The organism is Paenibacillus lacisediminis (assembly GCF_046567315.2).
Genome location: NZ_JBKIAX020000003.1, coordinates 344,619 through 402,289, shown reverse-complemented (window position 1 = coordinate 402,289; position 57,671 = coordinate 344,619). Strand labels below are relative to the sequence as shown.

General features: G+C 48.8%; 42 protein-coding genes, 2 pseudogenes and 1 other annotated feature (1 of these 45 only partly in view). Of the genes and pseudogenes, 9 read left to right on the top strand and 35 right to left on the bottom strand.

Features of this window, described 5'->3' with window-relative positions; all coding sequences use genetic code 11:
• The 7 genes from ACLD72_RS07975 to ACLD72_RS07945 form a co-directional block, all read right to left on the bottom strand.
• Window positions 1-596, bottom strand: the 5' portion of a protein-coding gene (locus ACLD72_RS07975; RefSeq protein WP_410998922.1) for a D-isomer specific 2-hydroxyacid dehydrogenase family protein. Its footprint begins 367 nt before the window's first position; only the first 596 of its 963 coding nucleotides appear in the window; the start codon lies at window positions 594-596; its stop codon lies off the left edge, out of view.
• A gap of 134 nt (window positions 597-730) precedes the next feature.
• On the bottom strand, window positions 731-1,825 hold the full coding sequence (locus ACLD72_RS07970) for a sensor histidine kinase (protein WP_410999197.1): 1,095 nt from the start codon (window positions 1,823-1,825) through the stop codon (window positions 731-733).
• A gap of 16 nt (window positions 1,826-1,841) precedes the next feature.
• Window positions 1,842-2,546 (bottom strand): VanR-ABDEGLN family response regulator transcription factor, encoded by a 705-nt coding sequence (gene vanR / locus ACLD72_RS07965; protein WP_410998920.1) that lies wholly within the window; start codon window positions 2,544-2,546, stop codon window positions 1,842-1,844.
• 126 nt (window positions 2,547-2,672) lie between these two features.
• Entirely contained in the window at window positions 2,673-3,902 is a 1,230-nt protein-coding gene (locus ACLD72_RS07960) for an MFS transporter (RefSeq protein WP_410998918.1), read from the bottom strand.
• Window positions 3,903-4,058: 156 nt separating this feature from the next.
• Window positions 4,059-4,532: a MarR family transcriptional regulator gene (locus ACLD72_RS07955; RefSeq protein WP_410998916.1), complete on the bottom strand. Its 474-nt coding sequence runs from the start codon at window positions 4,530-4,532 to the stop codon at window positions 4,059-4,061.
• A 145-nt stretch (window positions 4,533-4,677) separates the two neighbouring features.
• Window positions 4,678-5,154: a class I tRNA ligase family protein gene (locus ACLD72_RS07950; RefSeq protein ID WP_410998914.1), complete on the bottom strand. Its 477-nt coding sequence runs from the start codon at window positions 5,152-5,154 to the stop codon at window positions 4,678-4,680.
• A 15-nt stretch (window positions 5,155-5,169) separates the two neighbouring features.
• Window positions 5,170-6,657, bottom strand: coding sequence for an NAD-dependent epimerase/dehydratase family protein (locus ACLD72_RS07945; RefSeq protein WP_410998912.1), 1,488 nt, complete (start codon window positions 6,655-6,657; stop codon window positions 5,170-5,172).
• 213 nt (window positions 6,658-6,870) lie between these two features.
• On the opposite strand from ACLD72_RS07945, the gene ACLD72_RS07940 reads away from it, so the two are divergent.
• Both ACLD72_RS07940 and ACLD72_RS07935 read left to right on the top strand, forming a co-directional pair.
• Entirely contained in the window at window positions 6,871-7,527 is a 657-nt protein-coding gene (locus ACLD72_RS07940; RefSeq protein WP_410998910.1) for a TetR/AcrR family transcriptional regulator, read from the top strand.
• A gap of 92 nt (window positions 7,528-7,619) precedes the next feature.
• On the top strand, window positions 7,620-8,414 hold the full coding sequence (locus tag ACLD72_RS07935) for a nucleotidyltransferase domain-containing protein (RefSeq protein WP_155620073.1): 795 nt from the start codon (window positions 7,620-7,622) through the stop codon (window positions 8,412-8,414).
• A 72-nt stretch (window positions 8,415-8,486) separates the two neighbouring features.
• On the opposite strand, the gene baiCD is transcribed toward ACLD72_RS07935, so the two are convergent.
• From baiCD to ACLD72_RS07870, 13 genes are all read right to left on the bottom strand, one after another.
• Complete coding sequence (baiCD, locus tag ACLD72_RS07930; RefSeq protein WP_410998908.1) at window positions 8,487-10,424, bottom strand: bile acid Fe-S flavoenzyme BaiCD; 1,938 nt, start codon at window positions 10,422-10,424, stop codon at window positions 8,487-8,489.
• Between the two features lie 129 nt (window positions 10,425-10,553).
• Window positions 10,554-11,303 (bottom strand): SDR family NAD(P)-dependent oxidoreductase, encoded by a 750-nt coding sequence (locus ACLD72_RS07925; RefSeq protein WP_155620072.1) that lies wholly within the window; start codon window positions 11,301-11,303, stop codon window positions 10,554-10,556.
• A gap of 144 nt (window positions 11,304-11,447) precedes the next feature.
• Entirely contained in the window at window positions 11,448-13,853 is a 2,406-nt protein-coding gene (locus ACLD72_RS07920) for an alpha-L-rhamnosidase-related protein (RefSeq protein ID WP_410998906.1), read from the bottom strand.
• Complete coding sequence (locus ACLD72_RS07915; protein ID WP_410998904.1) at window positions 13,840-16,257, bottom strand: alpha-L-rhamnosidase-related protein; 2,418 nt, start codon at window positions 16,255-16,257, stop codon at window positions 13,840-13,842. Before ACLD72_RS07915 ends, ACLD72_RS07920 begins: the two co-directional genes overlap by 14 nt.
• A 24-nt stretch (window positions 16,258-16,281) precedes the next feature.
• Window positions 16,282-17,103: a carbohydrate ABC transporter permease gene (locus tag ACLD72_RS07910; RefSeq protein WP_410998902.1), complete on the bottom strand. Its 822-nt coding sequence runs from the start codon at window positions 17,101-17,103 to the stop codon at window positions 16,282-16,284.
• On the bottom strand, window positions 17,104-18,024 hold the full coding sequence (locus tag ACLD72_RS07905; RefSeq protein ID WP_458475683.1) for a carbohydrate ABC transporter permease: 921 nt from the start codon (window positions 18,022-18,024) through the stop codon (window positions 17,104-17,106).
• A gap of 67 nt (window positions 18,025-18,091) precedes the next feature.
• Window positions 18,092-19,381 (bottom strand): ABC transporter substrate-binding protein, encoded by a 1,290-nt coding sequence (locus ACLD72_RS07900; protein WP_155620067.1) that lies wholly within the window; start codon window positions 19,379-19,381, stop codon window positions 18,092-18,094.
• A gap of 205 nt (window positions 19,382-19,586) precedes the next feature.
• Window positions 19,587-21,173, bottom strand: a complete 1,587-nt coding sequence (locus ACLD72_RS07895) for a response regulator (RefSeq protein ID WP_410998898.1) — start codon at window positions 21,171-21,173, stop codon at window positions 19,587-19,589.
• Window positions 21,145-22,950, bottom strand: coding sequence for a sensor histidine kinase (locus tag ACLD72_RS07890; protein ID WP_410998896.1), 1,806 nt, complete (start codon window positions 22,948-22,950; stop codon window positions 21,145-21,147). Before ACLD72_RS07890 ends, ACLD72_RS07895 begins: the two co-directional genes overlap by 29 nt.
• A 227-nt stretch (window positions 22,951-23,177) precedes the next feature.
• Window positions 23,178-25,451: a beta-glucosidase family protein gene (locus tag ACLD72_RS07885; protein ID WP_410998894.1), complete on the bottom strand. Its 2,274-nt coding sequence runs from the start codon at window positions 25,449-25,451 to the stop codon at window positions 23,178-23,180.
• A 35-nt stretch (window positions 25,452-25,486) separates the two neighbouring features.
• A complete protein-coding gene (locus ACLD72_RS07880; protein ID WP_410998892.1) occupies window positions 25,487-28,321 on the bottom strand; it encodes a family 78 glycoside hydrolase catalytic domain in 2,835 nt (944 codons plus the stop codon).
• A gap of 100 nt (window positions 28,322-28,421) precedes the next feature.
• Entirely contained in the window at window positions 28,422-29,168 is a 747-nt protein-coding gene (locus ACLD72_RS07875; protein WP_410998890.1) for a helix-turn-helix transcriptional regulator, read from the bottom strand.
• Window positions 29,169-29,206: 38 nt separating this feature from the next.
• The gene (locus tag ACLD72_RS07870) at window positions 29,207-30,565 is read right to left on the bottom strand and encodes an MFS transporter (protein ID WP_410998888.1); all 1,359 of its coding nucleotides are present in this window, start codon (window positions 30,563-30,565) and stop codon (window positions 29,207-29,209) included.
• A 180-nt stretch (window positions 30,566-30,745) separates the two neighbouring features.
• Here ACLD72_RS07870 and ACLD72_RS07865 point away from each other — a divergent pair, with 180 nt between their 5' ends.
• Complete coding sequence (locus ACLD72_RS07865; protein ID WP_410998886.1) at window positions 30,746-31,990, top strand: helix-turn-helix domain-containing protein; 1,245 nt, start codon at window positions 30,746-30,748, stop codon at window positions 31,988-31,990.
• A gap of 74 nt (window positions 31,991-32,064) precedes the next feature.
• On the opposite strand, the gene ACLD72_RS07860 is transcribed toward ACLD72_RS07865, so the two are convergent.
• Window positions 32,065-34,818, bottom strand: coding sequence for a family 78 glycoside hydrolase catalytic domain (locus tag ACLD72_RS07860; protein ID WP_410998885.1), 2,754 nt, complete (start codon window positions 34,816-34,818; stop codon window positions 32,065-32,067).
• A 514-nt stretch (window positions 34,819-35,332) separates the two neighbouring features.
• Here ACLD72_RS07860 and ACLD72_RS07855 point away from each other — a divergent pair.
• Window positions 35,333-35,521, top strand: coding sequence for a hypothetical protein (locus ACLD72_RS07855; RefSeq protein ID WP_240751770.1), 189 nt, complete (start codon window positions 35,333-35,335; stop codon window positions 35,519-35,521).
• Between the two features lie 37 nt (window positions 35,522-35,558).
• Here the strand turns inward: ACLD72_RS07855 and ACLD72_RS07850 are convergent.
• Together ACLD72_RS07850 and ACLD72_RS07845 are read right to left on the bottom strand one after the other, a co-directional pair.
• Window positions 35,559-35,977, bottom strand: a pseudogene (locus ACLD72_RS07850) (MFS transporter); the annotation flags it as partial.
• A 310-nt stretch (window positions 35,978-36,287) separates the two neighbouring features.
• Window positions 36,288-36,552, bottom strand: a binding site (T-box leader).
• A 53-nt stretch (window positions 36,553-36,605) separates the two neighbouring features.
• A complete protein-coding gene (locus ACLD72_RS07845) occupies window positions 36,606-36,944 on the bottom strand; it encodes a hypothetical protein (RefSeq protein ID WP_410998881.1) in 339 nt (112 codons plus the stop codon).
• Between the two features lie 231 nt (window positions 36,945-37,175).
• Between ACLD72_RS07845 and ACLD72_RS07840 the strand changes: the two genes are divergently transcribed.
• Together ACLD72_RS07840 and ACLD72_RS07835 are read left to right on the top strand one after the other, a co-directional pair.
• Window positions 37,176-37,454, top strand: a complete 279-nt coding sequence (locus tag ACLD72_RS07840; RefSeq protein ID WP_155620058.1) for a DUF1648 domain-containing protein — start codon at window positions 37,176-37,178, stop codon at window positions 37,452-37,454.
• A gap of 69 nt (window positions 37,455-37,523) precedes the next feature.
• Entirely contained in the window at window positions 37,524-38,399 is an 876-nt protein-coding gene (locus tag ACLD72_RS07835; RefSeq protein WP_410998879.1) for a TetR/AcrR family transcriptional regulator, read from the top strand.
• Window positions 38,400-38,535: 136 nt separating this feature from the next.
• Here the strand turns inward: ACLD72_RS07835 and ACLD72_RS07830 are convergent, their stop codons facing one another.
• Together ACLD72_RS07830 and ACLD72_RS07825 are read right to left on the bottom strand one after the other, a co-directional pair.
• A complete protein-coding gene (locus ACLD72_RS07830) occupies window positions 38,536-39,000 on the bottom strand; it encodes a phage tail protein (protein WP_251587418.1) in 465 nt (154 codons plus the stop codon).
• 22 nt (window positions 39,001-39,022) lie between these two features.
• Window positions 39,023-39,502, bottom strand: coding sequence for a GyrI-like domain-containing protein (locus ACLD72_RS07825; protein WP_410998877.1), 480 nt, complete (start codon window positions 39,500-39,502; stop codon window positions 39,023-39,025).
• A 110-nt stretch (window positions 39,503-39,612) separates the two neighbouring features.
• Here ACLD72_RS07825 and ACLD72_RS07820 point away from each other — a divergent pair, with 110 nt between their 5' ends.
• Window positions 39,613-40,575, top strand: coding sequence for a helix-turn-helix transcriptional regulator (locus tag ACLD72_RS07820; protein WP_410998875.1), 963 nt, complete (start codon window positions 39,613-39,615; stop codon window positions 40,573-40,575).
• A 318-nt stretch (window positions 40,576-40,893) separates the two neighbouring features.
• Here the strand turns inward: ACLD72_RS07820 and ppsA are convergent, their stop codons facing one another.
• The 4 genes from ppsA to ACLD72_RS07800 all read right to left on the bottom strand — a co-directional run bounded on the left by ppsA (window position 40,894) and on the right by ACLD72_RS07800 (window position 48,217).
• A complete protein-coding gene (gene ppsA / locus ACLD72_RS07815) occupies window positions 40,894-43,515 on the bottom strand; it encodes a phosphoenolpyruvate synthase (protein WP_410998873.1) in 2,622 nt (873 codons plus the stop codon).
• 254 nt (window positions 43,516-43,769) lie between these two features.
• Window positions 43,770-44,495, bottom strand: coding sequence for a CAP domain-containing protein (locus ACLD72_RS07810; RefSeq protein ID WP_410998871.1), 726 nt, complete (start codon window positions 44,493-44,495; stop codon window positions 43,770-43,772).
• Window positions 44,496-44,671: 176 nt separating this feature from the next.
• Window positions 44,672-47,086 carry an RNA polymerase recycling motor HelD gene (gene helD / locus ACLD72_RS07805; RefSeq protein WP_410998869.1) on the bottom strand — a complete coding sequence of 805 codons (2,415 nt, stop codon included), beginning with the start codon at window positions 47,084-47,086 and terminating at the stop codon, window positions 44,672-44,674.
• Window positions 47,087-47,386: 300 nt separating this feature from the next.
• Entirely contained in the window at window positions 47,387-48,217 is an 831-nt protein-coding gene (locus ACLD72_RS07800; protein WP_410998867.1) for a helix-turn-helix domain-containing protein, read from the bottom strand.
• 156 nt (window positions 48,218-48,373) lie between these two features.
• On the opposite strand from ACLD72_RS07800, the gene ACLD72_RS07795 reads away from it, so the two are divergent.
• Window positions 48,374-49,450, top strand: coding sequence for a glycoside hydrolase family 88/105 protein (locus tag ACLD72_RS07795; RefSeq protein ID WP_458475682.1), 1,077 nt, complete (start codon window positions 48,374-48,376; stop codon window positions 49,448-49,450).
• Between the two features lies 1 nt (window position 49,451).
• On the opposite strand, the gene ACLD72_RS07790 is transcribed toward ACLD72_RS07795, so the two are convergent.
• The 6 genes and pseudogenes from ACLD72_RS07790 to ACLD72_RS07765 all read right to left on the bottom strand — a co-directional run.
• Window positions 49,452-50,243, bottom strand: coding sequence for an SDR family NAD(P)-dependent oxidoreductase (locus ACLD72_RS07790; protein WP_410998864.1), 792 nt, complete (start codon window positions 50,241-50,243; stop codon window positions 49,452-49,454).
• A gap of 120 nt (window positions 50,244-50,363) precedes the next feature.
• Entirely contained in the window at window positions 50,364-51,368 is a 1,005-nt protein-coding gene (locus tag ACLD72_RS07785; protein ID WP_410998862.1) for an AraC family transcriptional regulator ligand-binding domain-containing protein, read from the bottom strand.
• A gap of 144 nt (window positions 51,369-51,512) precedes the next feature.
• Window positions 51,513-53,786 carry an ATP-binding cassette domain-containing protein gene (locus ACLD72_RS07780; RefSeq protein WP_410998860.1) on the bottom strand — a complete coding sequence of 758 codons (2,274 nt, stop codon included), beginning with the start codon at window positions 53,784-53,786 and terminating at the stop codon, window positions 51,513-51,515.
• Window positions 53,787-54,092: 306 nt separating this feature from the next.
• On the bottom strand, window positions 54,093-54,542 hold the full coding sequence (locus ACLD72_RS07775; protein ID WP_410998858.1) for a hypothetical protein: 450 nt from the start codon (window positions 54,540-54,542) through the stop codon (window positions 54,093-54,095).
• 30 nt (window positions 54,543-54,572) lie between these two features.
• Window positions 54,573-55,334 carry an MFS transporter gene (locus ACLD72_RS07770; RefSeq protein ID WP_410998856.1) on the bottom strand — a complete coding sequence of 254 codons (762 nt, stop codon included), beginning with the start codon at window positions 55,332-55,334 and terminating at the stop codon, window positions 54,573-54,575.
• 470 nt (window positions 55,335-55,804) lie between these two features.
• A pseudogene (locus ACLD72_RS07765) lies at window positions 55,805-55,989 on the bottom strand (IS4 family transposase); the annotation flags it as partial.
• 279 nt (window positions 55,990-56,268) lie between these two features.
• Between ACLD72_RS07765 and ACLD72_RS07760 the strand changes: the two are divergent.
• Complete coding sequence (locus ACLD72_RS07760; protein ID WP_458475681.1) at window positions 56,269-57,171, top strand: transposase; 903 nt, start codon at window positions 56,269-56,271, stop codon at window positions 57,169-57,171.
• Window positions 57,172-57,671: the final 500 nt, after the last annotated feature.

Below are 57,671 nucleotides of genomic sequence, written 5' to 3'. Positions count from 1 at the left end.
GTCAGGATATCACTTTGCCGCAGCAGTTCGTCCAGAGTAACATATTCGGCCTTAGCTTGCGGATACAAGTTGTAAGCCAGTATGCGGCACCCGAAGCCGTTTAGCCGATCAATCACCGCCTGCCCGATGCGGCCTGTCCCCAATACCCCCACCGTCATGTCGCGCAGTTCCCGTCCCGGTACAGCGCAAAGGTTGTAATCATGGACGTCTGCTCTGCATAAAACCGACTTTGCATTTCGTAAAGACATGAGTATTAACATCAAAGTATAATCTGCTACGCTGGCCGGCGAATAAGCTACATTACCAATAGTAATGCCAAGCTTTTCAGCCGCTTCCATGTCAATGTGGTTGCAGCCTATGCTTCTTGTGGATATATAAGCGACGCCGTTTTCTTTGAGGGCGCGAAGAGTGGAAGGCCCTACTTTCGTTTTATGGTTAACGCTTATACAGCAATTGCCTGATGCCAACGCGGCGTTTTCGGCGGATACCGCTGACTCAATGATCGTCGGTGCAACACCATAATGCGGTGAATACCTCCTGAACAGATCCGCTTCGCTCTTTTCACATCCGTAAATCGTGATCCCTGTTTTCTCCATGGTGTCAACCTTTCTTTTGCAAAATAAAAACCTGTCTGCTGTGATAAAACCATGTTATCAAAAGCGGACAGGCCGTATTTTAATATTGAGTTGTTTAATTCCTAAGAAAATCCTAACATCAGATTGAGGTTTTCCTAATCTGTAACAGGTAAAGAGACCGTAAAGGTAACTGTGTTATCTTTGCTTTGGGCCACAATGGTTCCACCGTGCAGGGTGACGATTTCTTTGGCGATGGACAACCCTAACCCGGAACCGCCAGTGCCCGCCGTGCGCGCTTCATCCAAGCGATAAAACTTCTCGAAAATAGCGTCCAGCTTGTCCGGTGGAATGGTATTGCCTTGATTTTGAAAAACGATCTTTATATCCCCCTCTATTTCCTCTGCCGAAATAATGATTTCCGTGTTTGGGTAGCTGTATGCGGCCGCGTTTTTCAAAATATTATTGAATACCCGCGCCAGCTTCACCGGGTCGCCGTACACGGTCAAATTTTCGTCGGCACGAAGTATGGTGGTAATTCCTTTTTCGGAGAGGATCGGATAAAACTCGTCTGTCATTTGCACAAGCATGTAGTAAAGGTCGATCGTTTCCTTTTCCAGCTTGATTTGCTGCAAGTTGTACCGGGTGATTTCAAAAAACTCGTTGATTTGTTCCTCCAAGCGATAGGCTTTGTCGAGTGTAATGTGAGTATATTTAGTCCTCTGCTCCACGGGCATATCGGGCGCCTCGCCCAATAAACTCAAGTAACCAATTACAGATGTAAGCGGAGTCCTGATGTCGTGGGCCAAATAAACAACCAAATCATTTTTGCGTTGCTCCGCTTCCTGAGCAGCCTTCTTCTGCCTTTTCAACTTGTCCTTTATGGTATTCAGACGATTTTCCATGAATTCCATCTCCGGGGAGAGGGATATTCTATCCTCTGAATCTTCCACAAGCCGATCCATGCCGGAGCTGATTTCATCAAAATGTTTTGTGAACCAGGAGATCGTGAACCAAGAAAGAATGACCAGAAAAACCAGGGTCAAAAGAAGCAGAATGAGATCTAAGTTATTGCGAAATACATAATGATAGATGAGCAGTGCATCGGAGTTGTTCAGATTAAAAGTATAAATCAGGAATTGAACGATGCGATCTCCAATCTGTCCCCGCAAAATATCCCGCATCAAAAGGACGGTAAAAACAGCAATGACCGTAATCAGCAGCATTTGTAAAAAAGCTTTTCGCTTCAGCATTGCATAATTGCCCTTCTTATTGCTTTTCAATTTTATAGCCGACCCCCCATACGGTTTTGATATACTTTGGTTTTTCTACAGTGTCGCCCATTTTTTCACGCAAGTGACGGATATGGACGGTGATCGTATTGTTGCTTTTGCTGTAATACTCGTCCTTCCAAATCTCGGAAAAAAGTTCCTCGGCACTCACCACTCTGCCCTTTCGCTCCAGTAAAATGCGGAGAATGGAAAACTCGGTGGGCGTCAGTTCAAGAGGTTGTTCATTCAGTAGGCACTCATGCGTGGTTACATCCATAACCAAACCTGAATGGACGATTACAGGCTCAGGGACAGGTGCAGACTGCATCGTGTTGTATTTTTTATAGCGCCGCAACTGTGCTTTTACACGCGCTACCATCTCAAGCGGACGGAACGGTTTTGTGATGTAGTCGTCGGCACCCAAGGTTAGCCCCGTAATTTTATCCGTCTCTTCATCTTTGGCCGTCAGCATAATGATGGGATAGGTATGCTGTTCCCGTATTTTCCGGCAAAGCGTAAAGCCATTGATGTCCGGCAGCATAATGTCCAGAATGGCCAGGTCAAGCTCCGTCGTTTCAATGCAGGCAAGAGCCTCCTTTGCAGAGTAAAACTTGAACACTTCATAATTTTCATTGCGCAGATACACTTCTATTAAATCCGCTATTTCATGTTCATCGTCAACAACGAGAACTTTAGCGCACATGATTTTCAGCTCCTTTCAGACAGAACACAACATCCTACTATTTTACTAAATTCGCTAACTAAATTTATGACTTCCAGCTTGAGAAATTCTTAAGATTTTCATAAGGCCCATTCATTTAAATTTTACCTACACATGCGTACCCTTATACAAAACTGGTATAGCCGCTGCTATAAGGATCATCCCCATAAAAGCGGGTGCGGCATGTCCAAGCGATACATAGATTTGACCTCCAATGATAGGCCCAATTATTCTTGCTAAAGCCTGAATAGATTGGCTGCCTCCTTGAATCCTTCCTTGCTCACTGGGATCGGCAGACTTGGAGAGCATCCCATTAAATGAAGGCCCGAAGATCGAATCGCCAAAACCAAATATAAACATTCCAGCAATAATAAGCGGATAGAACGAGAACAAAGCGGATAGCGCAATAAGACCGTAGCCCATAATCTCCGAAACCATCCCAAGAATTGCTATTTGTGCATCACTGCGTTTTTTCAGGAGCTGTGGCATGATGAAACCTTGGGAAATGATGTCCTGGACGCCAATAATAGAGAACATAAGTCCGATTAGTGCAGGCTTCCAGCTAAAAGTATCCATTGTAAATTGTGAAAAAACGGCCTGTAAAGATCCATTGGGTATCCAAAGTAAGAACGCTGAGACAAGCAGCCTTTTTAAGTTTTTCATGGAAAGTACGTTTACAAGCTGGGTGAATGGATTCAGTCTTACAAAGGTGATCTTTTTCAGTCTATTATTTTTGTCCAGGCTTTCAGGCATAAAAAAGAATCCATAAACAACATTTAATAAAGCGATGATTGCTCCGAAATACATGGGTGCAGAATAATCAAATCTGGCAAGTAATCCGCCTAGAGTCGGGCCAATGACGGTGCCTACACCTACAACCGCACTCATCCATCCAAAGTATTTGGTTCTCTGTTCTGGAGGAATGATGTCGGCAAAATATGCGAAGATCGTGCTTATGCTCCCGCCTGTTATACCTTCTATTATGCGTCCGGCAAATAGTACCCATAGGGCCCCTCCTATGCCAAAAACGAAATACCCGATTGCGGAACCCAATAGGCATATTAAGAGTAATGGACGACGGCCATATCTGTCGCTCAAAGCTCCAAGTCCGGGGGCGGCAAAAAACACACAGACTGCATAAACAGAGGTCAGCAGCGTAACAACTATAGCTTGATCTCCCGGATGGCTTATATATGGCTGCACTAAGAAGGGGACGACAGGTGTTATGATACTGAAGCCTATTCCGCAAAGAAACACAGACATAAGACCGAATATTAAAGCCTTTTTATCAACGGCTTGTACCGTGTTCTGTTCATGGCGTGATCTAAATTTAAACACTTAAATTCTCCTCTCAAAAGATGCAATTTTGCTTCCTTGGAAACAAAATCATCGTATCATCATTTTGCTTCCTTGGCAACAAAATAAAAGCAATAAAAAAGCAGCCCGCTCTCTATAGAGCCCGGCTGCCTGTGGTTTGATTTTCATGATTCAAATTTATTCCGACTTCATATCTAGACCCTGTTTCTTTATTTCTGCATCCAAATGCCTGCTATACTTTTCCATGAAGCGAAGCATACCGTCAAATTGTTCCTCGGTTACCTGCGCAAATACGGCTTTATCCCGCTCTTGAAACTCTTTGTGCAGTTCCTCATGGATTTTATAAATGACTTTCCCTTGCTCAGTAAGCCTAAAATAGATTTCTTTCTTGTTTTCCGGCTTCTGATAGCTTTCGATAAGGCCTTTTTTTATGAGCTTCTTAGTTAATTTACTTATAGCGCCGCTAGTCATATAAAAGGCTTCCGCAAGTTTTGTCACGTTGGAATCAGCATTTTTTTCAATGTATTCGATGCAATGGACTTCAGAAGGCTTATAACCCTTAAGACTGTCTTCCATCTTAATCTTATTAAGCCAAGCCATCTTGTTAAATAAGTCCCTGAAATTCATTATGACCTGTTCTTCTTTGTTCATGGCCTGTCCTCCCAGCCGTTGGTGCATTAACAACATAAAATAATAATTTTTTAATGGATTTGACCTTTAGAGTGTTCGTCTCCATGCCTCTACCTTACCAAAAACAAGAACAGAGTGGTAGTCCTGCTACCACTCCGAAAGATTTTCATCGATTTAACTGGACGAGAAGCCGTTGTTCCTCTTCCTCAATCCTTTCGGGAGAGATCCGTTCAAATAAGTGGCTTACGTTGCGAATCATTTTCCCTGCCGGAACCACAACGGGTTCCCAATTCGCTTCGTCCAGTTCGAGAAACTGGCGAATCTTTTTACAAGCCGCAGGAATGAACGGATTCAACAGATTCCCGAGGTTGGCGATAATTTGTGTGCAGGTAAACAGTGTTTGGGCGCATTGATCCGGGTTTTCCCGATAAGTAACCCAAGGCTTTTCCTCGTCAAAGAATTTGTTAGCCTTGCGAATATTTTCGAAAATCAGATCCAGCGCATTCTTGAAACGTGCTGCTTCGATCAACTCTCCACAACGCGCGTAGAGGTCATTTAAAGTTGTGGACCACTTCGCATCCGGGGCTCCTACCGGTACCTGAGAATTGAAGGATTTTACAATAAAAGCTAAGGTCCGGTTCACGAAGTTCCCGAACGCCTATTTCTCCAGTCCGTCAAAAATGCTCTCATCGTAATAGTTCGCTTCGTTCTTATCATGCAGCGGATACCACACCTGGGCAAAAAACGGATTGCGCTTCGCTTCCTCGTTGTAGTTCCAAGGAGCCGGCAGGCAGTGCGGACACCAGTGTCCGCCAAGCAATACAAGGGTTGGACTGGCCTCGAATTCATGTCCAAAGGCGCACTTCCAGCTCAGCTTTGTGGTCAAATCTCCTTTTTTCATGGATGAGGTTTGGCATTCCCCTCCTCTGAACTTTGCCGCATCCATCATATCCGAAAGCTCCAGTTCTTCCTTGGGCTTGTTCTCGTCATACCCGTGGTTCAGGCGCTGCGGAGTTTGGGACGGCTGCGGATAAGAATAATTGTCCCAAGAAGGGAGTTGCTCCCATGCCTCCTTGGAGCCGAAGAAAGCGGTTATGCGATCTTGCACATTGTGATTGATCCAGTGCAAGGTGCCGAACTCTTTCTTGGCCACAGGCTCCATCACGAACTTCTTCATCACAAACGCCGGAACAAACTTGGCCATTTTCAGCTTCAACGGCGCATTATGTTTCAGCTCCTCCAGAAACTCTTCCACAGATCCGCTTCTGAAATGCAGGTATTCCTCCAGCACATCCGAGTCCTCGTACCATTGTCCATGGAAATTTCGGGTTGCAAACCAATTGAGATCCACTACCTTCCTGAAGTCTTTAACCCCCAAAACCCCAAAGCTTTTCTGCATAAAATCATAATTGACCGTTCTATACTTCTCCCCGCCGCCAATATTGTAAATTCTTCTCCAGAACTCTTCAGGAACATCCTCTTCGCAAGCGTTCGCCAACAGCCGGCCCGAATCCATGGCCGTGACCCACTCGAACACGCCGTTCACCGGCTCGTGAAACATGATCGGGTCCATCCCGTTCAGAATGCCGCTGTACAGCACCCCGGTCTGCCGCAAAGAAACCCAATATTTCAGCCCTGACTCGATCACCATGCGTTCGGCGATCGTTTTGCTGATCGCGTAATTGTCATAAACGCTGATTTTGATCGGATCGCCGGTTCTCCCCCAATGAATGGGCGGATTGCGGTCTCCCGTCTCGGCGACGGTTCCGATATAAACCAGCCTGACGCGATCCGGATCCGGCCCCGCCTTGATCGCCTTCAAAATATTTTCAACCGCGCCCACATTGACTCTGGTTGTCAGCTTGGGACGGTAATCCGCCAAGGGAGAAACCATCCCGCCGACATGCAGCACATAATCAGCGCCGGATACTCCTTGAAGCACGTCCTCGTAACGGGTTAAATCCCCCCAAATGATTTTGAGTCCTGGCTCATTTTCGTATTTGGCCATCACTTCCCTGTCTTTGGCGGTCGGTAGCACCAGCGCTACAATGTCGAACCGGTCCCGTCTTTGCAGCAGCTGTTTCAGACCTTCCTGCCCCATATTACCGGACGCCCCCGTCAAAAAAACCGTCTTCTTTTTCTTCATCAAAGATGCCTCTCTTTTCCCGTAAAGTTTGAGTTAATATGGCGATCCATTTATTTGATATTTTTTATATCATTATGATAGTTATAATATCATTTTTGTGTATTCCTCGCAATTTCTCTGGTCTTCGCAAATTGACAGTCTGCATGAATTTTGGTAGCATTACCTAATTCCATATTCGGACTTAGAAATCTAAATCAAGAGAAAGGAGTACTCATGCAACCAAAACTCAGACTGGAAAAAGAACGGACCAAGACAAGGGAATTGCGGCGGCAGAGCATCATCGAAGCGGCTAAGAATGTATTTATGGAAAAAGGCTTCGAAAATTCCACCATGCAGGACATCGCCCTCGAATCCAGTCTTGGCATCGCCACGGTGTTCCGCTATTTTCCAAAAAAAGAAAAGCTGATTGTGGCCGTCGCATCGGAGATTGTCGAAATCCAAAGGGAATTTTTCGCTGCTATCGTATACGGTGAAGGCACCTGCTACGAAAAGCTGAGCAGGCTGTTGGACGAGTTGAACTTTTTCGAACAAGATCTTCATCAGAAGAACTCCAAATTAATTGAGGCCTTCGAAAGCTATGTCGCCATGGCCAACTCGCCTGTGGAAGATATTGGGCAATATCAAACCATTTACGAGGAAATGATGGAACTGTTTGCGGAGCTAGGGAATCAGGGAGCTCGGGACGGAACGGTTCGCTCCGATATCGACATCGTCGACACTTTGCTCACCATGATGAATGCGTTCGGCAATTTCTCAAAAAAAATGGCCATGGTTCATGGGATCTCAGAACTCCAGACGTTTGTGGACGAGTCCAAGCAATTCGCGATTATGAAAAGCGTATTTATGGAGTACCTGAAACCCAAAAATTGAATCTTAAGGTAAATGGCGGATTTGCATATAGTTCAGCCCCCTCTCTTCTGTTATCGTAGTATCATTCCAAGAAGAACAGGAGGTATATTTAGATGTTTGAACATCACAAGCGTGCTTTGGACAATCTGGTAAATCACCTTCGGCCTGATCCTTCCATTCTTGCTATCATAACAGGAGGTTCCGTCGCGCAGGGAAAAGCTAAAGAAACATCCGACGTTGATGTATACTTGCTGATCGATGACGAGTCTTTCTCCGAACGAAAAAAAACTCACAACCTGACGTACATCAACCAAGACAAAAACATTTGCGCATACGAAGGCGGCTATATCGACGGCAAATTTATTAACCGGCAGTTTCTTGAACTGGCGGCCAAACGCGGCAGCGAGCCTACCCGCGCTTCGTTTATTGGATCAAGGACATGGTTTTCGCGGATACCGGATCTGGATGCACTTCTGGCAAAAATTCCGGTGTATCCCGAGGCCAATCGGGAGAGAAATATCAGAGATTTTTTCGCGCAGGTCTTTTTATACGGCTTTTACTTTTCCGATGAAGCCGTCAAGAAGAACGATTCGTATTTGCTGGCCCATACCGCAAGCAATCTCGTACTTTTCGGCGGTCGAATTATTTTGGCGCACAACCGCATCCTGTACCCTTACCATAAATGGTTGCTGAATGCCGTCGAAAACGCGCCCGAAAAACCCGACAATTTTATCGAAATGGCGAACGATCTTCTGAAACAACCTACAGCAACGAAATGCAAAAGCTTTGCTGCCATGTTGCTAAATTTCCGGGATCCCGGATTTGCCCCCGAGCTCTCGCCCGCTCTTTTTTTGGAGAACAGCGAATGGAACTGGCTCGACCATGAGCCTCCATTGAGCGACCGATAGTTTACAAAAGTTATTATATTATTAAAGGAGCAGTCGCCCGGCGAACCGCTCCTTTATACTTCCCTGACCGTATTAAACGATTCTTGCGATTTGGTTGGCCTCGGCAACGGCATCCAGCGCTCTGCGTGCACGCACCGCATCCCCTATTACATGGTATGGAATACGACGTTCCTCACAAAAGACACGGATGCTCTCATAATTTCGCGCCCGGGATCCGATGGCCACGACAACGGAGTCGCAGGGATACTCCGTAATTTGGCCTTTGCTTTCGATCATCACGCTATGTTCCTTGATCTCCACGCATTTGGCGTCCGTTACGATGTGTACGCCGGAAGAATTCAGATTCTCCATCACGCAGATCGCACGCAGTTCGCCCAAATCCCTGGCGACTTTATCCAACATTTCCACGACGGTGATATCCGAAGCCTTGCCGTGCAAATATTCCGCGACCTCCAATCCTACCAGCCCTCCTCCGACGACAACAACTTTGCCGGTAATGGCTGATTTCCCGTAGAGAACGTCGTGAGAGTTCGTTACTATGGGCAAATGGCTGCCGGGAACCTTCAATTCCATTGGAGCGGAACCAACGGCAACGATTACTTCGTCGGGTTGAAGGTCCTCCAGGAGCGTAGTGGTGACCGGTGTTCCAAGTCTGACCTCGATCCTTTCTTTGACCACTTGTTCGCCCCGGGATAAGGCGGCATCCTTCATTTCCTCTTTCCTCGGGGCCTCACCGGCAAGCGCGAATTGCCCCCCCAAAGCCCCTGTAGCCTCGCACACGATCGGATGATGGCCTCTGCGTTTCAAGATCATCGCCGCCTCCAGGCCGGCAATGCCGCCGCCTGCGATCACGACTTTTTTGGGATTGTCGGTTGGCGTCAGCTTATATTCAACTTCTCTTCCCAAAGCCGGGTTTCTCAAGCAAGTGATAAATGGAACCTCGCTGGAGACAAATCCGTCGTAACAGCCTTGATTGCACGCAACGCAATGAACGATATCCTCGGCTCTCCCGGACTGCGCTTTATTGCAGAATTCGGGATCGGCCAGCTGACCGCGCCCAATTACAACCATATCCGACTTGCAGCTTGCCAGAATCTCCTCTGCTTGAGCCGGATCATTGATCCGTCCCACCGCGATGGTGAGCATTCCGGTTTCCTTCCGGATTCTGGCGGCGTTGTCAACGTTGAACCCTCTGGGAAGATCGATCGGAGGGACCTCGTATTTAATAGCCTGGGAGGAGAAGTTGCCGCGTGAAACGTCCAGAACATCGACGCCGGCAGCCTTTGCCATGTTGCAAAACTCAATCACTTCTTCTATGGTCAAACCGCCTTCCAGATAATCATCGTGCGCGTCAATTCGCATAAAGAGCGGCATCTCTGCCGGTATGTTCAGGCGTATAGCCTCGATACACTCGATAAGGAATCTGGCCCGGTTCTTTAACTCCCCGCCATATTCATCCGTTCTGCGGTTAAAGAAAGGACTAAGAAAAGAATGTGGCGTATAATTATGACCGGCATGAAATTCAATCGCGTCAAAACCGGCTTCAACAGCGCGTCTGGCGCCGTCGCCAAACGACTTGGCCGCTTCCTTCAGCGTGGCGATGTCGGCGCCGGGGATCGTATACTCCGTCCCTTCCACAGGAACGGGACTGGGAATAATGATCATCTGTTCGGGATCGCTGGCAACCGCCATGCCTCCAAGCCATAGCTGTATTCCCGCCTTCCCTCCGGCTTCGTGAATCGATTCCGTCAGTTGCTTTAGGCCAGGGATGTACTTGTCATCGGAAATGGCCAAAAATTTCTTGGAGGAAGCGGGCCCGTAAACCGAACATACTTCGGTGAAGTTTAAACCGCAGCCCCCTTCGGCTCTGGCTACATGATAATCGATAAGCTGCTGCGATACGAACCGGTCCTCGGTGGGCATCTTGGTTCCCATCGCCGGGAGAATAACCCGGTTCTTTAAAGTTAATCCCCTGATTTGAATCGGACTGAAAAGAGTGCTATACGCCATATCCATTCATCCCTTCGTCACTTTTTCTGCGCAAGAACACATAATGTGATAATTTTCACAATGAAACAAGCTAACCGGCGCCTACGGGACGATAATGTCCGATAAAGCACCGGCTTGTTCCTTAAGGGATTATTTCGCGTAGTAACCGCCGTCGATCGGCAGCTCCACTCCCGTAATGTAGGAAGACTCATCCGACGCCAGGAACAGGACGCCACTCGCGATATCCTCCGGCTTGCCCAGCCGCTGAATCGGCGTTTGGGACAGGAACCATTGCCGCATGGTCTCATCCTTAAGCAAATCGACCGTCATCGGAGTCTCGATGTAGCCGGGGTGGATGGAATTCGCACGAATGTTATGCTTGGCGTAGTCTACGGCCGTCGCCTTGGTCAGCATGCGAACGGCACCTTTGCTTGCTGTATAGGGCCCCGTTCCGCTGCCGCCGGTCAATCCCGCTATCGATGAGATGTTGATAATCGAACCGCCGCCTACCTCGATCATATGCGGAATGACATGCTTCTGTCCCAAGAAAACGCTCGTTACATTGATCGACATAATCTTCTCCCAGTTTTCGACCGTCTGATCCAGGAACGGCGTCGAATCGGACACGCCCGCATTGTTGACCAGGATATCAATCTTGCCAAATTTCGCGGCCGTTTCGTTTACGACGCGAATCCAGTCCTCTTCGGAAGCCACGTTTTGCTTGAAGCCGATCGCTTCGCCTCCGTTCTCAGTGATCTCGCGCACAACCTCCTGAAGTTTGTCCTCCTGCATGTCCGTAATGGCCACCTTCGCGCCTTCCTTGGCGAACAGCAGCGCGTCCGCTTTCCCCATTCCGCCGGCGGCGCCGGTAATAATCGCAACCTTGTTGGCTAGTCTCATAAGGACACCTCAATCGTCAAGAATTTTTAAATTTGATAGTTCAACTATCATGTTTGTAGCATACCTGAAGAAATTTTAATTTGCAATCGTTTACACGACCTTAAAACCGCAGAATTCTCAAGCTTGCTCAGAATGATATCGTGTCTATGAGAATAAAGAAACCGACTCGGAAAAGGAACCTCCCTTAGCATAATACCGCTCAATTCCACCGGGCAAACGAACTGTAAATGGAATCCCTGAAGGGGCCTGTCCCCATACGGAGAACGTCTCCTCATTACGCCGCCAGACCACCGATACCACACCAGTCGGTGTGTGCACTTCTCCGCTCATGGCTTCCAGATTTAACGGATCAGGCTCGATGATCAGCTCCGCCCAGCCTGGTTTCGCGGCTTTCACACCGAGCAGACAATGGGTAAATTCGTATAGCGGAAGAGCGCTCCATGCATGACAATCGCTGCGCGGCTCCCAAGGGGTCTCGGGCAGTGTCGTAATGTTAAGCGGCAGCAAATCTCTCCACAGGTTGAACAGTTCGATCGTCCGATGGTATAGTCCGGCTCTTTCCAAAGCCCGGAACAAGAAGAAGGACATGGAGAAGGAGCATTTCAACACTCCCGGTTCGTCCAGAGCCGAAGTCATGACCCGCTTGGCGCGTTCTTCCTTGCAAAGTCCGGCCAGCACGGCCCATAGCTGTGCATGTTGGCTGTACTGCTCAAATGCGGGTCCTTCCCGGTACATCCCTTTTTCCTCGGACCAGCATAAGCGTTCAATCGCCGCCAGAATCATATCCCAACGTTCTTGATATTCTTCACCTACCTGACTGCGCCCTGTCGCCGCGTTCAACTCGGCTCCTGCCTGCAGAGCAGCGGCATAAATCAGGTTATGAATCGTGGAAGGTCCCGTCTTGCAAGCGGAAGGCTCGCCTTCACGCCACTCCGGCACCCAATCGATATATTCCCAGTAACCTATCCGTTCAACAAGCCCGCTCTCGCCGATCCGCCGGTCGAACCAGTCCAGAATGGCATCGAGGGTAGAGCGATAACGCCGAACCAGCTTACGATCGCCGGTTTGCCAATAATAATCGCGCAGCATAAATATAAAATGTAGAGAAAAGGACGGAATAATCTGTCCCACCGCGCTGGGAAAACGGTCCTGCGTAATTCCTTCCGGGAGCAGAGAACTGTGGAAATCCTCCAAAGCTTTTTGAGCAAGTCCCGTATCGCCCCCTACACTATAGGTGAATAGCGCCTGAAGCCTGGTATCCATAATAAACTGCATTTGCTCGTAATAAGGACAATCCTCATAGGTCTCGTGCATGCACAGTTGCAAAGTTCGAAGACTGACCCGCCATAATGAATCGATCCAGGAAGCCGATGAACTTACGAACGACTTCGCTTCGAGCGGGTAGGCGCTCTCTCTGAACCAGGGACGCCGAATTAGCAGCGGCTGATCGGCCGTTCGCACTTCGATTCGAATGAAACGGAAAGCTCTCAGCCAGAACGGCTCATATATCTCGGATCTTCCCGACGGATAATAAACGTCCTCGTAGCCCTTGATCATGCCGTTAACGACATCGTCACGAACCGTATTGGACTTTTCATTGCCGGGTTGAAAATAACGCTCCGCATAACAAATCACAACGCAAGCACCATCGCCTTGATCCATCGGATAGGCAGGGTGACCCGTAGTCAATTCGCCCGCATCAAGCTCAATGACGGCTGTGGTATGCGGCGGTACTTCCACAGTGCCGTGATTATCCGCCAGCTGATCGAAACTCAGCGTGAAAACACCCGTCTGCCGAATCGGCATCTCGCGGACGAACTCGCGATGTTTCTCATATAGCAGAGGAATGGGACGTCTAACCAGAGGAAGCTGCGGCACGATAAACAGCGGATAAGCGTCATCCCTGCCCAAACACGGTTCCGCCACTTCCGCCGGGCTCCAGCTCCCGCCGGGGGTGGGAGAGCTTTTCCACTGTTCAGGAATTCGAGCAGCCTGTACCCGTTCCGCAAATGCACCCATGAATATCGTGTACTCCTCGTCCGAATGAACAGCAATTGCATCATCAACGGACACAAGCCATTCCGCCAGCCCGGTAGCCAGATTTGCCGTTGCTTCCCCCTCCTTATTCTTGCAAAGACCGCTTACCGCAAGTCTCGGACCAACAGGCAGCGTGGCAATCGTAAACAACGGCTGTTCGCTTCGTTTCGGATCATTGATCATATACGTATTCAGCGACCATACTTGAACGGCAAAAATGTTAAGTCCAGCCTTCAGAAAAGGGGTCGCATCAAACGTCTCATAATAGTGCCGCCAGCGGTCTCCCTTACATGGACCGGAAAGTACGGGCCGGCCGTTGATCCAGAGGCGGTATCGACTGTTCGCACTGATCGACAACTCCAGAGATACAGGTTCGTCCAGATGAACAACTAACCGATAATAGATGAATCGGTTTTCCTTCAGCTCCGGCGTCAGTTCTTTTTGTTCATAAGCCTCCCTTGACGGTTTAATCCAGTATGCTCCTGTCAGATGGCAAGCCTCAGGGTTGATCATCAAGGTCTCCTTTTCCGCGAGTGCCAGTTATGTCCGGCATCTCGATCACGGTAGTGTATTCCCCTCCGGACTCGATCCGGACCGATTGCCCGTCAGGCAATCGGAACGTGCAGGGGACATGCTCCGGCCATTTGGCGGATAAATGAAACTGCGACTGTTCCAGCCGCCATGCCGCATCGACGGCCCCCTGCGAGGTCATCACCCGTCCGGCAGCACGGTTCAGTCTGCCTATTCGGGGCTGTATGACGATTTCGCCGAACCCGGGAGCCGCCGCCTTCACGCCAAGCGTCTCGGCCGCATACTCATAAACGGGAACCGAGCCCCAGGCGTGGCAATCACTGCGCTGGCTGACCGTGTCTTCCATCCAGGTCGTCAAATTTTGTCCTGCCATCACTCTCCACGGTTCAAGCAAATCGTAAACCTCGTCGTACAAGTCCACTTCGGCCAAAGCGCGGAACAAATAGAAAGCCATTGCAAACGAGCAAGGAACAAAATCCGGATTCTTCAGCGAGATTTTCATTGCCTGTCTGGCCTCTTCCGCCGTGATCGTTTGGCTTAGCACCGCCCAGATCTGGGCATGCTGACTGAATGATTCGATCCCGGGACCGTCGGCAAACACTCCGTTCAGCGTTGATGACCTGCAGTGGGCTCTCACCGCCTCACGCATTTGCCGTGCGCGATCGCGATACTCCGCGGACACGCCCTTTCTGCCCGCATAAGCCGCCAGTTCCGCCGCCAATCCGAGCGCATACGCATACATCAAATTATAGACGGTCAATGGGCCGCGCTTGGCTGCTTCGGGCACTCCGAAATCTTCTTTCCAGCGATCCGCCCAATCGACAAAAGACCAGTATCTCGGATTCATGGATCCGACCAGGCCTCTGTCATCCCTTAACCGGTGGAAATAGCCCAGTACCGCATCAACGCCCGGCAAATACCGCTCAACCAGCACCCTGTCGCCCGCGAACATCATATGGTCGTAAAGCATCATAATCCAGTACAACGAGAAGCCCGGTATAACCTGCGGTGTCATGGAAGGATATCTCGATTGCGTTAACCCTTCCGGAAGAAGCGAGCTGTGAAAATCAAACAACGTTCGCCGCGCCAGCCGATCGTCGCCGGACAAATAATAGGTAAACAGGATTTGCGACCGCGTATCCATCACATATTGAAGTTGTTCGTAGTAAGGGCAATCTTCGTAGGTCTCATGCATACAGCGTCTTAACGTGCGAACGCTGATGTCCCATAACTTCGATTCGTTCGGGTCGGAGGATTGGTAGAAAGCCTTGATCTCCAGCGGATAACCGGTCTCCTTGTAAGTGAACCCGTGCAGGGTCAACGGCGCCGCGCCCGTTCGGATTTCCAATCTGATATAACGGAACGTCCGAAACCAAAACGGTTCGTATTGCTCCGGCGAAAAAGGCAAGCTTCTGCCGAATCCCGCCGGTCTGTATACATCCACATCCCCGTACAAATCGCCGTGGATGCTGTCCGTTCGATCCCCCTTGTTACGCAGCCAGGGAATCTGCACCGGTTCGTTCTCATAGCATTCGGCGCACATGAGCCGAATCTCGGAATCCTTCCCGCCGCTTAACAACAGTTCCGGATATCCGGTCGTCAATTCACCCGCATCGATATCTACGATCGTCTTTGTGTTCTCCGGCAGGACCAGTGCTTGATTGTTCCTTAACAGCTGAAGCCAGCCGGTCTCATTGGCGGATGATTGAAGGCGCACGACTCCCGTAAACCTTTGCGGCTTTTCATATAAAAACGGGATCGGCCGCTCCCGCAACTCCCACGGTTTCAATGTGCCGTGCTTAATATCGAAGGTATATGGAATCGCTTGTACCCAACCATTCGCCGCAAAGCCGGTTTCCGTCCAGCCGAATGGCCGTTTGCATCCATTGACGGATTCCGTAACGCCAAGAAACTGCGTATAAACCCCTTGTGTAAGAACGATCGCTTCATCCTTCAGACAGAACCAGGATTCATCGCTATACGCCCGGGCATTCTCTCGCTTTGCCTCATCAAGGACTGCCGCATGTACGTACAGTCCCGGCAAGCGTGTGCGCCATACCGACTCGTTTCCTCCCCCCGTATAGGGATAACGCAATACTTGAACGGCCAGCACGTTGGTCCCTTCGACAAGATCATTATGAACATCAAATGAATCATAATACCAGGTAAAACGATCCCCTTTGCACGGCCCTCTGCTGATAAGCTTTCCATTGACAAACAGGCGATAGCGGCTGTCCGCGGAAATCCGAATCGTGCACCGATAACCAGGACGATCCAATTCAAACGTTTTGCGAAAATACACAAATTTCCCCGTACCGTCCTCATCCTCAGCAGTCCATTCCGGATGCCAGATCCACCGTGCCTCTTCTTCCCATGCCGGATACAAGGCTTCGCCTCCTTTCTCCCAAACTTATTCTTTGACACTGCCCGATGCGACGCCTGAAATTATCCGTTCCGAGAAGATGAAGAACAGAATCAGAATAGGTATGGTCGCCAAAACGGAAGTCACAAGCGCGCTATCCATACTGAGCAGTATATTTGAAGTGTATTTCATCACAGCCAGCGGGATCGTCTTGACGGCTTCGTCCTGGAGAAGAATCAGCGGTAAGAAGAATTGGTTCCAGACGCTGACGGACAAGATAATGCACATGCTGACAATGACCGGGGAGGCAAGCGGAAACATGATTCTATAAAAGATCTTCCTCTCTCCCGCGCCGTCTATGCGGGCGGATTCGCTCAAAGCTTGCGGCAAGCCCGCAAAAAAGTTGGTCAATAGAAGCACCGGCATGGATATACCGGCCGACAGGACCAGGATGATGCTCCAAAGCGAATTGATCAGGCCCAGGTTTTTAATAATCAAAAATACGGGGATGACGCCAAGCTGTACCGGAAACATCAATCCGACCAAGAAATACAGCATCAAGCCTTGCTTGAATTTGAAGCTGTAACGTCCCAGACCGTAAGCCGCCATGGAAGCCACTACGATAATAATGGCCAAGGTCATCACCAAAATGAACACACTGTTCCAAAGGTTGACGCCAAAATGATCTTCACGAAACACTTTTACATAAGCAGCAAATGAAAGCGACTTCGGCCATCCGAGCGTATTGGACAGCATATCCTGCTTGGTCCGAAATGAATTCCAAACCAAATACCCGAGAAGAAACAACGTGAAGGAGGAATATACCCAAAAAATCAGCTTTGTAACATACAATTTCTTCATGTCTTTCATCTAGTGCCCCTCCTTCCGATAGGATAATTTCAGCTGAAGAAGAGCGACGAGGAAGATGATCGCAAACATGACACACGCAATGGTTGTGCCCATACCTACGGAATTGCTGCCCACCGTACCGCCCATCGCGCCGTTAGTTCCGAATGTGATCCGGTAAAAGAACAGCGTCATGACATCCATCTTATTATCGATTCCACCGCTGATGCCTCCAAGCAAATAACTGAAATCAAAGAGCGTCATAGCGGCGATATAGCTGATTACAGCAATATTCAGAATACTTGAGCGGATCTGCGGGATGATTACCGATACGAATCTTCTCCAGTAACCGGCCCCGTCCAAATAAGAAGCTTCCATGACCTCATCCGACAGCATTTTCATTGCGGCCACAAAGTAGATCATACTGAATCCCACACCCGCCCAAGCGTTGATTAAAAATAATGTAAAAATTTCATAGCCCGGCACGCCCAACCAATTTCGCACATGGTCGCCAAGCCCGATCATCGTCAGCAATTTGTTGAATATCCCGATGTTTTGATCAAATACGAGCGTGGCCATAAACACAATGACACTAGTCGTGATAAATTGCGGCGCAAAGATCATCGTTTGAAAAAAACGGTAACCTTTCACCTTCGTGTAAATCACATAAGCAAAATAGAGCTGGATCGGAATAAGTACGCCTACGTTAAGCACAACAAGAATCGCGTTATGCTTGAGCGCATTCAGGAACTGCCGTTTCAACTCGGGATTTGTAAAGAGCTCCACATAGTTTTGAAACCCGACAAAGTTGCTCGATCCGAAACCGTTCGAATGGAAAAAACTGAGTTGTACGGCAGACAAAATCGGATACACAACAAAAATCGAATAAAGCACAAATCCCGGGATAATAAACCAGATAAAGGGTCGTTTTTTAAACCACGGCAACAATGTATTTCCCTCCATTTGAAAGAAAGACGGTTAAGCATCGATGCACAACCGTCCGTTCATTACGTTATTTTGTCCGGAGCAGCGCTTCTTCCAGGATGTCCGCCGCTTCCTTGCCATCGATTTGGGAGGTTAGCAATTTGGGCATCACCTGTTGCAAGAAGATATCGGTAAGTTTCACATTTTCCGTCGAAAGATCCGTCAGCACGGAATAGATATTAAGGCCCAACGAATCAAATGCGCTTAGCTCCTTGACAGCCTCATCTCGCGGGGTAACATCCTGCATAATGGGGACGGCTCCCGTTGCGTTTTCAAACAATTGCTGGGCTTCCTGGCTGGCCAAAAACTTAACATATTCCGCCGCCTCTTTCGGATGTTTAGTCGCAGCCGATACCGCATACGTTGTAGCGTTGCTGAAGCTTTGCGGCGCGATACGTTGCCCTGTCTCATTAGGAATATAGAACCTGCCCAGATTCATCCCGGCGCCAACAAAAGTCGGATCGTTCCAAGTACCGTCAGCCATCATCGCCGTATTTCCATTGGTGAAAGCAAGCTGGGCCCCGGCATTGTCTACGGATGCCAAATCCTTGGTGAAATAACCTTTATCGGCAAAATCGCGAATCGTCTGAAACGCTTTTACAATGCCCGGATCTTGAAAGGTACCCGTGCCTTCATTAAGCTTGGACAAAGCTTCCTGAGCAGTGGCAGGCAACAGCGCAAAGGCGATCCACGCTCGTTCGAACTCGCTTTTTCCCGGCACGCTGAATGGCGTAATCCCTGCCGCTTTTAAACTCCCGGCCAATTGTACAAATTCATCAAGCGTCTTGGGAACCTCTAGTCCTTGTTTCTCAAACAAATCTTTGTTGTAATAGATTAATTGCGAGTCCATGAACGCCGGCGGCGATGCATACAGCACACCGTCGATCGTTGCGTACTTTATGGCGCTCCCATCATAACGGTTGGTATCCAGACTAAAATTGTTCAACGGGAGAAGCGCGCCACTTTCCGCGTACAACTTCATTTTAGGCGTCTTGTTGCCCTGGACGAAGAACACATCAGGCAACGAGTTGCTTTTAACTGCCGTATCAATCGCGGTTTCTGTGCCCGAAAATTGGTAATCCAATTTAATGTTCGGATGCTTTTCTTCAAACGCCGCGTTGATGGCCTTAAATGCCGATTCAAATGACGATTGATTCGCCTGGTCGCCCCAAACGGTTATGGTAACCTGTCCAGAGGCATCCTGGCCGTTGGCGCTATCCGCTGCTTTATTGCTTTTACTGCCTCCGCATGCGCTTAAGACCAGCATTGCGGCAACCGTGACGCCAATAAGCAGTCTGTTCAATGCTTTGCTTTTCATCGCTGAATCCCCTTTCAAACCGCTGTATTTTCTTTTCAGATATTATCTTACCTTCCGGTCGCTTCCCCACTCCATGCACATTGTTTTGCAATTGATGCCACTTTTTTCGAGATGAATTAAATCCGCACACAAAAAAACCGGAACCTATCATCCCGGTGAAAATAGATGCCATATTTTTCGAAATAGCTTTCATTTTTTTAGATGATCAGTACGTCGACGATCTGAATTCGGAGAGCGTTTTCCCTGTTACTTTTTTGAACACTTTCACAAAATAATTCGGATTGGGATAACCTACGCGGGAAGCCGCTTCTTCGGCGGACAGATGATGCTGTTTGATAAGCTCTTTCGCTTTATGAATGCGGACCCGCGTGACAAACTCCAGGAACGTCATCCCCATTTCCTGACTGAAGCGATGACTGAAATAGTTAACGTTCAGGTTAGCGGCCATAGCGGCATCCTCAAGACGGATCCCTTTCGCATAGTGTTCTTCAACATAAGCAAATACCGGTTTGAGCCATGGCTTGTTATTCCTCTTATTTCCATAAAACGTCTCATACGCTTCAATTGCCGCGATAAAGGAGCGTCTTAGCGCAGGCCAGGAATGAACGCGTTCCATCTCATCCCATTGGAACACCGATGAGTCAGGGGCTGTCACTGCGGCTGCCGTAAAGATAAAATTCACCTCCTGCTGCCGTTTAACATAAGCCTGGCCCATCCATCTGATCAATTCGAGCGCCTCTTCCGGTGTAGCATGCGCCCCCATCTCTGCTTCGATACGCTCCAGCCACGTTAAAATGTCAGCGATTGAGCACTTCTTAAGCAATTGGATAAATTGTTCTCTCCAAGCATGAGCGGCAGGCTGTATTCCGTTGGATGCGGAGGGTCCAAACATATAGACGCCCGCACCCTTAAAAAAGGAACGATCCAACATAAATTCCGCACAATGGCGCAACGTTTTGCATTGTTCAAAAGTGGCATCCCCGGAAATGCCCGCGCTTACGTTTACGTTAAGATTGTTTCTTACCGTTTCCGTCCAATCCCCGACCAGATCGGCAACAAATTGCATCTTGTTCTCCTCCGGTTTCGGATTCTGGATTAACCCGTGAAACACCCCGTAATCTATGCCTAGCGGAACGGCATACTTGGATTTGTTCATCAAATCGTGCAGCAGGTAGCCAGCAGCCAACAAGTCCGATTCCGAGTATGGATTGTCCTCAGTCCATTCCCGAAACGACACCCAAAATAAGGTATCTCTTTCATGAAACAGCTCTGATAATAATGGGTAATTATGCAGCGAAATTGGGGAGGCGGGCGCAACGATACCTGACAATAATCTGGAATGCATTATAAGACGTTGTTTCTCGTCGTGAAGAGCGGCCGTTCGATTCACCTGCGTTTGCTCCACAGCGTTTTTCGATTTCTTGGCCGTCAATTTGTTTAGCAACGCAATCAGCTCTTCAGGATTAAATAGATGTTTGGGAATGTAATCTTGAACCCCCAATTGCATCGATTTCCGCGCATACTCGAATTCGTCGAAACTGCTCAGGATAATGATGATCATGTCCTGATCCGTTTCCCTGATCTTCTGAATCAATTCCAGTCCATCCATTTCAGGCATCCGGATATCGGTAAGCAGAACATCCGGATAGCCTTCCACACAGAAAGCTTCCCACGCCTCTTTTCCATTCCGGTATACGCCAAGACTTTCATACCCGTAAGTCTGCCAATCAATAATCGTTTGAAATCCTACGCGAACCAACGACTCATCGTCCACGATCGCGAGCTTGAGCATCTGTATCATTCCCTCCTTCTTTCAGAACAGGCAATTTCAGCGTTACGGTTGTGCCGTAGCCGATATTACTGGTCATTTCCAGCCCGAATGGGGGGCCATAATGGATGTCGATCATTTCCTTCACATTGGATAATCCAATGTGTTTGTTGTTATTCCCCAAACTCAAGTCTTCACGGATTTGGATCAGCCTTTCCTTAGAAATACCATTCCCGTTATCATGTATGGAAAGAAGAAGCATATGGCCTTGAACCCGGGCTTCAAGCCGTATCTCACCGGCATGATCTATGGAAGACAACCCGTGTACGATGGCATTCTCCAGCAAAGGTTGGAGAAGAAATTTCAATAACCTGTGCTCGCCGATACCCGGTTCCAGATGGGCAAAAAACGCAAAATTGTGATATCGCACTTGCTGGATTTTTACGAATTCCTGCATAATGCTCACTTCTTTGTTCAGGGTAACCAGTTCATCCGCATCCCGAATGGTGTACTGCAAAAGATTGCTTAAGGCGTCAACCACTTCCCGGATATGATCCTGTTTGCGGATCATCGCCATCCAGCGGATGGAATTTAACGTATTATACAAAAAATGAGGAGACAATTGATTGCGAAGTACTTTATGCTGCGCTTCACGCTTGCGTTTCTCGCTTTTTTTTACTTCCTCTATTAAATTGTAAATTTCATACATGATGGATATGAACGTATCATTCAGCTCCGCAATCTCTTTGGCGCCTTTGAATTTGCTTAGCTTGTTGGGATGCTCCCCCTTGAGTCCCTTCCTCATATTTTTGTGCAGCTTTGCGATCGGAAGCGCTACGTCCATACGGATCAAGTAAAAAGCAATGACACCTACAATAAAGCAGCCGCCCGCCAGCCAAGCGGCAATCATACTCAAACGATAAACCGTTGCATATAAAGTTGTTAAGGGAAGATTTGCAACAAGCTTCCATTCATTATGGGCCAGCCATTTTTCGGATTGCAGGGATTCCGTGACGAGTTCGGTTGGCTCAGCCGGTTCTTCCGCTAACAAAGTTTGCCGGTCAACCAATTTAAATGTCGTGTTGGGCCCTGCCATCGCCGAGTTTAGAATGTCTTGAAACGAAGTTGGACTAATAACGAGGTAAAATATTCCGATAGGTTTAAAGTTATCGTTCTTCAAGACTCGTCCCAATCTAAAGCCGTTGCCCTTAGCGCCCCCTTGAGAATCGGACTTTAAGGGCGCCCAATATGGCTGCCCATTCTCCTTAGTGATTTCCGATAATTCCCGGGGATCAAGCGGCTGCCCAAAATCTTTGCCAAGGGTATAAGTGCCTTGATTCGTGATGAATACAAGGCCAAGGATCCCGTCATCATGAAAACCTCCGGTAATCGGCAAAACGTATTTTTCCAAGGAACGTTGAATTTCGATTTGTTCGAACTCATTATCAACCGATCCGGAAAGAATGGTTGTTATTTGAGATACCGTTAAAATGCGAAGACTTAGATTATTATAGTTTTCTATGGCTGCGTCAAGTTTATCGACCGTAAGACTCACGATCGTGTCCGAGTATGCTTCGGCATTTTCCCGAATAGCCGCATTATAGTTATTGGCGAGAAGGCCAAGTCCGATCATGGAAGGCAATACGAACAAAGGCAGATAGAAAAACAGCAGTTTTTGAGGCAAACTCCATCTTTGCCAACTGCGTTTAAACGAGATTTTCCACGATAATTTTCTTAGCTTTATGATGTACAATTCGATTGAATTCGCTTTCAGAAGAGGTTTGTCCGTTCGATTCGACATTTCTTCCCTCTCTCCTTTCGTTCGAATCTCGAACTAACGTCCATTATACACCGTTCAGGGCACGAACAGTAAACACTGAGCCAATGAAAGTGTATCAAGGGCAACATAAACATGCCGCAACGCTCGAAATCTTCAACGCATCAAAGAAAAAGCAACTTCGCCCCTAGTAGAGGCGAAGTTGGGAACGGGTGAAAAAAATGGGGACCGAATATTGAACGGCGGAAGCGTCAATCCGCCTGAACGGCATTGTTTAAATGGTTGAGCAGTCCTGCGAGCCCCTCTTCCGTCAAAGTGCCGCCGGTAAACGGAAGCAGTGCCCGTAGCGGCATGTAGCGCATCATTGCCATCATCATGTCGGAAGAAACGGCATTGGACGGCTGTGCGGAAGACGGTGCCATACTCTGCATCTGGGCCAAAACCGGCATCGCGGCTGGATGGCTCATGATATCACCCATCGTCGTATTACGATGGAATTTCGGCACAATTTCGGCTGTGGATTGAACCCGGATGGAGGCTTGCAGCCGGATATCGCGGGAGGAACTGCCGATAAGCACGTGAAATTCTCCCGTCTCAACATGCCAGTCCGCCAACTCCACGTTGTAATATGCAAAACTTCGCTTATCCAGTTGGAAGGAAATCGTTTTCTCCTCTCCCGGCTCCAGCGCCACCTTGGCGAATCCCTTCAGCTCCTTCTCCGGACGGATTACCGCGGATTCCACATCCCGTATATATAACTGAACGATTTCTTGGCCGAACCGTTCTCCCGTATTGCGCACTTTCACGCTTACTTGGGCCGTTTCCTGATCGGTCATGCCGCTCCGGTCCAGAACGAGATCGGAATAGGCAAACGTCGTATAGCTTAGTCCGAATCCAAACGGGAACAAAGGCTCGATCTCTTTCGCATCATAGTAACGGTAACCGACAAAGATACCTTCGCGGTATTCCACCCGGTCGCCTTCGCCAGGGAAAAAAGGATGTGACGGATTGTGTTTCAGATGCTTCGGGAACGTCTCGGCCAGCTTACCGCTCGGGTTAGCGTCGCCGAATAGCAAATCTGCGATCGCGCCGCCGCCGGCCTGGCCACCCAAGTAAGCTTCCAGTACGGCCGACACGCGGCCGAGCCAGGGCATGACGACCGGCGCGCCGTTACTTAAAACTACCGCAACGTTCGCTTGGACGGAGGCGATCTGCTCAATCAACTGAATCTGGTTCTCCGGCAAGTTCAAATGTGTGCGGTCATAACCTTCGGACTCGTACCGATCCGGCAGCCCGACGAATAAAATCGCCGCATCGGAAGCGGCTGCCAACTTTTTCGCTTCTTCCAGAAGCGCTTCGTCCGAATCGTCGCTTTCCAGCGGATAGCCTGGAGAATACAGGACTTCAGCCCCGCCGGCCGTCTTCTCAATCTCCTCTCGAATGTTGTCCAGCTTCGTCGGGTTGATATGCGAGCTTCCGCCCCCTTGGTAACGGACTTGTTCGGCCATGGTTCCGATGACGGCGAACTTTCCCTGCTTCGGCAAGGGCAACAGCCCGTTCTCGTTCTTAAGCAGAACCATCGTCTCACGGGCCGCTTCCCGGGCGAGCCGATGATGCTCTTCCGGATCGTAGGCAGCATCGGCTCGCCGGTTGTCGACGGCTTTGAAAATCACCGACAGAAGCCGCCCAACCGCACGGTCAAGCGCTGCCATGGACAATTGTCCGTTCTCCACCGCCATGGCGATCTTGCGCGGGCCTTCGCCGTGGCTGGACGGCATCTCCAGCTCCATACCGGCGGCCACGCTGGCCGCCGCTTCGTTCACGGCGCCCCAATCCGACACGACGAAACCCTCGTGTCCCCATTCTTCCTTCAAAATACGCGTAAGCAACGTCTCGTTCTCGGAGCAATACGTCCCGTTCAGCCGGTTGTACGCCGACATGACGGTCCATGGCTGCGATTTTTTGACGGCCATCTCGAAGCCGGTCAAATAGATCTCGCGAAGCGTTCGTTCGTCCACCACGGCATCCGTCGTCATCCGGCGATGCTCCTGATTATTGACGGCGAAATGCTTTAAAGACGAGCCGACGCCTTCGCATTGCACTCCCGAAATATGAGCGGCCGCAAGTTCGCCGGTCAGGTACGGATCTTCGGAGAAGTATTCGAAGTTCCGGCCGCAAAGCGGCGAACGCTTGATGTTGACGCTGGGTCCGAGCACGATAGAGACGCCCTCCGCCTGGGCTTCTTTACCTATGGCTTTGCCGACATTTTGGACGAGCTCGCGGTTCCAGGAACTCGCCAACCCGGCGCCAGGCGGAAAGCAAGTCGACGGGATGCTTTGGTTTAGTCCCAGATGATCCGACTCTCCCGCTTGCTTGCGCAAGCCGTGCGGTCCGTCAGTCATCGTTATGGACGGAATGCCCAGCCTTTCGATCGCTTTCGTCGCCCAAAAGCTATCCCCCGAGCACAGGCCGGCCTTTTCCTCCAATGTCATCGCGGCGATCAGTTCGTTAATGTTTCTTTTCACTTAGGCTTCTCCTCTCCTGATTCATTCTCACCGTTTTAAACGATGGATAAGGCGGTCAGCTTCTCATCCAAATCGTCGAGCATTGTTGCTTCCATCGGGTAATAAGCCGACAGATCCCTTAACGAAGCCTCGCCGATCGAAGCTTGAAGCGTATCCGGGTTAAGCTCCATGCCGTGCGGGAGCAAGCTTGCGATTAGTTCTTTTGCCTTTTCGTGATACAGCAACTCGACTAGCGGCGTATGCGTGCTCAGCTTCTTGATATAGCTTTTCGTCGGCGTATATTGGATAACGTAGCTGCCGCTAACCAGCTCGAGATGCGTCTCCTCGCCATGCTGCGCCCATACCGCTCCGCTTGCCTCAAGCACGGCGCCGTTAATCGTAACTTCCACCGCATTTGCGTAAGGCAACCGAACCTGAGCCTCGGCGTTGAACGGAATCTCAAACCGGAACGCGAGCTTACCTTCCTTGTCAAACGACCATTCGCTTTTGTACAACCCTGCAGCGGTGTTGACGCTGGCTTTGGCCCACTTCAAGCGGTAATCCGGCTTCGGAGCCAGTACAGCCCGGCGGAAACCCGGCGATTCTTCGGTCGGGTTGATCCCCGCCACCGTCCGGTACATCCACTCGGCGATTGCCCCGTAAGCATAGTGATTCAGTGAGTTCATGCCCGTGCTGCTGATCGTTCCGTCCGGCAAGAGCGAATTCCAGCGCTCCCAGATTGTCGTAGCCCCCAGCTTCACGGCGTAGAGCCAGCTCGGATAGTCGTCATTCAGAAGCAGCGTGTAAGCCAGATCGTTGCTGCCGTTATCCGACAGGACGCTGTTTAAATACGGGGTGCCGACGAAGCCGGTGCGCAGATGGTTGCGGTCGATCTTCAGCCGTTTGCGCAGCGCCTCCGTTACTCTCGCTTTGAAGGCGTCCGGAACGAGGTCCATGTACAACGCGACAGCGTACGCCGTCTGAGTGTCGAGGGCCAGGCGTCCATTTTTGGAGAAAAACTCGTTCTCAATCGCCGCCTTCACTTCCTCCGATATGCGCCCGTAATAATCGGCTAATTCCTCCTTGCCAAGCACCTTGGCTGCTTTCGCCAGGAGGAGCGAGGAATGCCGATAGTAGGCGGAAGCGATAAAGTCCGTATCGGTACCGCCCATAGGGGAATCCGGATTGCTGCCGTCCAGCGCCAGCCAATCGCCAAAGTGGAAGCCGGTCGTCCACAGCCTCCGTCCGCCAGATTCCTCGTCGGCCCGAATGATGTAATCGACCCACGCTTTCATGCTCTCGAACTGCTGCTCCAGAATCGCCTTGTCCCCGTAATGAAGGTAGACGTTCCACGGGATAATCGTCGCCGCGTCAGCCCAGGCGCTTGAACCGCCGCCCTGCACGTTCGCTGCGGGAATGACCATCGGGACCATCCCGCCGCGTTCCTCCTGCTCGAGCGCCATATCGTAGCCGTACTTCCGGAAGAAGGCATATGAATCCATGTTGAAACAAGCCGTTCCGGCAAATACCTGCGCATCTCCCGTCCACCCCATGCGTTCGTCGCGTTGCGGACAATCCGTAGGAACGTCCAGGAAATTGCCCTTTTGTCCCCAAAGGGCATTCAGGAACAGGAGGTTTACGAGCGGGTCGCTCGTTTCGAAGCTGCCGGTCTCCTCCAAATCGGAGTATAGGACGCAGCCCGTGAAGTCGTCCGGATTCAGTTCGTCCGGCCAGCCTTCCACCTTGACGTATCTGAAACCGAAGAAGGTGAAGTATGGCCTGACGACCGCTTCCGTGCCATCGGCCGTATAGACATATTCCGCCTTCGCCGTACGAAGATTGTCGCGATAGAAGTTTCCATTCTGCAACACCTCGCCGTGCTGAAGCCGGATGACCGTCCCTTTGGGTGCCTGCGTGCGGAAGCGGAGCCAGCCGACCATGTTTTGCCCCATGTCCAGTACCGTCTCGCCTGCCGGCGTATGAATCACTTGGGCCGGCTTGAGCTCCTCTTTGACGACAACCGGCAAGCTCAGCCGCGCCATGAGCCGATCAAATCCCAAATCGCCTTCGCGAACCGGGAAAATGTCGGACGACTCGAAGGTCGCGTCGAAAACCTCCCCATCGTACAAATTGCCGCTAATGATTTTGCTTTTGGCTGCCGTCCAGTCCATATCCGACCCAATGACAACCTTCGTTCCGTCCTCATAGGTCGCCACGATTTCACACAAAAGAGCAAATTCATGGCCATAAATCTCCGACGTATGTCCCTCAAAACCGAATCTCCCTTTATAGAGACCATTGCCGAGACAAACCGAAATCCGATTCTCCCCTTGCTTTAGCAATTCCGTGATGTCAAATGTCTGATACTGGAGCCACTTTTGGTACGCATTGAAATGGGGCGTAAAATATTCATCCCCAGCCTTGACGCCGTTTATCTCCATTTCGTATAAACCCAACCCGCACACATAAGCGCGCGCCGAAACCACTTCTCTCGACAATTCGAACCGGCGGCTTAAAACGGGATGAACTTCCTTGTCTAATTCGGGTACGATCCATTTTGCCGCCCATGGTTCGTTCATTTTTGCCGTCTCGAACCAGGCTGCTGAGCTACAGGCATGATCGCCGTTGTCCGCCCATACCTCGACGCGCCAATAGTAGCGAGTTCGCGGCTTCAGTTCAATCGGCAATTCAAAGGCGAGATTGTCAATATTCTCCCTTTTTCCGCTGTCATAGACGACGGCCGAGAACGCTTCATCGAGCGCAACTTCGATACGCGCGGCAGCTTGCCTCTTCCCTGCTGTCCCCGCTACGACGTAAGAGAACCTAGGCTTATCGAGCGAGAACCCCAGCGGGTTGATGATCCGATTCGTTTTCATACGAGTGATGTGCATGTTGTCTTTCTCCTCCTTTGTTGTATCTTTCTTTACGGCGACTCATCCCTTCCTAAATTAACAAGACCGCCGGCGCAAAACTATATGAAAACGCGTCAAGCTAAATTGCGTTCCCACGCTGGCAGTAGCGGCGGAAAGCTCCCGGTGTCATACCGCAATAGTCGCAGAACAATCGGTAGAAATGATACATATCGTAAATGCCGACATATTCCGCAACCGTCTGTACGCTTAATCGGGTGAATTTAAGTAAACCGCAGCTATGGCGAATGCGGATTTCCTGCAGCAGCTGTTTGTATGATCTTCCCGTTAACGATTTAAATTTTCGTTGGAAATGACGTGTGCTCATGGCTGTCCGCCGGCTAATTTCGCCGACGGAAATCGGGTTCATAAACCGGTTTCCGATATGATAAAGCGCTTGATGAATCGGGCACCCGTCATCCTCAAACGATTGCAGCTTCGCTTTGACCGGATGGGAAAGAAAAAATTCCATGAACCGTGTCCATAACGGAATCAGACCTCCTTCGGAAACATCCGGCGATTTCCCCTGATACGGGGACATAATTTCGAGCAATTGGAGCAATTCCTCTTGATGCTTGGGGAGCACCCTCCATTTCAAAGGAAGAAAAGGTGCAGCCATCCCCAAACTCTCCGTACAGTAGACGTACTGTTTCAACTCCAAACCGAGAATTGATGGACTGGTATCCATCGCATTTGTGAGCTTCGTTTCGGACAGCGGAACGATATACAGTTCGCCTGGAGTTATGGGGACGTTCATGTAACCCAGGTCATGTCTTCCTTCTCCTTTAATGACGTAGACGATGATCACAAAGGGCGGATTTTCATGCATATCGATAACCCCCTTATTCTATAGCAATACATCGTGTCTTAGCCGATCAATTCTCGCCTGCGCTCCAGATCGTCCAAGATGCGCGTATACTGCTTCTCCAACGAGTAGAACAGAAACAATACAGCGATGCAAATATAAATGACTAAAGGAATGTAGATATTCAATGTGATGATCATCTGCTTTGCCGATTCCGTCTGAACCGCCGCTCCCTCCTGGTAATGTCCCCAGGCAAGAAGCCAGCCGATGATCGCGGTCCCGAACGCCGTCCCGATTTTGCCGCCGAAGGCGTTGACGCTGTTGGTCAATCCGACGATACGCTGTCCATGCTTCCACTCGCCGTACTCGATCGTATCGGTTCCAAGCGGGGCAAGCACGACCATGAGCGGTATCATGCCAAATGATTGAAACACCCCGCCGATCAGCCCTAACGGGATGCTCGTTAGATCTACAAGACGGACGGCGATACCAAGCACGCCGATCACAAGTCCGATCACCGCCGTGTTGCGTCTGCCGAATCGTTTGATCGCCGGTCCGGAAAGCAGAAAGACGACAACAACGGGGATGAAGCCGATCGCTCCCAGGATGCCGACCAGATTGACGTTGTCCCAAATGTATTTGGCAAAATACATGCCGGCCGTATTGGATAACGCGAACAAAATTTGGGACAGGATACTAACGGCAAAGATGATCAACCAATACTTGTTTGTAAACAGCAGTTTCAACCCCGTATGGAAAGGCAAGGTTTTCTTGACTTCGCCGGATTGCTTCAATTGCCCGGTACTGTATCTCTCTTTCGTCGAACGGAAAGCGATATAGATGCCGAAAGCGGCGATTACGGCGAATATCGCAGCGAGCAGTGTCCACTGCTGCGGTCCGCCCCCCATCGCGTTAACGATAGGGATAAATCCGATGGCCACGATCATCCCTGCCAAATAGCCGGATGCCGCACGATAAATGCCCATCAGCGATCGATCCGCAGGACTTTTTGTCGTAAGCGCCATCAAGCTGTTGTAAGGAATCGCGATTGGCGTATAAATACATACGAAGAAAATCAGATTTGTTGCCACCGCATAGGCGACCTTAACTGTCGGGCTTGCGTCAGGTACGGAAAACATCAGGACGATCAAAACAAGTAACGGTATGGACATCCACAGCAGCCAGGGCCGCGCCTGCCCGTGTCTGGAACGGGTCCGGTCAACCAGAACGCCCATTCCGATATCCGCAAAAGCGTCGATTGCCTTGGTCAACAGCATAATCGTTCCGACCAGCCCGGCGGAAACCCCAACAATATCGGTGTAGTAATACGTGATGAGCCCGAGTAAACCAGTGGCAATATTCAGGGAAAATTGCCCCATCGAGTCTCCCATCAAAGCTTTGTTGCTTAATTCTCTTTTCATATGCTGCCCCCCACGAGAGTCTTCAATTGAACGTTGAACTTTTTTTGGAAAGCGCTTTCTTATTCAGTATACTTGATGGGTTTACTTACTAATATTAATATTTCAAGTTTTATGTTGATTTTTCAAGATTTGATCTGCTACTATGGGCTTATCCATTTCCAGACAGGTGGGTGATTCATCATGGTTCTACTTACGGACATCGAATACGCAGCCAAACTTCTTTACGATGCCTACAAAATACCCGTTCAGTATGCGGATGCCTCGCAGGGCATTGTGATCAACCATCGATCTCATGCGCTCATCAATCCGGCTTATCCGTCCGCCCAGGCATTCATCGCAAGCGTGATCGGAGAAGAAGACGCTCTTACGCAGCCTTTGCTCAAGGTAACCCATTTCATGGAACACTATCTGTTGCTTCACGTTGGTGAACAGAAAAGGACGGGGACTTTGATTATCGGCCCTACACTCGCGACCAACATTTCCAAGGAAGTCATTTCGGGGATACTTCTGGATCATCAGGTTCCTATGGATATTCACGAAAAGATACAATCTTACTACGGTCAACTGGCCCGAATCAGTATGGACGAATGGCTTCATATTGGCCAACTTGCCGTTTATTTATTATTTCAAGAAAGGATCGACAAACTTACGCTTTCCGAACCGACTCTCTCAATGAACCTGGAACGCACTGTGGAAAAGGACCTGCAGTCTCGCAGGCTGGAAGCGGAGTTTCACATGAATCATCGGCTTGAGCAGCAAATCTGGCATTGCGTTCGGGACGGGGACCGGGATAGGTTGACTGAGCTTTTAAACCGCATCAAGCCCGAAGGCTGGGGTCTGTTATCAAAGAAAAGCCTGATCCGGAATATCAAAAATCAAGCCATTGTTTCGGTGGCGCTCGCCACGCGCGCAGCGGTGGAAGGCGGACTTTACCCGGAAATCGCTTATACCATGAGCGATGCGTTCATTCAGCAAATCGAGGATACCCGCGAAACTAATCGAATTTATTTTTTGTCGAACAAATACTTGTACGATTTGACCGATCGCGTTCACGCCAATAAACAAGACGCCCAAACCCGGGCTGTGGCCGTATGTAAAAATTACATTTTCAATCATATTTTCGAACGGATCACCGTTCATACGCTTGCTCAATTAGTGCGGCTGCATCCGGTCTACCTGTCTCACTTGTTCAAAAAAGAAACCGGTCTCCCCTTAAACCAATACATTCAAAGGGAAAAGATCAGGGAAGCCCAAAAGATGCTCGTGCAATCGGACCTTTCGGTCACCGAAATCTCGGGGTTGCTGCAATTTAACGATCAAAGCTACTTCACCAGCATTTTCAAAAAACTGACCTGCGTCACTCCGAAGCAATATCGGAAAAATCCTCAAGCTTCCTTACCCTTCTCTGAAGGAGCGCCACTTTGAGTAGTGAAATGTCAAAGCGGCATAGATATATGCCTATGCCGCCAAGTTAAACATCCTCGATATTGAATTACAATTTACGTGCCTGAATCTATTTTCGCTTTCTTAATAACATGCAATCCGTTCCCAAGGTAAATGGGTTCATTGTCATTAAGCAATAAAGTTGCCGAAATATTCGGCGGAATTTGAAGTTTTAGCTCTAGGGTCTCGTCATCTTGTTTCCATTCTACCCCAATTAATCCGTGGACACTTTCATAAAAACCGCTTGCAAAGGTAAGCCGACAGGAAAAATCAGGATTTATCACAACATTCTCATAAGCAATTCCTTTCTGTTGAATGCCGAGCACCCTCCGATAAATAAAGTCACCGACGCATCCGAAAGCATAATGATTAAAGGAACAGCCCGCCACCTTACCGTCATGCCGAATTGCGTCCCACGATTCCCACATGGTCGTCGCCCCGTTTTCGATTTCATACAGCCAGGACGGATATTGATTCTGGTACAAGAGTTCATATGCGAGATTCCGGTGGCCGTTTTCGTATAAAACCTCTAATATATGCGGCACCGACATGAACCCGGTATCCAATCGAGTTCCATTTAAACGGATAAGTTCGACGAGTTTTTTCACTAAGAGCGGCCTTTTTTCATCAGATACCATGTTCATATGCAAAGCCAGCACGTAATTTCCTTGCAAATTATTATTCAAGCTGCCGTCTTCGGCAACAAACTCCTCCTCGTAAGCTTGACGAATTCTTTCGTTCAGGCGAGTATATGCCTCTGCCTTATCCATGTATCCAAGTTCCCGGCAAATCCGACTGAAAATATCAACAGTGTTCGCATAGAGCGATGTACAGATAAAATCTTTGGTTAAATACGAAGACATTGGACCATCCGCGAACCCGGATTCGTTCAAGATACTAGGAACTAACCAATCCCCCAAATGAAAACCCGTATTAATGATGTACCGTTGATTTTCCAACTGTCTTGCCTTCATGTCAGCCGCTTCGGGAGGAAGTTCCGCAGCTACCTTTTCCAGGTGCCTGATCCACTTTTCCATAGCATCGAAATGCTCTGACAAGACTCTGATATTACCGTAGGTCTGATACAACTCCCATGGCAGAGTCAAGATCACATCGCCCCAACCTATTGAACTAGATAAGTGCATATGAATGTAACTTCTAAGTTTAGGGGCAATATTGAGTATTTGCCCATCTTGCAATTGATCTGCTTTAAGATTTCGGATCCACGGCTCGAAAAAACCGATAAGATTTTGGTTAAACAATGCCGTTTTGGCATAAATGAGCACGTCTCCCGTCCAACCCGCTTTTTCTCTAGTCGGACAATCTGTGGGAATGCCGATCATATTTGAACGCTGACTCCATAAAATATTGGATTGAAGCCGGTTGAGTCTCTCATCCGAACAACGAAAATCTCCCACAATTTCGTTATCCGAACTGATGGCGACAGCCTGAAAATGATCGGTTTTCAACTCTCCTGAATATCCCTTTACTCGAACATAACGAAACCCATGGTACGTAAATTTCGGTGTAAAATTTTCTTCCCCCTTACCATGACAGATATAGATGTCTGTTTGTTTGCGATGATCGCCTAAGAATGGATAGAAAAAATTTCCGTACTCGTCCAACGTTTCACTGTGTTCGAACACGATCTCCATACCTTCGTATCCGGTAATTTGTGCTCTTATTGTACCAGCGATGTTCTGCCCGAAGTCGACAACGGTGTCTCCATTGGGCGTGGTTAATATGCTCTGTGCGTTAAGCACTTCAACAGCTCGAATAGGTGGGTTCGTCTGAGCAAAAAACCGATGCTTATCATCTTCTCTCACACGAACCGTTGCCCATGCCGAATCGTCAAAACCCGCAACGGAATAGTCATTCATTTCCAATCTTGCATCGTATTTAACGCCGGTAAATAAATCGGCGAAACGATAAGGACCGTCGTGTGAATAGCGGAAAGTTTCGTCTGACCGAATCGTTTCACAAGTATTGTCCTCGTAAGAAATCTCCAACTGCAATAACAAACCGGGTGCATCTCCGTAATCGTTCCCACGACCGATTGCCAACTTGCTTTTGTACCATCCATCCGCGATGGTTACGCCTAGCGCGTTCCTGCCAATAAAAAGATGGTCCGTGACATCACAGATCTGGTATTTCAAAAGTTTATCATAAGAAGTAAACTCCGGGCAGAGGAGCGCATCCGTGATCTCCCTTCCGTTCACTTGAATATCGTAAACTCCGTGCGCCGTCATATATATTCGTGCTTTTTTTATGTTTTTGAAGATAGTGAATTCTTTGCGCATCATGACCGCCGGATGGTACGGCTGTAATGGCAGATTCGCCATAAGCGCGTCCATATCGACGTATTCCGTTTGTTCGCCTTTCATCATTTTACGGACGAATTCATTCCAGATCTGCTCCGCAGTCGTATACGGATTTTGCTCTAGTACCGCTAAAGGCTCTGGTTCTACAAAGGAAGCCATCCAATCGTCTTCATTAAAAAATGCGGTTTCAAATGTATTTTCTTCGCTTTCCGCATGATTTTCGTCGTTATCCCATACCCAGATTTGATACCTATATTCCGTACGGGATACTAAAGGAATACCTTCGTATGGAATCGCATATGTTCGCCTTGATTCGACCCGTCCACTGTCCCAGACGACATGCTCATCTTGAGACACGATAATCTGATAGGCTTTTTGAAAGGTATTACGTCTATCCGAAGATACCCTCCAGCCAAATACAGGCACCTTACTGTCGATGCCAAGCGGATTCGTTAAATAATTGCATTGAACTCGGGTGATAAAGAACATATATAAATCCTCCATTCCATTCGGAAGTGTACTGAGCAACTGACCACGGCCCTAGAATGAATTTTCGCCGAGCCCCCGATTGTACTTTTACAAGTCATGCTTCCTTGCAGTATGTTTGATTGTCCGTAACGTATTAATCATAACAAGACGCCAAAAAAGAAAACGATGTGAAAACGCGCCATATTTAGAAGGTACATGCAGATTTCGATTAATAGTTAAGAAGAACACTACACGGTCTCTTCCTTTGCCGTTCCATCTTTCGAATGTCATTCTCCTTGTCGTTGATGGAAGCTAGTCGGGATTCTGCATTTTAAATCACGATTCAATACAAATAAAAAAACTCATCCCAATCTTAGCCACAAATATGCGGCCATTAAAAGTATGTAAAACAAAATTTTTCGCAATATTAACGATGCTGGACTTTAGTCGAGGTCCGCTACCTGCCTTGGGTTTGTTCCGAACCACGGAGATATTCATTAAAATATAGCTAAGTCTTTTGGAGGAGCGATTAATGATGAATTACGAACATAAAGTACAGAGGGAAATTGCCGGCTGGGAAGAAAAAATGTTCAAACCGCCACAGCTTTTTTCATATTCAGTTAATGTCATCATTTTATTTAAAGCACCTCGGATCTTGAAGCTTTTCGCCCTTTGTAGAGATTCAAGCTTAAAGAAATATCTTCTGTCTTCATCACCTAAGTAAAAGGACTCCTCAAGGGGTGTTTTTCTCACATGGTTCTTGATCTATTCATCATCATTCCAGTGTTTTTCACGAAAATCCGAGCGCTTAGAATGGCCAGACCAATTTCCAGCATCCCGTTGCCGATATACATCAGGAAATACGAAGCTGAGAACGTCGGATAATAATGGGAGAAGAAAATGAGGATACCGGATGCAGCCATAGAGGCGAACGCGGCTACGGTTACCCATTTGATCCCCCATATTTTGGCCAAATAAGCTGTAGAGGAACAGGCTATCAAGGACGTTCAAGGATAACAAAGTACCAAGTTGTGATTCACTTCGCATAAAATCGAATTGAACGCGTGGTATTGCCGGTCCTTTAATATTTTCCGAAAACCCGAAGATAACGAATCCAATAAAAATGCTTGCCAGCTGCATGGCGTAAACTTTTGTTGAACTTGCCTATACTTTTTTCCATTCTTTGTATGACTTCACCTTTGGCAAGCAGCTCGTTAAGTATCGTTCCGCAGGTGGCATCGCTAAGCTTGGTCAGGCCGGCAATGGATGCTTTTGTAGCTATCCCCTGAGCTTTCAAGGCATTTTTAACCAACTCAATATTCATCTTCTTAACCTGAATCGTATTATACGTGTAAGTTGTCATGCTCCCCCCCTTTCAACCCTTTTTAAAACTATTTTAATCATGACCACCCGTCCAACGGGTGGTTTTTTGTTTCGCACGCTTCGCGAGTTCAACTGGCTAAAGCCAATAACAAAAAGACTCCCATCCCTAAAGGGACGAGAGTCTTAGCTCACGTGGTACCACCCAGTTTCATCAATGTCTTATGACATTCACCTCTTCAAGTACGCCGCAGGACGCGGTTATACTCTAGCACGATAACGGGTGCGGGTTCCCGGCACAACCTACTTCCGGATTGAGGGTTCGATGCGCGGCTCAGAGACCATATTCGCGGGAAACATCTTTGCTCCTTTTCACCAACCGGAGCCCTCTGGGTAAGCTGCCTTCCCGTTACTCTTTCTCTTCGTAGCTTTTTTCCATATCAAGGTAATGCAAATTATATCTACCGCATAAAGAAATGTCAATCGGGTTACTTCATGATCAGGACGCCGTTCAAGTCGACTAGGCCCCACTGATAAGCTTTCATAATCGCTTCATACCGGTTTCGCGCAAATTCGTTCTCACCATTCTGCTGTTGATAAATGCGGTTATACTCCACTTCTTCAGACGGTATCTTACGCGCAAAGGTTGGATTGATTACACGTTGATCATCAAGTGCTGACATAAACTGATCAAAGGTCATGGAACGTGAAGATTGAGGCTGCGGGCTCCCCTTCAATTCATTTTGAAAACGGTTGACTAAAGTCAACTTGGTGTAGGCCGCAAACTCTGGCGTAAACATTCCGTTCGCAGCAATTGGACTTGTCATCTCTGTTTCACCTCCTTTCAGAAAATAGCTGGATCCACCTTAGAATTTGACATTATTCTTGCGGCTCGATAAGATAATTCTAAAGTGACCTGATAGTTTTTTCAAGAACTAATTGGTCAAAGCAGAGGGAACAGAAGAGAGGCTCCATAATCGGGATGTTCGGAATTCCGATGTTGCTGGTTCCCGCCCTGGGTCCCGTGGGAAATATCATTATGCTGGAGGAGTTGGATTATGAATTCGTTTTCTGATTTCAAGGTAATGACTGCAGTCGTTATCTTTTCGTTTTTGTTATCAATTGCCGTGTTAGGCTTTTGTCCCCTTCACATTCCGATTCATTTTAATGGCGGCCATGCCGATCGGTTCATTAATAAGTATGTCGGGCTGTTTATTTTTCCGGTGCTGATGACCATCGGGCTGCTTCTGCGGAAACTGGAGTTCAAGATGGTCTGGGGTATCTACTTCTGCGCACTGCTCCATCTCTATCTTCTCTACAATGCCGTCGTCATATGACTTTTACGATGGGGATCCTCAAATCCAGAAATGAATTCTTATTAGACGTTACCGAAGGAGGCGGCACGGATGAGTGTGCTGAAGGAGAAAATTTTGCAGTCGGCGATTCGGCTGTTCGCGGAAAAAGGGTACCAGGCGACGTCCATACAGGATATCGCCGATGATTGCAGCATTGCCAAGGGTTCGCTATACAAGCATTTTGACTCAAAAGAAGAACTGTACATCAGCATTTTGGAGAAGCGTCAGCAGGACATGATCGATGCAGTCGATCGAATCCAAAAAATGCAGCTGCCCAAAAGGGAAACCTACCTGGAGGAGCTTGCCTGCCAGTTCGATTTTTACATAAAGCACGGCTATTATATTTCGCGGGATCATAACGAGCTCCCTCCCGTCAACAACGATAAAATCGAAAACGTTCTGAGCAGTATGAGAAAAAGCATGTTTCTGTATTATCAAGACATTCTCACCCGTCAGTACGGACAGGCCATTGAGCATTGGAAATGGGATGCTGCCGCTATGCTGAGCGGCCTTATACGGGAATATACCTTTCACCTGCTTTTCGGATACATGCCTATCGATAAAAAAGAGTTAGCTTTGTTCATCGCTGAACGGATGGACGATCTCGTAGAGGGATTGAGAAAACGGTCTGGCCCTCCCCTTCTTACCGATGAGCTCATGGCGGAATATGCCCAAATCGATCTCAAGGGGGTGTATGCGTCCCGCGAAGGGAGAAGAGAAGCGCTGATTCACAAAATATCGTCCATCATTCCGGATATCGCCGTGCCGAATCAGAGAAAGCAAGAATTGGCGGAGGTCACCGCCATGCTCCAGGAGGAATCCGGGCAGGAACAGCCGAGACGTTTCCTGCAGCTTGCGCTCCTTCGTGATTTGCAGTCGGAAAGCGAGCTTTCCTTTTATGCGAATCAGCTTCTCCCTTTGATTTAACGAGCTGGTGTAAGGCCCATAGCCCTGCTTTCATGATGCTAGGAATGAATAAATTCGTGTAATCAAATCATGAATCAGGCAGCCGGTCGGCAAAACGATCTGGCTGCCTGGTTGTTTTGGTGCGATTTTGCTTTCTTTAATATTCCCCTTTTATTACAAAAAACGAGCCTCGGATGGTTCCGGCCAGTTTAGACTTCTGCCGGGCAAACTTAAATTTCTCTTCTAATTCCTTGGGCACTTCCATCCCTTCGGAAAGTTTGAAACCAACGGCCCGCTTCTTAGGGTCATCAACCGTATACATGACATTGAGCCCAAGCCCATCCTCATAAAAGACGTAGGCCATTTTGATATTTTCCACTTGAAAACGCGACGTCTCTAAAGGTTTGGCCGCAAACTCAATATTACGTTCTTCTTTCAAAATCCGGTTCACATAATCAAGGGTCTCCTGGCTTTCGCTAGCCGGTACAACCGTAAATTCATGCTTATATTTGTTCATAAAGTAACGAGCTTCATTCGCTCGTAAACCAGCAAGCGCTTCTGCTACGGGTGAAGACTCTAAGCCAACCGTAGACACATTTTTAAAGTCAACGATATAGGACATGCTCATACCCCCTTTGATCTCTTTATTTCCTAACCACAGGAATCCACATTTCACCAAATACTAAACCATTTCGCTGCCCCATCACAACCGATGTATTTGGCCCGCCAACATAGGCAAAATCTTTTGCTTCCGGCAAGGCTTGGCCAAAGGCAATGCCGGCAAGCGTATTATTTAGCTCTTCAGCCGACTTCCCTTCCCCTTTAACAACCAGGTATTCCCCCTTAGGAAATTGAATAACCCTGGTTGCTTCCGGTAGCGAGGCCTCGCTCATGACACCAGCATAATGCATCATCTTGTTATTCACCGCTTCGTTCACGGCAAAAATGTAGTCATTTTCGGCTACAGCCTTTAAAGTGTCAAGCGTTCCATCTTGTTTCACTGCCTGCCAAAAATCTGCCTTTTCTTTGTTTATGCCGGCATAGTCCGTATAATCGCTCTTAAGCTCAGTACCAATGCCTACAACGGTAAAGCTGTCTTTTTCCTCAAGAGTATAATTTGCCATATTCAAAACCTTCCTTTTTTTAAAATTTATCAAATGATTTGTCTTTTCACTTGATGGGTTTATAATAACCATAAATCATGTCAAAAAATGATACTGTTTAGGGGAGCCCGATGAAAAAAGTCGAACGGATTAATACCATCATGCGATATATCAACAACCGCGCCCACTTTACCATTTCTGAAATCATGCAAGAATTCAACATCTCTCGTTCGACAGCGATTCGAGATATCCGGGAAATTGAAGCCATGGGGATCCCGCTTGTCGCTGAAGTTGGAAGGGATGGGGGTTATTTTGTCATGAACAACTCTGTCCTGCCCACGGTCCGCTTTACCGATAATGAAATTAAAGCTCTGTTTATTGCCTTTATGGCCACAAGAAATCAACAACTTCCTTATCTAAAGAGTCGTCAGTCTTTAGCTGAAAAGTTACTCGGCCTGATCTCGGAAAACCAGCAGGATGACCTGGTACTTTTAAATGAAATATTGCTGTTTGAAGGGACCAACCCCCATAATCCCGACCTGCTTGATCTGTCAGACCTGCCCCATCCTATGTTGGAAAAGCTTATCCAAATCCTGCTGTTGGACAGCTATTTATTGGTTTCCATCGAAGAAGAGAAGGAAATAAAGTCGTATCCCATTTATCTCTTGCACCTTTATCGTGAAAAAAGCTTATGGTTAATTGAGGGCTTTGACTTAGAGGAAGAAAAGAGGCGGATTGTTCCTGTCGACAATCTCACCGACGTAGAACCCTACCCTACGAAAAAAAGAGCAAGCAAGAAAAAGATTTTAGAACAACTAAGCAAGCAGGAAGAAGCAATCAACCTTGTCCTTGAACTTGGTCCAAAGGCAATTGCCCAGTTCAAAAAATACCATCCTTTAAAAGTTTCACTTTCCTATACAAACCCTTACCAAACCACTGCCATTCTAAAGGCTTTTATCCATGTTCATCATTCAGAGGAATTAGCCGAAATCATAAATTGGCTGCTGTTCCTAGGCGGGGATATCAAGGTCAGGGAGATGCCGGAAGAAGTCTTGGAAGGGTTACAAGAGAGATTAAACTTATACTGCCCCTAGGCAGTGCCGGCCAGTCACCAAATCAATATGACTTCAGGTCCGTATCGAGCTTTAACCGCTGCTTCTCCAAAATGCTGGGAGAGTCGAAGGGAAATTCCTGTACTATCCGCGCAACCCCTTAAAGGGTTCGTGCCTTGGTATCCCTCATGCTACCTTTGCACGATTATCCCTCTCGTTCAGGGGCACCAGGGGCCCGGAGTGAGGCGAGCTCTTCTCCACTTCTCGGCTATCTGATCAAAGGGGATAATCATGCAAAGCGTCCGGGTAGCGTGTATTGATCTTCGAAAGAATACAGACCAGCGGTATATCGCAAAGCCACTACAATATTTCGATGTATCCTTCTGTTCCATTCACGCGAATTCGTTGCCCGTCTTTGATCAGTTTGGTGGCATTCTCCACACCGACAACGGCTGGTAAACCATATTCACGCGCGATAACGGCTCCATGGGTCATCAGTCCGCCAACTTCGGTGACTAGGCCTTTGATGGATACAAACAAGGGTGTCCAGCTAGGGTCGGTGAAGGCGGTGACTAATATATCTCCATCTTCCAGATTAGCATCTTCCAGACTCAAGATGACACGTGCTCGTCCCTCGATCACACCTGAAGAAACAGGCAGACCTGCAATCGCTGCGGCGGGGAGATTTTCCCGTTTGTACTCCCCTGCAATAATTTCGCCATCAGACGTGATAACACGTGGTGGAGTTAGTTTTTCGTATAATTTGTACTCTTCTTTTCGTTTGCTGATGATCTGGTAATCCAGTTGATTTGTGCGGACGGCTTCGTGAAATTCTTCAAAGGCGAGATAGTAGATATCTTCTTTTTCGCGAATAACGCCTGTTTGCACGAGTTGTTCGGCTTCTTTGAGCAAAGCCTGCTTATAAACGAAGTAGCGATTAATATAACTGTATTTTGGATATTCCCGATATCCAATGAGATTGCGGACTAGGTCGATCATTCGTTTTGTCTCTTTGGCTTTTTGTTCGCCATCCGGTAATTGCTTCAATCGTTCTAATAACTCTTGTTCCTTTTTCAAAGCTTCCTGTCGCCCTTGCTCAAACTTCCGCTTTCCGGCATTAGGCTCAAAGTTTTTGATATTACCCAAAATCATGGGGACAAGTGTAATTGGTTTTTCGCTCCAACGGGTTCTGGTAATATCGATTTCTCCGGCGCATCGCATTCCGTATTTGCCCAGAAAAGCACAGATCGCCTCCCTAGTTTCCTGCCCTCCATCCAACTTAAGCAGTTCATCCAAAAAGTTATCATCTTGCACATGTTGTAAATAGTCAATGACTTCCGGATAAGGACGTATCACATCTGCGACATCCATTAGAGCCAGACCCATTTCCGAAGTGATATTGTTTGGTACAGATTGAGACAGCGTATCTGCTGCGTTTTTTTCACCCAACCACTCCAGCATTTTTTCATTGATCCATGATGAAGCATTCATAGCAGTCATAATCACACCAAAGCTTCGTGGATCAGATACGCTCTTCCTCTTCCTTAATTCCTGGATATCTTCCAGGATAAAATCAAATAGATCGGCTCCTGATTTCGTTTGGATCTTATGTTTTAACTCCTCGATCGATGATTCACTTCGCTTAATCAAATCAGAAACGATTGTCGGATCGTAATCGTTTAGTGTTTGATAATCCGCAAGCGCCGGACCTTGATTGCCTTTTCCGTTACTCTGTTCTTCCTTGTCATCCGGTACCGATTTTATAAAATTCCCCCGCTCTATGACGGTCGTCAATGCATCTTTTATGAGCGGATCGTTTTTTCCCAGGACATTTATTAAAGTTTCTCTGCCGGAAGGTGAAGCCAGCATAAGTGAAACATCAACAAACAACCTTCCGCCGGCTTTACGCATGGGCGCAGGAGTTAGCAACAGGTAAAAAGACAATCCCAATGGTTTCATGGGGTCGGTCATCATTTGCTGGTGACCGACGGATACATAAACGTGATTTTCCTGATCATTCGCTTCAGGGATCGGGTATAAAGTCGTGATTGGACGGCTTTGGACGATATAAAAAGTGCCGTCAGCCAAACACCATTCGATATCTTGCGGCTGGCCGAAATAAGCTTCGATCTGTCTTCCGATGCCCGCCAGTTGTAAAATTTGCTCATCCGCAAGGGTTTGCGTCTTTTGCTGATCGGGATCGATCTGCCGTGTCTCTGTTCCGCCTTCTTTCCTTCCATAGATCGCCAATTTTTTGGTGGCTATCCGCTTATCGATGATTTCCCCTTCCAGCACTTTATATCCATCAGCAGATACCAAGCCGGAGACCAGCGCTTCTCCAAGTCCAAAACTGGCATCGATAGATAGCAGCTTTCGGCTTCCGGTCATCGGATCAGCGGTAAATAAAATCCCCGAAGCCTGCGGGAAAACCATCCTTTGAACGATAACGGATAAATAAACTTGGCTATGGTCAAATCCGTTCTGCATACGGTAGATGACCGCGCGATCCGTAAACAGGGACGCCCAGCATTTGCTGATATGCTGCAAGATCGCATCGACGCCGATGATATTTAAATAGGTGTCTTGTTGACCGGCAAAAGAGGCATGCGGCAAATCTTCAGCAGTCGCACTGGAACGCACGGCATAAGCATACTCCTCGCCAAACTGGGATAGATAGTGAGCTACTGCTTTCACCACATCGGAAGGAATTTCAACTTCCATAAGGATTTGCCGAATCTCCCTGCTGATTTCGCCAATTTGATCTCGATCTTCTGCTTTTAACATGGTTAGTTGACCCAGCAAAGCATGATACGGTTCGTTTTGTTCGATGGCTTTTTGAAATCCCGCGGTTGTAACACAAAATCCTTCAGGTATTTGTATTCCTTTTAGTTTTGATAACTCACCTAAATTCAACCCTTTTCCGCCAACGAGCGAAAGCTGTGTTTTTTCGATTTCCTTAAAGCCGAGAACCAAAGAACTCATTCTGCATCTCTCCTAACCATTAAATTGAGAAAAAACATTTGACAAGAGTTTACCGGCATGGTACACTTAAAATGTAAGATGAGATATTTATGTTCACCCCCACGAACACGGTCGTGATCCGATTATATCATCGTGTCTGTTCATATGCAATATTAAAGAACCTGGCAAAATTGCCCAGGTTCTTTTTTGATTTCCCGCTATTAATGGCTACTTCCAAAATGTAAAATACTAAGCGCATTCCCCTATGTTCCGGCTTACCCCGTGAATTCCTGCACCCACTCGCTATTGTAGTAAGCAACACCGATTTTGGTGTAGGAGCTATTTAAAATATTGGCTTTATGCCCAGGACTGTTCATCCAATCGTTCATCACTTGAGTAGGGGTGCTTTGCCCTTTAGCAATATTTTCACCGGCTGAATTGTAGGTGATTCCGAACTCCTTCATCATATCGAACGGGGAGCCGTGTGTTGGGGAATTATGATCGAAGTAGTTATTGTTATACATGTCTTTTGCCTTGACCATAGCCATATTGGCCAATTCAGAACTCATGGTGAGAGCGCTTAAACCCGCTTTGCTTCTTTCCTTATTGACCAAATCCAGCACTTGCTGCGCAAATTGGGAGGAATCCTGAGCTTGTCCTGTAGTGCCTGTAGTAGGTGAAGGCGTTGCAGGTGTCGGATTCGTTGGTCTTGATGGAACTTGATTGGTCGGATTGGCAGGTGCCTGGTTTGCCGGATTTCCGGCAGGAGGGATGAAGTCCCCTATATTGGAAGGAAAACCATCGGGAGTTTCTTTTATCCTAACCGATCCGTGAGCCCGAGTCGATGTAGCTATTGAAGACGCCTGTGTGGTGACAGGAGCTGGTGCGGCCGTATGAGCTTTCATGGAAGGATTCTTTACCGCGTTGTTTCCCGCCGCATTGTTGCCGGTTGAACAGCCTGATACCAGCAATATTACTGCCAATATAATGTACTTTGCCATATTCCAATCTCCTCTGTTTGTTAAAGTAATGAATAACTGAAATTAATTTTTCCTGCGGGGCCTCGATTTATTCTTACACGGACAGACTGACATAATCAGCAAAAATAGCCTTGGCCGACTTATGGCCAAGGCTATTTGCATGCGGGCGGATCGAAGTCGATTCGCGCTAGCCGTCATTATGTTGCTTTCTCATACAAATTCGCCGGCAATACCTGCACAAACGGCGACCAATCGGCCGTCGTGTAAAGCTGAAGCCGGTGCATGGCCCGCGTACATGCGGTATACAGAAGCTTGCGATCGTTGTCCCGGCCGTAAGCTTGAGGTGAAGCCTCATAAATCAGAACGGCATCAAACTCGATACCCTTGGCGAGATATACGGGTATAACCACCGCTCCTTTCACAAAGGTAACTGTCTCCTTCGTAATGAGCTGCAATGCTTCGCTTCCTTGCGTCCGTAATGATTCAAAGGCGGTTCGGCTTTCGGCCGCCGTCTTCGTAATGACGGCAATCGAGTCGAAGCCTGCGGCTTTAAGCGCCGCGATGTCCTGCGACATTTGCGCGTCACGCTCCTTCCCGCCTTCTAACCTCACAAGAAGAGGTTTCGGTCCGCTCCTTGCAAAGGGGACGATTTCCGACCCATCAGCGAGCAGTTCTTTCGTAAATTCCACAATTTCCCGTGTTGAACGATAGCTGCGCACCAGACGGATCAAGCTTGTTTCGGATTCGCCATAAAGCCGAAACAGCGGCGAATCGGACTCCTGCAGGTTTGTAGACTGCGTAAAGATCACCTGCCCGAAATCGCCGAGTACCGTCATGCGGGCACGGGGAAACAGTTTTTTGAGATACTCATATTGAAACAGCGAATAATCCTGCCCCTCATCAACGAAGACATGCCGAATCTCCGTGTTTGTCCGCACGCCTTCGATCAGTTCTTTTAAATACAAATACGGAGTCGCATCCTCATAAAATAATTCGAGCCGGTCCAGCTTTTCTTTGGTTTGCTTGCAGATTTCAGGCCATAGAACAAGGATATCGGTCTCATTCGTCTTCTCCCGGTAAGCAGCTTCATCGCTAAACAATTGGACGTATAAGCCTTGGACATCGATAAACGATAATTTCCTCACGCTTTGCCTTAGCGGTTTGAAGCTCATCTTCACAATCCTTTGGCTGAGCAAATCTTCCTCCCGTTCGGCAAAGTCAAAGTCGCCTTCATCTCCCCGGCGCTTTTTGCTTATTTTCTCGTAAACTACGGCGTAACGCTCAGCAATGTCAAAGACTTCCCTATCCTTGTGCAGCTCGCCGAATACTTCCGCGTATTGCTCGCTGTCAAGATATTGGAGCTCCTCCTCTACCCAGGACGCCCCGCGTTCCTGGCGTTCCAGCAGTGACAGCTCCTTTAGCAGCCATTTCTGCAGGAGCTCGACACGATTGGCCAAGCGCAAGGTGGGGTCGTAACTGTAAAATTGTGATCTCATTTGCTCTGCGGTGATCAGATCGCGGTCCCGAAACCGAATGCCGTTGAAAAGCATGCCTTCCCGCCCCAGCCACTGCGCATAGTTCTCCAGTGCTCTCAAGAAAGCCTCGGACGCTTTGTACTTTATCCCCTGAAGGCGTGCCTCATCATTGGCAGCTGATCGAGCGGTCAGCACATATTCGATTTGATCGAAGGGGTCCTCCAGACGTAAGGATGAACCAAGCCAATATTCGAGATATTCCTGCAAAGTCGTCTGCTGCATGTTCTCCTCGCCGAGCTCGGGAAGGACGGAGGATACGTAACTGTTAAAAATCGGATTCGGCGAGAAAAGAACGATCTGGTCAGCCTTAAGCGAATCGCGGTTTTTGTACAGCAAATACGCCACACGCTGCAAAGCCGCGGAGGTCTTCCCGCTGCCAGCGGCCCCTTGCACGATAAGCAGCCGGCTATCATCGTTTCGGATGATGGCGTTTTGCTCCTTTTGAATGGTGGATACGATACTCTTCATTTGCGAGTCCGCGCCTTTGGCCAGCATTTGCTGGAGCAGCTCGTCGCCAATCGTTACGTTCGCATCAAACATATTCCGGATTTGTCCGTCATGGATCTGATACTGCCGTTTCAGCTCCATCGTGCCGGTGATCCGCCCGCCAGGCGTGTCGTAAAAAGCCGCACCGGGGGAATGGTCGTAGTAAAGACTAGCGATCGGACTGCGCCAATCATACACCAGGAAGCTCAATCCATCTTCATCGACGAAGGAAGATACACCGATATAAATCTGCTCACTCTGGTTCAGGCCGTCCTCCAGAAAATCAACACGTCCGAAATAAGGAGACGGTAACAGCCGTTTTAAACTTCTCCATTGTTGCGTCAGAAGCCGGAGGCCACGCTCCCGTTCAGATAACACCGCGGCCTGTTGTTTGATCGTATAAAATGTTTCTTCAAATTCTTCGTCCGAGCCCGTGTTGACCGTAACTTCATCCCAGAACCGCCTGCGAATCTCACCAGCCTGGTCGTGCAGCCCGGCAACCTTCGGTTCCAGCTCGTCCATTCTCGCTTTCAGTTTTTCCCTAACCCGATCCAGCCGTTTTTGTTCGGTCCGCCATTCCTTCGCTTCCATGTTCTTCTGAACACACTCCTTTTTAGTCAAGTCTGGATAAAAAAAGAGCATTGACAAATCAGAGGTCACCGGTGTAAAATTAAATTAGGAATAGAAAATAAAATATCGGTTTTATCATGATTTTTCAGTGCGCTAATGATTATAACATAGCGCTTTTTTGCGTTCAATTATTTTTTTGTATCGTACCAATAGGCAAAAAGCTTTCCATAACCCCCTTTGCGGGCGATTATAGAAAGCTTATTTTGCTTTGTAGAGCATCTATCTCGCTCTCCTTAAAATTTTTCAGGAAATTGTATACTATTATTTCCTTCTATAATGCAATGGCGCATGGCCCGTGACCGCCTTGAACACTCGGCCGAAATGCGTCACACTTCCGAAGCCTACCTTCCTCGCGATCAAGTTGACCTTTATGGAAGAGCCTTCGAGCAGCTTCTTGGCTTCTTTGATCCGCACGCTGTTCACGTACTCTACGAACGCAAAGCCTGTCGCCTCTTTGAAGGAGCGGCTTAAATAATAAGGACTGACATAAAACCTATCCGCCAGCAAATGTAGCGATAGTTCCTCCATGTAATGCTCGTTAATATAGCGGACGCTCTCCGATATTCGTTCGTGCATCGGACTTGGCGATGCCGGGAGCACCACATCCTGTTGCCGGAAGTGCCGGCAGCACATGATGAGCAGCTGTACAGCGAGCGTCTGGGCAAACAATTCGAAGCCGCTTCCGCGTTCCCGCATCTCCTGAATAATCGCTCTGGAAAGTGTTTCGATCGGCTGCCTATTGCGCAATGAGCCGTTCATGATCAGGTAATCCCGATCCAGCAAAGGCCGAAGCGTCTCCTTGTGTGAGCCGTCCGGCGAAAATAACCGTTCGTGCATGTTGATAATGAACCGCTCATGTTTCGGCCGCTCCGCATTGGTCGTACGATGCAGAATATTAGGAGCAATGATGACGACATCGCCTTCGTTAATCGTAACCGTCCGGTCCTGAATAAAAAATTCCCGCTTGCCGGACATCAAGTAATAAATTTCGTAAGTGCTGTGAAAATGGCTCGCCGGCATATGGTGGCTTAATGCTTTCCGGTGGGACACCTGGAAAGTGCCTGTATCATTCTCGAAATAAAGATCTCCCAAGCCGCTCAGCTCCCCCTTCCACACCTGTTGTTCATTATACCGCAAGAAATAAGAAGAAAGGGCGATATTCCGCAAAACATGTACATATTCCGATGCTAGAATAGGAGTACAAACAACCAAGGAGGAAGGATACGCATGCAAACCGCTTCATCCCTTATGAACCCGATAAAATGGGCGCAAAAAGCCTGCGAAGCGATCATGGCCAAATTCGAGCCGGAAAAGCTTCCGCCGGACCGGTTCCACTATCATCAAGGCGTTTTTCTGTCCGGCATGGAGAAATGCTGGCGCCAGACCGGCGAACAAAAGCTGTACGACTACATGAAACGGTGGGTGGACAGCCAGGTTCGCGAGGACGGCAGCATCAAAAAATTTAATTCCGACGAGCTCGACGACATTCAGCCCGGCGTGCTGCTCTTCACTCTCTACGAGCAGACGGGAGACGAGCGGTACAAAAAAGCGCTGCACAACCTAGTGCCTCTGCTAAAGTCGTGGCCGACAAATCCGTCTGGCGGATTCTGGCATAAGGGGCATTATCCGAATCAAATGTGGCTGGACGGCTTGTATATGGCTGGCCCGATTGCCGTGCAATTTGCCAATACATTTGGAGACAGTGAATATTTCGATATGATGGCCTTCCAGGCGCTGCTCATGGAGGAGCATACGAAAGACCCGGCCACCGGCTTGCTGTACCACGGCTGGGACGAAACTAAAAAGGCAGCTTGGGCCGACCCCGTCACCGGTCTCGCGCCGGAGTTCTGGGGCCGCGCCATTGGCTGGTATCCCGTCGCCTTGCTGGAAATGTTCGAACACATGCCGGAGGATCATCCGGATAAAGCAAAGCTCGTTACCATTGTCCAGGATCTGCTGATCGCTCTGACGAACTATCAAGATCCCGCCACCGGCCTGTGGTACCAGGTCATCGACAAAGGTGACCGCCCGGATAACTGGCTGGAAAATTCCTGTTCGGCGCTGTTCGTGCATGCCATGGCCAAGGCCGTCCGGTTCGGCTATCTGGATGCCAAGTACATGGAGTATGCCTGGAAAGGCTACCAAGGCGTCATCGATACGCTGAAGTTCGACGAGAACGGCAACGTTGTGATCGGCAACATTTGCATCGGCACGGGAATCGGCGACTACGCCCACTATATCGCCCGCCCAACCAGCGAAAATGACCTGCACGGCGCGGGCGCCTTCATCCTTATGTGCGTAGAGATGAATCTGGCGATAAATTAGGTCAATAAAGGGTAGGCACCATGCCCCCGTCCATACGGATTGGAGAGCCCTTAAATGCGGAGGCGTAAGGGCTGCATACAAATGCAGCCAGCCTGCCTATTTCAAAAGGCTTGATAAACCGCTGTATTTCGGATTGGGGCAGGTTTGCAACCATAAATTTTTTCTCTTTTTCCGAGAACGGCATATCATCAGGAAACAAACTTTCAATGATTTGATATACATTTTCGGAAAGCGTTGGTCCCGGCAAAATCGTATTGGATGTGACTTCCGTTCCTATCGTTAGTTTAGATAAGCTTTTGGACAGCGATAATAACATAGATTTGGTCATACAATATTGCGGCATTTGCCCTGAAGGCATAATCGCTTCTTCACTGGCAATAAAGATGATTCGCCCATAATTGTTGTTCAACATTTTAGGCATATAAAATTTGGATAATCCATTGGCGGCAAGGACATTCGTCCGAAAATATTTCTCCCATACTTCATCGTCAACATCCTCATAGGACATGATTTCATAAATCCCCATGTTGTTCACCAGAATATCGACATGGGGATATTTTTCAAATAAAGCTTCTCTTTGCCGGATATTCACAATATCGGCTGCAGCATTCTGAGGTGAGGTGGACGGGAACTCGGACTTCAATTCATGTACGGTTCGTTCTACCTCTTCATTATTCCGGCCATTTATCAGGACATTGGCGCCTTCTCTGGCAAGTTCAATGGCGATAGCTTTCCCGATCCCTCTTGTCGATCCGGTTACTAATGCTGTTTTGTTCTTTAATCCCATATCCATAACTATGTCTCCTTTGTTGTCATTTACGGCAAGCTGATAGGGATTATATTACTTTGTCCGGATCGTTCGGTAACTAGTATGCAACGCCAAATTTCTTGTTTAACCCGCCAATCATGAAATCTAGGAGATTGTCGCTAAATATTCGGAACGCCAATTTGCAGGAGTATCGCCTTCCCAAAGGCGAAAAGCGCGGTAAAACGAGTTCTGGTCTTCATATCCAATCAAGAAAGCCACCTCTTTGATATCGAGCTTGGGGTCTGCCAAGTATTCTCGTGCCTGCTCATGCCGAGCTTGTGCCAACAGCTGCTTGAATGTTGTGCCTTCGTCAGTAAGGCGGCGCTGTAAGGTGCGAACGCTCATGCCCAGCTCGCTCGCCACTGCCTGAATGTCAAGGCGCCCTCCAGTTAGGCTGCGCTTCAAGATCCACTTGACCATCTCGGGGAATGAACGGCTGAGCTGTTCTTCCAATGAGCGGTCTAATACGGGAGTCATGAGCTCCAGCAACTCTTTGTTATACGAAAGAAAAGGGCGGTTCAGGTCTCTTCGATTCAGCGTTAATCGGTTATTGGTCGCACCAATCCGGATAGGGCATCCAAAGTAAGCTTCAAGGGCCTTTACATCGCCCATTGGGCTGGAAAATTCCACGGACCGTGCAGTTAAAGGTTGGCCCGTGCCCCGTCGCCCAAGCTCTAGTAGAAAGGCCAACGTGGTTCCAATCAACACCGGCGGGCCGGGTTGCTCACCAGGCATCCCTTCCAATTCGATCGTACAGCGCTCGCCTTCTTCGGTGATACGCAAGCTTTCCGGAGGGCACAATGGTTTGTACCGGGCCATTCGGCTAAGGGCGTCGCGATAATCGCGAGCATGGTAAGTCGCTAAAACGGTCGGCGGGTACTGAGCCGTTTCAAAGGCGGTTGCAAGCTTGATGATCCCAATGGCTGGGTCACCAATGAGATCGGCGTATGCTTGCCAGGTTCTGAAATATTGGGCGCTGGTGACAGCAACGGGTTCTGTAACCATGGTGAGCGGCAGCTGCGCTTTGCGTGCGACGTCGTGCGGGTCAATTCCTAATTGTTGTAATCCCGCCCAAAACCCCAGCGGGAAATTTATACGGTCAGATTTCATTATGTTTGGATCTCCTTTAGTTGCTTACCTATTCGTTCCGGATATGATTAAGTATACATAAAAACCGTTGATCTTTTCTTCAAGATCAACGGTTTTTGACATGGTTTTTTCTGGATCGCACACCAGTTGATGGGCATTTCACTGCTAAAGTGGATTTGATGATTGCAGCAAGTATTTTCCCGTGATCGACTGCTCCGCATGGATGATCTGTGAAGGCGTGCCTTCGAACACCACCTGGCCGCCCTTGCTGCCTCCGTCCGGCCCCATATCGATGATCCAATCCGCCTGGCTGATCACATCGATGTTGTGTTCGATGACGATCACCGTATTGCCGGCATCCACGAGGCGGTTCATGATCGCAAGCAAGTGGCCGATATCCGACATGTGCAGGCCGGTCGTCGGCTCGTCCATCACGTAGATGCTGCCCTTCTTATGCAGCTCGCTGGCCAGCTTGATGCGCTGGCATTCTCCGCCCGAAAGCGTGCTGAGCGGCTGGCCGAGCGTAATATAGTTCAGCCCCACATCGCTCATCGCCTGGAGTTTTTTAACAATCTCTTTTTGCGTGAAAAAATCCAAGGCCTGCTCCACCGTCATCTCCAGCACATCGGCAATGGACTTGCCGTTTAGCTTGTACGCAAGCACTTCCTCCTTAAAGCGTCTGCCTCCGCACACTTCACATGGCAGCTTCACGCTATCGAAGTAGGAAATGTCGACATACACAACGCCCAGCCCCTGGCAGTTCTCGCAAGCCCCCTTGGAATTGAAGCTAAACAAACCTTGATTCACCTTGTTGGCGGAAGCAAACGCCTTGCGCACATCATCCATAATACCCGTGTAGGTCGCGGGATTCGAACGTGTGGACACACCTACCGCCGATTGGTCGATGACAATCGCATCCGGATGCTGGCTGAGGAATACTTCGTTAATCAGCGTGCTTTTGCCTGAACCGGCGACACCCGTAACGACGGTCAGCACACCGGTTGGAATATCTACACTCACGTTCTGCAGGTTGTGAAGGGTGGCATCCTTGATGGACAGCTTGCCGGATGGCTGCCTTGAGTCATGCTTCAGCTGGAGCGGCCGCTTCATGTAGTTGCCTGTCAGCGTATCTGCCTTGAGCAGACCCTGATAGCTTCCTTCATACACGATGGTACCGCCGTGGCTGCCAGCGTGAGGTCCGACATCGACGATATGATCCGCCACTTTGATCACATCGGGATCATGCTCGACAACAAGCACGGTATTGCCCTTGTCGCGCAGCTTCTGCAGCAATTCGTTTAACCGGTGTACATCCCGGGGGTGCAAGCCAACACTGGGCTCATCAAAAATGTAGGTGACATCCACCAGACTGCCGCTCAGGTGCTTCACCATTTTGACCCGTTGCGATTCGCCGCCGGACAAGGTATCCGTCTCGCGGTCCAGCGTCAAGTAGTCAAGTCCGATATCCACCAGATGCTGCAGCCGCTCCGTCAGCGCCCTCACGATCGGCGCGGCGGCAGCCATGTCAACCTCCCGAATGACGTGAATGAGCTTTCCGACCTCCATGGCGGACAGCTCCGCAATGTTAAGCCCATTGATTCTGCAGCTTAGTGCGGCCTGACTGAGTCTCGCACCGTGGCAGCTAGGGCACGGACCCTCGGAAATGTACGGCGCAACCGTTTGTTGTGTGCGCTCGGACTTCGTTTTCACGTCTTGCTTGATATATTTGTTGGTGAACTTTTCGATGACGCCTTCCACCGTAATGTTTACGGTCTTCCCGCCGAACTGTGTCGCCACTTTCCTCGCCTTGCCGTACAGAAGTTGTTCCAGCTCTTCCTCCGAATAATCGTTCAGCTTCTTGTCGGGATCGAAATCCCCCGACTGTACGATCATGTTCCATTCCCAGCCGTCCACCGTATAGCCCGGCAGCATAATTGCTCCTTCACGGAGCGACTTGGTCATGTCCAGCGCTTTGCTCATGACTACGCCAAGCTTGCGGCCAATCCCGTTGCACTCGGGACACATGCCCTGCGGATCGTTAAACGAAAACATGTGCGCTTCTCCAACATAAGGCTGACCCACTCGGGAGAAAAGAAGACGGAGAATGGGCGAGATATCGGTAATCGTACCCATCGTAGAATGGGAACCGCCGCCCAACCGCTTCTGATCCACAATAACAGCCATGCTCAAGTTCTCGATCGCGTCCGCATCCGGCTGCGGAACTCGCGGCAGAAAGGTGCGCACGAACATGCTGAAGTTTTCGTTCAGCAGACGCTGGGATTCGGCCGCGATCGTATCGAAGACAATCGAGGACTTGCCGGATCCGGATACCCCGGTGAAAATCGTGATCTTCCGCTTGGGTATGCGTAGGGATACGTTTTTGAGATTGTTTTCGCGCGCAGCCGTGATGACGATATACTCCTGGTTTGATTCGCTCATGCGTAACTCCCTTCCAGTGGTGTACCGAATGCATTTATTGTTCCAACAGCTTTTCACGCAACAGTTAATTCTCTAAATTGGACACCATTTGGTGACGGTTTGATTGTAGACACCTTTTGATGTCGCGTCAACGATATTCTTGAAATTTTAAGTAATTACATAAAGACGGTCGTCAGCTACGTGTATCAGCTAGGGATATAATGCCCCATTTGGCTCCTTATCTATGTGCAAAAAGCCTCGGCGCGATAACGCCGAAGCTTTATGATCATGACCAACACACCGAGGCCTATTTCCTTTATCGCTACGTTATCGTTTCCGAAGCATCCGGCCGAACACGCCCAAAATCGGAAGCAGCAGTACGGCTGCTGTTAACAAGGAGGCTCGGATGGAGAACCGGTTTCCGATCCAGCCCACGGCCGGCCCTCCCGCGGTTTGGCCAAGCGCGTCCGACTGGCTGACCATCGACAGCACCGTGGCCCGGGTATCACTGCGCAGATTCATGTTCAGCCATGTCGCATAGATCGGCTCGCTCACGGTAACGACTACGCTCACGGCCAGCACGGATACCAGCGCCCAAACGAAGTCCGTCGCCAGAAAAAGCGAGAAAACGCCGGCAACGCGAATGAAAGTCAGCATAAATAAGGCCGCGGTCACGGTCCGCTCGCTGCTCATGTTCAGCTTTTTCTCGGTGAAGCCTACCGCTAGCATTCCCAAAATCGTGGAGGCCGCACTGATCAGGCCAAACCAAACAGCCACCTGCAACGTCCGGTCCGGAAAGCCGATTTCCTAGATCAGATGAATCTCCCATAGCCGGTCATAACCTTCCGAGGCCGCGCCGCTAAACAACGTGACGAACACGATGATCATCAATAGCGGACTGCGTGCGACCACCTTTGCCCCGCTTTTCCAGGTTCGGGTCATCTCTCGAAAATGAGAGACTCTTTCGCTGCGCGGCGGGCGGACAAAGCCCGTTTCCTTCATCTTGCGGATCAGGAGCAGGCCGAGCACAGCATACATCAGGCCTCCCGCTATATACGGCAGATTCGGCGCCAGCACGGAAAGGCCCACGCTCACGCCAATTCCCAGCAGAGATGCTGTCAGAGCCACACGTTTGGCGCGAATAAAAATAGACCCGGCGGCGGATTCCCCCGCCTCATCAACAATCCAGGCGCTGTCCGCCCCGCTGATAAAGGTGTGGCCGATGCCGAACACCACTTGGGCCAGCATCACCCAAACAACGAGCGGGATCGCCAGGCCGAGCCCCTGAAACCAAATGATGCTGCCTTCAAACGCAAACCCTGCGCCCAAAATGAACATGCCGATAATGACCGATAGTCTGCGGCTGTATGTATCGGCAACCACGCCGGTAATCCCCTCAAAAATCAGCACCGTTAATTCCAATACGGTTCCGATCAGAACAAGCTCAAAGGGATTTAGGCCCAGCTGTGTGACGTAATAAATGCTGTAGGTCGTAAATATAGTGCTGTTTGCCAGCGAAGAAATAAAATTCATCAAATAAAATACTTTTGCCGCTTGAACGTTATGCAAAACGGATTCCGCCTTTCAGGTAGGCGGCGCGTCATTCTAGGTCCAGAAGGTAAGATTCGCTACTCAATTACTCGCTAATCACAATCCATACCGCAGCATGCGGCCGCTTACCGTTCTTCTTTTTTGATCTTGATTTACTCCGGTTCGTTGGTTGGATTGAAATTGGCTTTTTTGCATATCAAACACCTCCAAAATAATTAAAAGAAACGCATAATAGCTAATTATATCAGCATTACACTTCCAGAACACGTAAAAAATTTACAGCTATCATGACCTTTGTTTAATGTGATTTCCTTGCGTTTGGACACCAAATTATATCCTTAAAACAAAAAAATGTCGCCAATTAGACGACTTATTAACTCAACTTTCGCAGCAAAAAATCGGCAGACAAGCCTTGATTTGCTGGGTAAAGCAGCAATCCATTCATTGCCGGAGTTGACGCTGAATTAGAGGCGGATAGTGTCTTCCCTGCCTGTGGCATGATCTCTAAATCGACCAAGCAACTCGAACGCTTTACTGCGATTCCGCTCAAACATGGAAGCATGGAAGCGTCAACGATGAAGAGGGCGCCACAATTCGCCGAGGTCAGCGCAGCTACCTTTTGCACCGTAGCCATTTCGAGCAGTGTCACAAATCGACGCCAGGTGTGAGGGGCTGTCTAAAGGGTCAGTGTCTTGGTGTCTTGGTGTCTTGGTGTCTTGGTGTCCCTGCTTGCTGCTTGCCTTTGCACGATTATCCCTCTCGTTCAGGGAGCAAGGAGCTTGGGGTGGGGGCTGAAGCAAGTTCCAATAAAAGAGAGAAGAAAAAACAAAAAAGATGAAGAAAAATGAGGCGGTTCAGGTGAGATTTTCGGCTTAAAAAAGGAACGTACGTTTGGTATAATAGAACAAATCGAACACACGTTCTCAAATTCTTGATTCGGGGGCGAATGAACATGGAGGTCAATACGGGAACGGAACTTCAACCATTCACCAGCCGTTTTAACAGCGAGCAGTCCTGCATGGAGGCGCTGATCGCGATGAAGTGGCCGAACGGCTTTGTCTGCCCGCGCTGCGCTCACACCCGGTGCAGCCGTCTGACTTCCAGGCATATCCCCTTGTTCGAATGCGGAAAGTGCAAGCATCAAACGTCGGCTTTGGTCGGTACGATTTTTGAAGGAACGCATTTGCCCCTGCTCAAGTGGTTCGAGGCCCTGGATTTGTTCCTGCTTGAGGGCGGCATCTCGGCGATGCGGCTGAGTCGGGTGATCCGGGTCACCTACAAAACCGCCTGGTTGTTGCTGCACAAAATACGCCATGCCGTCGGGGAATTCGATGCCCGGGAACTGCTGAGCGGAGACGTGAAGGTGAACAGCGATCTGTATGGGCGTAATCCGTCCCGGTGTCAGTTTACGCATCCGTATGCCACGGCGGTTATAGCGGGATGCACGGTGACGGAGTCGGGCGAGCCGGAGCAGGTCAAAATCCGCCTGGTGCCGCATAAAAGAGGAGACGGACAAAGGGCAAACCGTCACGAACTCGCTGCGTTCATCAACGGGCATGTGGATGTCCGTACATCGGCGGTACAGTCGTTCCCTCTAGCTTATCGGCTGTATGCGCCCTTACGGAAAGTGGTGAGAGAAGCATGGGAATCGTTGAAGAGTACATATATAGCCTTGGGACTGAAGCATCTGCAGGCGTACCTAAACGAATATACCGGACGCCGTCGGCTGCACCTGCCCGGAGCGGAAGAAACGATGCGGCAGAAGTTGCTGCGCATGTGTGTGGCGATTCCGGTGATCCCCTACCGCCGGCTGATCGCGCGCCAACCGAACCAGCCCCTTGCGGCTGCGGCCTGATCGATACGCTGGAACGGTGGGGGGAGTTTGACGCAGATCAACTTGATTGGTGTGGGTTAATCATGAACAGTGCGGGCGTTGCTGCAGATGGAAGGATTCAGGCCACAGCAAAATTACGGTCTTTTCGTTTCCCTCATGTCTTGTCCCTGATCTCCTGTCTTGATGTCTTTGTCTTGATCTCTTGTCCGGTCTGTTCCACCTCCCCTAAACCCGATTTATTCTCCTAAATCCGTCTAAATTATCTCGAACCGATCTGCTTCTCCACCAAATTTTTCTTCTCCCGAGCTTGTCTGTTTCTCTGCTACCCTGATCAAACGGGATAATCGTGCAAGGCGTCCGGACAACAGTGAGTGTTGATCTGCCGCCCCCCCATTTCCCTATCCTAAAGCTTTCAACGCCCTTGGCAGTTGATTTAGGTCGGGCTGATGGTCTATAACAATGAAAGACACCTCTTCTGTCTGATCATTGTAACAACTGCTATTTTACAAAAAAGCCCTTTT

Bases quoted from the DNA above. Each gene is read 5' to 3' on its own strand.
- ACLD72_RS07970 (WP_410999197.1), bottom strand. From the start codon at position 1,825: ATGCTGAAGCGAAAAGCTTTTTTACAAATGCTGCTGATTACGGTCATT.
- vanR (WP_410998920.1), bottom strand. From the start codon at position 2,546: ATGTGCGCTAAAGTTCTCGTTGTTGACGATGAACATGAAATAGCGGAT.
- ACLD72_RS07955 (WP_410998916.1), bottom strand. From the start codon at position 4,532: ATGAACAAAGAAGAACAGGTCATAATGAATTTCAGGGACTTATTTAAC.
- ACLD72_RS07945 (WP_410998912.1), bottom strand. From the start codon at position 6,657: ATGAAGAAAAAGAAGACGGTTTTTTTGACGGGGGCGTCCGGTAATATG.
- ACLD72_RS07940 (WP_410998910.1), top strand. From the start codon at position 6,871: ATGCAACCAAAACTCAGACTGGAAAAAGAACGGACCAAGACAAGGGAA.
- ACLD72_RS07935 (WP_155620073.1), top strand. From the start codon at position 7,620: ATGTTTGAACATCACAAGCGTGCTTTGGACAATCTGGTAAATCACCTT.
- baiCD (WP_410998908.1), bottom strand. From the start codon at position 10,424: ATGGCGTATAGCACTCTTTTCAGTCCGATTCAAATCAGGGGATTAACT.
- ACLD72_RS07925 (WP_155620072.1), bottom strand. From the start codon at position 11,303: ATGAGACTAGCCAACAAGGTTGCGATTATTACCGGCGCCGCCGGCGGA.
- ACLD72_RS07920 (WP_410998906.1), bottom strand. From the start codon at position 13,853: ATGATCAACCCTGAGGCTTGCCATCTGACAGGAGCATACTGGATTAAA.
- ACLD72_RS07910 (WP_410998902.1), bottom strand. From the start codon at position 17,103: ATGAAAGACATGAAGAAATTGTATGTTACAAAGCTGATTTTTTGGGTA.
- ACLD72_RS07900 (WP_155620067.1), bottom strand. From the start codon at position 19,381: ATGAAAAGCAAAGCATTGAACAGACTGCTTATTGGCGTCACGGTTGCC.
- ACLD72_RS07895 (WP_410998898.1), bottom strand. From the start codon at position 21,173: ATGCTCAAGCTCGCGATCGTGGACGATGAGTCGTTGGTTCGCGTAGGA.
- ACLD72_RS07890 (WP_410998896.1), bottom strand. From the start codon at position 22,950: ATGTCGAATCGAACGGACAAACCTCTTCTGAAAGCGAATTCAATCGAA.
- ACLD72_RS07880 (WP_410998892.1), bottom strand. From the start codon at position 28,321: ATGCACATCACTCGTATGAAAACGAATCGGATCATCAACCCGCTGGGG.
- ACLD72_RS07875 (WP_410998890.1), bottom strand. From the start codon at position 29,168: ATGCATGAAAATCCGCCCTTTGTGATCATCGTCTACGTCATTAAAGGA.
- ACLD72_RS07870 (WP_410998888.1), bottom strand. From the start codon at position 30,565: ATGAAAAGAGAATTAAGCAACAAAGCTTTGATGGGAGACTCGATGGGG.
- ACLD72_RS07865 (WP_410998886.1), top strand. From the start codon at position 30,746: ATGGTTCTACTTACGGACATCGAATACGCAGCCAAACTTCTTTACGAT.
- ACLD72_RS07860 (WP_410998885.1), bottom strand. From the start codon at position 34,818: ATGTTCTTTATCACCCGAGTTCAATGCAATTATTTAACGAATCCGCTT.
- ACLD72_RS07855 (WP_240751770.1), top strand. From the start codon at position 35,333: ATGAATTACGAACATAAAGTACAGAGGGAAATTGCCGGCTGGGAAGAA.
- ACLD72_RS07845 (WP_410998881.1), bottom strand. From the start codon at position 36,944: ATGACAAGTCCAATTGCTGCGAACGGAATGTTTACGCCAGAGTTTGCG.
- ACLD72_RS07840 (WP_155620058.1), top strand. From the start codon at position 37,176: ATGAATTCGTTTTCTGATTTCAAGGTAATGACTGCAGTCGTTATCTTT.
- ACLD72_RS07835 (WP_410998879.1), top strand. From the start codon at position 37,524: ATGAGTGTGCTGAAGGAGAAAATTTTGCAGTCGGCGATTCGGCTGTTC.
- ACLD72_RS07830 (WP_251587418.1), bottom strand. From the start codon at position 39,000: ATGTCCTATATCGTTGACTTTAAAAATGTGTCTACGGTTGGCTTAGAG.
- ACLD72_RS07825 (WP_410998877.1), bottom strand. From the start codon at position 39,502: ATGGCAAATTATACTCTTGAGGAAAAAGACAGCTTTACCGTTGTAGGC.
- ACLD72_RS07820 (WP_410998875.1), top strand. From the start codon at position 39,613: ATGAAAAAAGTCGAACGGATTAATACCATCATGCGATATATCAACAAC.
- ppsA (WP_410998873.1), bottom strand. From the start codon at position 43,515: ATGAGTTCTTTGGTTCTCGGCTTTAAGGAAATCGAAAAAACACAGCTT.
- ACLD72_RS07810 (WP_410998871.1), bottom strand. From the start codon at position 44,495: ATGGCAAAGTACATTATATTGGCAGTAATATTGCTGGTATCAGGCTGT.
- helD (WP_410998869.1), bottom strand. From the start codon at position 47,086: ATGGAAGCGAAGGAATGGCGGACCGAACAAAAACGGCTGGATCGGGTT.
- ACLD72_RS07795 (WP_458475682.1), top strand. From the start codon at position 48,374: ATGAACCCGATAAAATGGGCGCAAAAAGCCTGCGAAGCGATCATGGCC.
- ACLD72_RS07790 (WP_410998864.1), bottom strand. From the start codon at position 50,243: ATGGATATGGGATTAAAGAACAAAACAGCATTAGTAACCGGATCGACA.
- ACLD72_RS07785 (WP_410998862.1), bottom strand. From the start codon at position 51,368: ATGAAATCTGACCGTATAAATTTCCCGCTGGGGTTTTGGGCGGGATTA.
- ACLD72_RS07780 (WP_410998860.1), bottom strand. From the start codon at position 53,786: ATGAGCGAATCAAACCAGGAGTATATCGTCATCACGGCTGCGCGCGAA.
- ACLD72_RS07760 (WP_458475681.1), top strand. From the start codon at position 56,269: ATGGAGGTCAATACGGGAACGGAACTTCAACCATTCACCAGCCGTTTT.